We start from the raw sequence: 57671 nt of genomic DNA on the forward strand, positions 1-57671 counted from the left end.
TCAAATGGAGTAAAGCAGCGGTGGCCGAAGAGCAGCCACCTTGCATTTCCCCATTTGCTTGTCGGGGCAAACATAGGCGCTTGCGCATTTCGTGTTAGGATGCGGCAATAGTAAAATATGCGATGAATAGTACAAATACTACAATCATATTTAATAAATTATATCTCATTCTTGAAATCGTCTGTTCAAATTTCCCTGATTTTTTAACTGCTGTAATGCCTGAGTATATTATTAAAATGGCCATGACAAAAGAAAGAATCGGGTGGAGTGGATAAATTCTTACATTTAAGAAATGGACAATAATCACCGCAATAGCCATAACGATGCCATAGGCAACTTTTTGGTAAGTAGGATCTTTCACTATTTTCTCTCCTTGAAATGAAGTGGTTATTTCGTCTTCAAGTATTCCTTTAATTCATTTTCTAAAAATGGCTGAGCATTTAGCATCTGTTTAAATTGTTGATAGGCTTCCATTTGTTTAGAGGTTGGCTTATGTCCTGTTCTATAAGCACGTATTAAAATATTCTTTGGTGTGTTTTCTAAATCTATAAATTCCACTAATTGAGCTTCATATCCTACCATATTTAAGATTTCCGCTCGAATAGAATCTGTTGCTAGTGCTGAAAAGCGTTCTTTAATGAGACCATGCTTCAACATGATATCTAAATTAGGTGCTTCGAGCTGTTTGTTCAATTCGTGCTGACAACAAGGAACACTTAATATGACACTCGCATTCCATTTGACTGCACGCGCTAGTGCCATATCTGTCGCTACATCACAGGCATGTAAGGTGACAACCATATCTACGGCAGTTTCTTCGTTGTAATCATTGATATCTCCTACTAAAAATTCAAGCTGATCATAGTTTAAGTCTTTAGCTATTTGCGAACATTCCTCAATGACTTCCTTCTTCAAGTCAAGCCCGGTGACGCGAATGTCTAAGCCCTTTTCAATTTTTAAGTAGTGGTATAGCGCAAACGTTAAATAGGATTTACCAGAGCCAAAATCGAGGATTCTAACCGTTTTATCCTTTGGTAAGTAAACAAGAGTATCATCAATGAATTCAATAAAGCGATTAATTTGTTTAAATTTATCATACTTTTGTTTTTTCACTTTTCCTTCAGCAGTTTGTACCCCTAAACGAATTAAAAAAGGATAAGGTGTGTGCTCGTCTAACAAATAATTTTTTTTGCGGTTATGAGACAAATTCACTTGTTTAACAGAAGCTGTTTTTTCAGCTTTAAACATAACTTTATTTTTCTTAGAGAGTTGTATTTGAAGCTTTTCCTCAAGAAAATCAGCATGGAATTGACGGAAATCCTCCAGTAACTTCTCCCATATAGCAGGAAACTCTTCTAATAGAATATTTTCGTGCTTTAAAATACGTTCGTACTGGTATTCTAATTGGATATGATACATATTTTTTATCTCAATAGGTTTTAATTTTACACGTTTAATTTCATTTGATTTAGCCCTTGGTTGACTAACAGTCGCCTGAATAAGCTGTTTAGATAAAATTTGGTCTAATACCTTTTCTTTCATTTCTAGGAATTCCATTAATATCGCCTTCTTTTTCGTAAGATACTTGAAAATAGTGTATCACAACGAGATATTACGTAGGTAAAGAAGTTCCTTTATGAGACGAGAGAAAACACTTAATACTCTTTTATGCTATCAGAATTTTATGATAATATAAAAGATAAGTAGTCAATCGAAAGGGGAGATTGGTTTGTTAAATGAAAAAACGATTGGAGAGATTGTTAAGGAAGCAGCGAGTTTGTTTCCTAATAGAGAGGCCTATGTGTATCCAGAGCATGGAATTCGAAAAACGTATAAAGAGTTTGATGCTGAAACAGATGAGCTGGCAAAAGCCTTCATTGGAATGGGTATTCAAAAAGGGGAACATATAGCCATTTGGTCAGACAATAAAAGAGAATGGCTACTAAGCCAATTTGCCACTGGCAAAATGGGAGCCGTTTTAGTAACCGTCAATACGAACTATCAGGAGAAAGAACTTGAATATCTCTTGCAGCAATCTGATTCTACTACCCTTATTTTATGTGAATCCTTTAAATCTACTTCTTATCTCGATATTATTCGAGCAATTTGTCCAGAAATTATTACGTCTGAAAAAGGAAACATCCAATCTGAAAAGCTTCCTCATTTTAAGAGAGTAATCGTAATGAGTGAAAATGACTATCCAGGGATATATAAATGGTCAGAGTTTGTTGCATTTGCAAATAAAGTGTCTGATGAGGCTTTAGAGAAGTCTTTGGAAGCGCTTCACAATGATGAAGTGATTAATATTCAATATACATCCGGTACTACTGGATTTCCAAAGGGAGTAATGCTATCCCATAAAAACATTGTTAATAACGGTCAACTCGTTGGTGACTACATACATCTTACAGAACATGATCGTCTATGTATTCCTGTTCCTTTCTTTCATTGCTTTGGATGTGTAATGGGTACGATTGCTTCGGTAACGCATGGCACAACGATGGTTATAATTGAACAGTTTGATGCAGGGAAAGTATTAAAAATGGTACAGGATGAGAAATGCACTGCCTTGCACGGAGTACCTACGATGTTCATAGCGGAGTTAAACCACCCAGATTTTAAACAATTTGATCTGTCTTCCTTACGTACTGGAATCATGGCTGGCTCGATTTGTCCAATTGAGGTCATGAAAAAAGTGATAGAAGACATGGGTGCTTCCGAAATAACCATTGCTTACGGACAAACCGAAACATCTCCAGTTATTACGCAAACTAAAACAGACGATGCAATTGAAAAACGCGTATCTTCTGTTGGTAAGGCTCATCCGGGAGTAGAAGTGAAAATTATTGACCCAGCAACTGGAGAAGATATCCCCGCAGGAGTGCCTGGCGAGCTCTGCACAAGAGGATATTTAGTCATGCAGGGCTATTACAAAAATGAAGAGGCTACAAATTCGACAATTGATGACAATGGGTGGCTGCACACTGGTGACATTGCGGTAATGGATGATGAGGGTTATATCGACATAACGGGTAGAATTAAAGATATGGTAATTCGAGGTGGTGAAAATATCTATCCTAAAGAAGTAGAGGAATTTCTTTATCAGCACCCATCTATACAAGATGTACAGGTAGTAGGAGTCCCAGACCAAAAATATGGTGAGGAACTTATGGCATGGGTTATTTTAAAGTCTGGTGAAAATCTTACTCCGGAGGCTTTAAGAGAATATTGTAAGGGGAAAATATCTTATCATAAAATACCGAAGTACATTGAATTCATTGATGCATACCCAATGACCGCTTCTGGGAAAATTCAAAAGTTTCTGCTCAGAGAAATGTCGAAAAAGAGAGTGGAGGTATAAAAGGTTTATTTCCTGGGAAATCGACAAAAAAGTATAAAGCTTAACAAAAGCGACATAGAGCATCCTTATATTAAGAGATTGTTTACTCTTTAAGCACCGAGATTACAATCGGTGCTTTTTTCTGTTTTCCTGTATACTAAAATGAAGGAAATGGAACATAATTTTAGGATAAGAGGTGAAAGCATGTATCTAGACCATATAGTTCATTTTGTAGAAAAAAATCCATTAGAAATAGCTGAGGATTGGCAACAGCAAGGGCTTCATGCTGTAGTTGGAGGGCAACATATAAACTGGGGAACGTATAATGCGCTTCTTTATACAAAAAATAGTTATATAGAATGGCTGTCAATTGAAGATGAGCATATTGCTCAAAATACAGATCATCCTTTAATCAGTTTGATGTTACATGATTTAAAGAAAAGTCCGGGATTTGGGACCATTTGCATTCGGACATCTAAAATTGACGTATTGAAACAAGAACTTGAAGAGAAAGGTATAGAAACCTCCGGAGTCTTATATGCTGAGAGAAAGACAACCAGTGGATTTGTACGTAAATGGAAGATGCTGTTTATCCGAGAGGAAGTAAGCGACCAATTACCAATGCCTTTTTTCATTGAATGGCAGGAAACAGATGAGGATAGGTATGAGTTGCTAAAAAAAGATGGAACAATTGTGGAAAGCAATCTTCAGCTGTCCATTGAAAGTTGTGAGTTTCATGTTAAAAAACCTAGGGAAATAATAAAAAAATGGGAAAAATACTTGAATGTAGAGCAATATGATGATCAAACACTATTGCTACCAAATACGAAATTAGTATTTAAACAACTTGAAGATGGAACAAAAGAAAGGCTAATACGTGTGCAAATCAAAGGCGACTCCAGACAAGAAGCTATTATTTACGAACAAGGAGAATATCGTTTTAAATTATGAGGAGGATTTTGAATGGAAGAGTTAGTGGAAAAAGCCATAGTAGTGGCAGTAAAGCTACAAAAGGACGAGCATTTTGATTATGAACTAGAGGAGCTTTATAACTTAGCCGAAGCTTTAAATGTGGAAGTAGTCGGTGAAATGACGCAAAATCTAGAACGAGTTACATCCTCCCATTATGTAGGAACAGGAAAGGTAGAGGAGATTAAAAATCTTTTTGACGCAATGGATGCTAACTTAGTCATTTTTAATGATGAGCTTTCTCCATCTCAAATTAGAAATTTAGAACGGGATTTAGAATGCAAGGTAATAGATCGTACCATGCTGATTTTGGATATTTTTGCTCGACGTGCAAAGTCTAATGAAGCACAAATGCAGGTAGAGCTTGCACAGCTTCAATATATGCTTCCGCGATTAGTTGGTCTTAGGGCGTCTCTTGGTCGTCAAGGTGGAGGAACTGGTGGAGGATTCAAGAACCGTGGTGCTGGTGAAACCAAGCTAGAACTGGATCGTCGTAAAATTGAAGACCAAATATCGAAGCTAAAAAAAGAATTAGAACTAATTAAGGACCAGCGGGAAACACAAAGAAAGCAACGTAAGAAAAACAATATTCCAGTAGTTTCCTTAGTCGGTTATACTAATGCTGGAAAGTCGACTATCATGAATCAGCTATTAAATAAAGTTGGGCAAGAGCAATCTAAACAAGTTTTTGAAAAAGATATGCTGTTTGCTACTTTGGAAACATCCGTGAGACAAATAAAATTATCGGATCAAAAAGAATTTTTACTCACTGACACAGTTGGGTTTGTCAGCAAATTACCCCATCATCTAGTAAAAGCCTTCCGTTCAACTTTGGAGGAGGCAAGAGATGCAAATCTATTGCTTCATGTAGTGGATGTATCGAACGAGGAACACCGATATATGATGGATGTCACAAATCATACCTTACTGGATGTCGGGGTGGAGGACGTACCAACTATCTATGTTTATAACAAATCAGACTTGGCAGAGTTGAAGTATCCATATATATCGGGAGATAATATCTGGATATCTGCCAAAGAGGGAAAAGGTCTAGATGAGCTGCTAGAGATTATTAAGAAATATATTTTCTCAGACTACGTTCAATGTAACTTGTTAATACCCTTTGACCGTGGAGATATTGTCTCCTATCTAAATGAGAACGCTTCGGTCAAATCTACCTCCTATGAGGAAGAAGGGACCTTAGTGCATGTAGAGCTCAAAAAATCAGATTATAATCGCTTTGAAGAATATGTATATCAATTATAAAGAAGGAAAAGCTGCCATAACTGGCAGCTTTTTTGAAAGGGAAGAAAATATATTAATTCCCATTTATATAAATGAGTAAACAATTACTAAGTGATTTCCGCTCTAGGCGGACGCATTCCGCGGGGGAGCGATTAGCTATCACCGTCGCTCCAACATGCATTTGTTTTTAGATTTAAAGCTGTTTAAAGTAGACATTCATTACTTTTGAGAAAAAATATACTAACAGTTACATGTGTTTATTATCAAGTCAATCCATAAAAAAGCAGAACATAACATTAATTTATGTTCTGCTAAAATAAACTAAATTTGTTGAAATTGTATATTATGAAGTCTAGCGAATATTCCATCTTTAGCCACAAGCTCATTATATGAGCCATCCTCGGCAATTCCTTCTTCTGTCACTACAATTACCCGATCTGCATCACGAATTGTTGCCAAACGGTGGGCAATTATAAGTGTAGTTCGATTTTCCGCGAGTTCCATTAAGGAATGTTGTATAATTTTCTCTGTTTCTGTGTCGAGAGCGGATGTTGCTTCATCCAAAATTAGAATAGGTGGATTCTTTAAAAACATACGAGCAATTGCAAGTCTTTGCTTCTGTCCACCAGATAGCTTCAGACCTCGTTCACCAATTTGCGTGTCATATCCATCAGGGAGTGAAGCTATTAAGCTTTCTAAATGAGCTTTTTTAGCAGCACTATGAATTTCCTCATCGGTAGCGTCTTTTTTGCCGTAAGCGATATTTTCACGAATGGTGCCAGTGAACAAAAAGACATCCTGCTGTACAATTCCAATTTGGGAACGAAGGGAGTGAAGTGCTAAATCTTGAATATTTAGCCCATCAATGGAAATTGCTCCTTCATTTACATCATAAAATCTAGGGATTAAGGAACAAATGGTTGTTTTCCCTGCTCCAGAAGGTCCTACAAACGCAACTGTTTCACCAGCTTGAATAGATAGATTAATGTCTTTTAACACAGATTGGTGATCATCATATCGGAAGCTAACATGGTCAAAGGAAATATCTCCTTTTAAATGCTGGACTTGAAGGGCATTTGGCTTGTCTACAATTTCTGGCTCTTGCTCTATTAATTCTAGGAAGCGTTTAAAACCAGCCATTCCTTTTGGATATAATTCCAATAAAGCGGTAATTTTATCCACTGGCTTAATTAGTACATTTACATATAAAATAAAACTTACTAGCTCTCCAGAGGTTATGTAATCTTGGTAAGAGAACCAGGCTCCTACTACTAGTACAACTAAAGTTACTAGCCTTGTCATCATATAAATGCTAGAATGAGTACCTGCCATGACTTTGTAAGCTGCTAGCTTTGCTAATCGGAATTGTGAATTGTCCTCTTTGAATCTTGAAATTTCAAAATTTTCATTTGTAAAGGATTGGACCACACGGGCTCCGGAAACGCTGTCTTCCACTCTTGCATTTACGTCAGCGATTTTGCCGTACATATTCTTCCATGCTTTATTCATCATTATATTTCCATAGGTTGCAACGATGGATAAAAAAGGAACCATAATAATAGCGATAACAGCCAGCTCAGGATTTATGTTGAACATAATAGTGAAGGCACCTATAATCGTCATAATAGCGATAAATAGGTCTTCTGGTCCGTGATGTGCTAGTTCTCCTATATCAAATAGGTCATTTGTGATTCTACTCATAATGTGGCCCGTTTTGGTGTTATCAAAAAATCGAAATGATTGTCGTTGCACGTGGTTAAACAGTTTTTGTCTCATATCAGTCTCAATATTAATACCTAGCTTATGCCCCAAATAACTCACGACATATTGGAGAACGGTACTAATAATGTAGACCAATAAGAGCACAATACTAACTCGAACAATTGTAGCCCAATTACCGGTAGGAAGAAGATCGTCGATAAACCATTGCACAGCTACTGGGAATGCTAGTTCTAAAATTGCAACAAAAACGGCACTGCTGAAATCAATAATAAATAATCGTTTATGTGGTTTGTAAAATGAAAAAAATTTTTTAAGCATCTCTTAACTCCCTTTTCATTGTCATAACGACTATTATAACTAATAATTTCAGTTGTCGAAATATTATAATGTTTCTTTTTTGAAAAATTAGGGAATATTTAATTATATTTTTTGTAGAAACGAGGCGTAATAAGATGTTATCGAAAGAAGAAATAGTAAAATCTGTACCTCAAACAGGGTTTTTTGGCCAACCTAAGGGTCTTCTATCCTTATTTTTCACGGAGTTTTGGGAGCGTTTTTCGTACTACGGTATGAGAGCGATTTTAATCTATTATATGTACTACGAAGTGACTCAAGGCGGTTTAGGGCTAGAACGATCAACAGCTAACTCTATTATGGCCGTTTATGGTTCATTAGTATATATGTCTGGGATTATCGGTGGTTGGATAGCCGATAGACTATTCGGTACTACTAGAACAGTATTCTATGGCGGAGTATTGATTATGATCGGTCATATTGTATTGGCATTCCCAGGTGGTCTAACTACCTTATTCATATCCATGGCGTTCATCATTATTGGTACTGGTTTATTAAAGTCTAATATTTCTACTATTGTTGGTGATTTATATACAGCTGATGATGCTCGTAGAGATTCAGGTTTCAGTATTTTCTATATGGGTATTAATATGGGAGCTTTCATTGCACCATTAATTGTTGGCACTATCGGCTTAGAGTATAACTTCCACTTAGGATTTGGTTTAGCAGCTGTAGGTATGGCATTAGGTTTAGTAGTCTTTTTACTAACTAAGAAAAAATATTTAGGCTTGGCAGGATCTTATGTACCAAATCCGCTTACTAGTGAAGGAAAGAAAAAATTCTTTACAAGATTATCGATAGCTGTAGTGATTATTGCCGCCCTTGGTTTCTATTTAATCCAAGCTGGTATTATGACGATTGATGTTTTCACAATGACTATTTCCATATTGGGTATTCTTATCCCAACCCTATACTTCATAGTTATGTATAGAAGTGATAAGTCAACAGCAGACGAAAAGTCTCGCTTACTTGCTTATATTCCACTTTTCGTAGCAGCAATGATGTTCTGGGCAATTCAAGAACAGGGTTCCAATATTTTAGCCCAATATGCTGATGAGCGAGTAGATTTAACACTTGGCTCTTTTGAAATTTCACCAGCCTGGTTCCAATCGTTGAATCCATTATTCATCATTGCACTCGCTCCACTCTTTGCTTGGCTATGGGTGAAACTTGGAAATAGACAGCCGTCTACTCCTCGTAAGTTTGCATATGGATTATTCTTTGCAGGTTTGTCTTTTGTTGTTATGATTTTCCCTGCTTACTTTAATGGTACTGATACTTTAGCTAACCCGATGTGGCTAGTTCTAAGCTTCTTCTTAGTAGTACTTGGTGAATTACTTCTTTCACCTGTTGGTTTGTCTGCAACTACAAAGCTAGCACCGGCAGCCTTTGCTGCTCAAACAATGAGCTTATGGTTTATGACAAATGCTTCGGCACAAGCAATCAATGCTCAGGTTGTTAAATTGTATAAGCCTGAAACGGAGATTATGTACTTTGGAGTAATTGGTGCAGTAGCGATAGGATTGGGGTTAATCCTATATGTAATGACACCACTAATCCAAAAATACATGCGCGGTATTCGTTAATTTTTCTTAAAAAGTGAAACCTTTCGTTAATTTGTTCGTAAGTTATGTTGTGAAACAAAGAAGGGATGGGAATAAAGTGAAAAAATGGAAAACGCTTTTAGCAGTTACTACACTTACTTTTGGTTTAGCCGCGTGTAATGAAACTGCCACACCAGCAAACAAGAATGTAAAAGAAACTAGTGAGATGACTTTAGAAGAAGTGTATAACAAATCAATGGCAGTGTCTGAGGAATTGAAAAGTGTCTCTGCTAAAGTAGACTTAGCACAAAAGATGCATATACCAAGCGAAGAGATGAATGTAGATATTAGCACTGCTATGGACATGAATTTAATAATAGAACCTATGCAGATTTATCAAAAAGGAACTACTTCTATGAAGTCTGAAGATGGTTCTATGAACGAAACAATGGACACAGAAATATACTTCAATGATACTGATTTGTATATGTATGAAGGAACAACACAGCAGTGGATGAAGTTACCACAAGAAGCAATGGGTGACGTCATGGCACAAACAAATTCTGCAAATCCTGCTAATTCACTAGCTGAAATTGAAGAATATTTAAAAGACTTTAAATTTGAGCAAGATGATAAAAATTATATTTTGACACTTGATGCATCAGGGGACAAATTTAACGACTTAGTACAAGCACAAATAGATGAAACAATGCAAAGCATGGCACAGGCTGGAGAAGATGTTCAACTAGACGTTAAAATTAACTCAATTAACTATTTAATTCATATTGATAAAGAAAGCTTCCAAACTACTAAATACGATGTAATTGTAGATATGGACATGGAAGCAGAAGGCGAGTCTATTAATATGAAACAAGATTTAAAGACAGATTTCTCTAACTTTAATGGAGTCGATAAAATCGAGATTCCACAAGAAGTTATTGATAATGCTGTAGCTATCTAATCTAATTTAAATTTTTCAAGTCTGCATGTAATTGTTAGGTATATGACAATTACATGCAGACTTTTTGTTTAGTAATAAATTTATAAAGAAATAGAGAACTACTTTGGTGCACAAGTTAAATGCGATAAAGAATGCAAAAAATCGTTTACCTGTTCCAGAAGCATATCTGTTAACTGTATTAGGTATAGAACAGTTAGACTTGATAACTACTGAGCGCGAGGAGAAATTCCTCGTGTTTTTTTGTAAAATAAGATTATATTGCATGTATGCTTGAATATTTTAATTACTTACTTAGAAAAGTAATGTTAGTAAAAGAAAAAAATAGGGAACACTAATGAAGAAAATTACTTAAAGCAAATTGGATGGTTGCTGGTCTAATGTAAGGAGGCACTAAGCATGTATGATTGTATTATTATTGGAGGCGGTCCAGCGGGGCTGGGTGCAGGTTTAACGTTAGGAAGAGCAAGAAGAAAAGTTGCCTTGTTTGACGATGGAACAAATCGAAACAGAGTGACCCATGAATCGCATGGATTTATCACTCGGGATGGGATAAAACCTCATGAATTCAAAGGTATAGGACTTAAAGAGCTAGAGAACTATCCGAATGTCTCTTATTTCAATAAAACGATTATTGAAATTGGAAGAGAAGGAAAAGAAGGTAATTTTATCGTTAGAACAAGAGATAATGAAGAATACGTTTCAGAGAAGCTCTTACTAGCTACTGGCATCCAAGAAATGTTTACAATTGAAAGTATTCGAAGCTTTTATGGAAAAAGTCTATTTAGCTGTCCGTATTGTGATGGATGGGAATTGCGCGATAAGCCTCTTTTAATTTTAGCGGAGAAAGAAGAACACGTTCTTCATATGGTTAAGCTAATTTATAATTGGTCAAATGACTTGATGGTTCTAACCAATGGAAAAGAATTATCTCACGAAGGTATGCAAGAGTTGGCTAAACATAATATTGAAATAAAGATTGAGAAAATAGATGAGCTTATAGGAGAAGCGGGTTATCTAAAGGGAGTAAAGTTAGAATCTGGAGAAATTATAAATAGAACTCAGGGATTTGTTGCGCCCACATATTATCGTCCAAATTATTTTGCAGAAAAATTAGGGTGCGAAATAGATGAAAAGGGAAGGGTAATGACAGATCCTCGATGTCGTGCATCTCAAAAAAATGTTTATGTGGCTGGAGAAACAAGAAAGCCTATTCCCTCATCACTAATGATTGCGGCTGCAGATGGAAATAAAGCAGCAGTATCTATTAACACAGATTTAACAGAAGAGCGTTTCTAAATATTTTAAAGCATATATAACTTTATGAAGGATGGCCTTGAAATGAGTCATGACCATCCTTCATAAAGTTTTATCACATAGAATAGTCTGTTCCAAGGTTAGATAATAATTTACCTATTTAATTAGGTATTGAATGAAGGGACTAGAAAAGTCCTTTTATATTGCTCACTACATATTTTTATAAACTGTAATTCTCTAATTCTTTGTACTTATAAGTTATCTAGCTTATAATTTTTATAACTAATAGGAGGGATACTGTGAAGAAATGGTTCTATCCACTTGGACTTGTTACATTACTAGGGTTTGCAATGCTGTATTTAAACATTACAAAAGATGAAGTGGTGTCATTAGACCACAAAATGTCTAACCTACTTGGTGGCAGTCAATTCATCACGGCATTTCACTATTTTGGAGATACAAAATTTATATTGCTTATCGCACTATTAATCATATTATTGTTGTGGATTCGATCTCATAATTATCGTGGCATGTTATTTGTTTTGTTTACAGTTGGGGTAGGGAATGCTTTAAACCAACTACTAAAAAAAGTGATTCAGCGAGAACGTCCTGATGTATCCAATCAATTAGAAACGTTTAGCTTTCCATCTGGACATGCGATGGTAGGCTTGCTCTATTTGTTTACAATTGCTTATTTAGCTACTGAGCATCAGACAAACAAAAAAATTTCGTTAACTATTTGGTCAGGAGCCATATTAATGACCATTATGATAGGTCTTTCGCGAATAGCGGAATCACGTCACTATGCATCAGACGTGTTTGCTGGGTGGATGGCAGGGTATACATGGTTTATACTAGTTGCTATTTGGTACGAGCTTAGAAAACGTAACAGAAAAAGTAAAAAGAATAAATTATAAATCCTTTCCAATTAACGGAGGGGATTTTTTGTAAGGAGGAAATTTTTTGTTTGAGATACCGAACCATTTAATGGATTTATGCATAAAAAGAATAGAGGGTTATCCGGTTGAGGGTTTTGTAAAAGGGAAAGGTCCAAGAAAGCCTACTCTTATGCTAATTGGAGAGGCGCCTGGAGAAAATGAAGCCATTCAGGGTATTCCTTTTATCGGAAGAGCAGGTGAGGAATTGAAAAAATCCCTAGCCAGTATAGGTTTAACAAGGGAAGACGTATATATGACAAGTGCCGTAAGAAGTCGTCCCTTCGTTTGGAGAGAGAAAAAGGAAAGAAACGGAGAAGCAGTAAGAAAAAAATATAATCGACCGCCTACTCAAAAAGAAATTATTGCACATGCCCCTATTTTGGACTACGAAATAACAAATATTTCACCCTTACTAATTGTTACTTTAGGAAATGTAGGATTACAGCGATTACTAGGAAGAGAAGCAACGGTTTCTAAATTACATGGGCAATTACTACAAAAGCCTGTTCAATTTCTACAGTCGCTAAACTCATCAGAATTTGTGTGGTCCACTGAAACCTATACCATTATCCCAACCTATCATCCTGCTTCAGTATTCTATCGTCCATCTAATCGAGATTTTTTAGAAGAAGATTGGATAAAAATCGGTGAATATATTAAAAGCCAAATATTATGATATCTTCTTGTGTTGAATAAAGTTGCTTGAAGGAAACTTTTTAAGTATAATAAGTTTATATTAGAGAGAAAGAAGATGGGTCAATGGATGGAAATGTAGTTTTTGCATTATTACTTACTTTGTTTGCTGGCCTTGCTACTGGGATAGGGAGTTTGTTGTCTTTACTTACTAGTAGAACAAACAAAAAATTCTTATCTGTAGCTCTTGGATTTTCAGCGGGAGTAATGATCTATGTTTCGCTCGTGGAGATTTTCGTTAAGGCAAAAGACTCCTTAGTAGAAGAACTAGGATCTACTAATGGCTATTGGGCTACATTAGCTGGTTTTTTTGGAGGAATGATTTTCATAGCCTTAATAGACCGATTGATTCCTTCACATGAAAATCCGCATGAAGTAAAAAGTGTTGAGGATATGAAACTCAAGCCAGCTAATGCAGAAGATGCTCGTTTAATGAAAATGGGTATGTTCACTGCACTTGCTATTGGTATTCATAATTTTCCAGAGGGGATTGCCACTTTTGCTTCAGCATTACAGGATCCTAATCTTGGTATAGCAATTGCTATTGCGGTAGCTATTCATAATATTCCAGAGGGGATTGCGGTAGCTGTTCCTATATTTTATGCTACGGGCAGTAGAATGAAAGCATTTAAATTGTCGTTTTTATCAGGGCTTGCAGAACCAGTAGGCGCTTTAGTTGCCTTTTTAATATTGATGCCATTTTTAAATGGAATTATGTTCGGAGTAATTTTTGCAGCAGTAGCAGGTATCATGGTGTTTATATCATTGGATGAACTACTGCCAGCAGCTAAGAAATACGATGAGACTCATTCTTCTATGTATGGAGTAGTGGCTGGGATGCTTGTGATGGCTTTAAGTTTAGTGTTGATGGCATAAAGAGAAGGCAGTGCAGTTCTCCTTAATAAGAGGGGAGTGCACTGCTTTTTTGAGCTCTTTTTCTTGTCTGTTACTTAATGCGAGAAACTATATAAATTGTATGGCTAGATGAGTATATCCTAGATTTAACAAGTAATGTATGAATTATAGGTTGATTTCCGCTCTAGTCGGGCGCTTTCCGCGGGGGAGTGATAAGCCATCGCCGCCGCTAACGCGTCGGATGCGATGTCTTATCTGTCTCCTTCCTCCCGCAGGAGTCGCCGTCTTGCTGCTCCAATCATTAATGTGGAAGCTGTAAGGTTAATCACGGATTGGCAAAAAACCTATTATTAACGCAAAAGGAGGATGGTCGTGACTTGGGTCACTGACCATCCTCTCTTAAATTTTTCCTATATGATAGAAACAAGTCATTCCCGAAGCTTTAGAGATCAAATGGGAGATAGCTGTGAATCTGATATCTCGCTTTTCCTTATTTGTGTGTCGGAGTAGGCATAGGAGGAGCTCGGGTTTATCCTGTTTTTAGTTGCAATGATTCCTGTCTTGTTGATAGAAACTGGAACAAGATCAAAGCTTGGGAATTTATCTTTCATTTGGGAGATAAACTCCTGTTCCTTGCCCTTTTGGACAAGTGATAATAGAGTTGGACCAGCCCCACTAATGCAAGTACCAAATGCTCCAGCTTTTTTAGCTGCAATCTTTAGCTCCTTGCTTTGTGGGATAAGACCTAAGCGATATGGCTCATGAAACAAATCCTCTTCCATATAGATACCTGCCTGTTCAAAAGACTGTGATAGAAATGCGGCTACCAATAAATTGGCGGATGCGCTAGCCTGAGCTGCGATTGATCGTGTGTAATGATCAGGCAAGACATTTCTAGCTTTTTCTGTCTTCAATTCAAATTGAGGAATAGATAAAACAAAGCTAGCTTCTATGTGATACGAATGAAATACGTGGATTTCACCGTTATCTGTACTAGAAGAGATAGTAAATCCTCCAAAAATAGAGGCAGCGGCATTATCGGGATGACCCTCCATCATCGTAGCAATTTTTAGCTTATCGTGAGCAGTCAGTTTGAGTTCAAGCAATTGATTGGCTAGCTCTATACCTGCAACGATAGCGGATGCACTACTACCCATACCGCGGGCCAGAGGAATCTCACTTTTTAACTTCAATGTACAAGCAGGTAATTCTAGTCCATGCATAGCCGCCGTTTTTACCGCGGACTGTACAATTAAATGATCAGCCGGATTAGGGACAAAAGGCAGATTTTCAGTCAAGTTTTCGATTGAAAGTTGGGAGGCAAGCTCCACCTCTAGTTCTAGATATTTGTCTAATGCAATACCTATCGAGTCAAAACCTGGACCTAAGTTTGCAGTGCTTGAAGGTATGGAAATAGACCATGTCATTATGCAAGCACCCCCTCTATAAATGCGCTTAGTGCAGGGGCATTACTTTCAATTTTATGTGGTGGTGCCACTTTTACATCTATTGCAGTCTGTGGATCTTTTAATCCATTTCCAGTTAGAACTGCAACGACCTTGCTACCGGGTATTATCTTGCCTTCTTTGACTGATCTTATAACGCCGGCGATAGAAGCACAGGATGCTGGCTCTGCAAAAATGCCCTCTCTACTAGCGATTAGTTTATATGCATCAAGCATTTCATCGTCTGATACAGCTTCAATCAGTCCTTGTGACTCATCACGGGCAGCTACTGCGTAATCCCAGCTAGCTGGATTACCGATTCGGATGGCTGTAGCAATTGTTTCAGGGAATTCAATCGGCTTACCTTGAACGATAGCCGCTGCCCCTTCTGCTTCGAATCCATATATTTTAGGTAGACCAGTTTGTTTTTTCTCATTATATTCTTTGAAGCCTTTCCAATATGCTGTGATATTGCCAGCGTTCCCAACTGGAATAGCTAAGTAATCTGGGGCAGAGCCTAGTACATCACAAATTTCAAATGATGCTGTTTTTTGTCCTTCTATTCTATAAGGATTTACAGAGTTTACGAGAGTAATAGGTGAGGATTCGCTAATAGCACGAACCATTTCTAACGCCACATCGAAGTTGCCTTCTATTTGAATGACCTCTGCTCCATACATATAAGCTTGAGCAAGCTTCCCCGCAGCTACCTTGCCCTCAGGAATTACAATTACTGCACGCATCCCAGCTCGGGCTGCATAAGCTGCAGCTGCAGCAGAAGTGTTTCCTGTAGAAGCACATATAACTGCCTTACTACCTTCCTCCTTCGCTTTAGCTACCGCAAAGACCATTCCTCTATCTTTGAAGGATCCTGTTGGATTTGCTCCTTCAATTTTCGCATATAATTCAATGCCTAGTTCATTGGACAGGTTTTCTAATTTAATGAGAGGGGTATTGCCCTCTAATAATGTAAGTTTTGGTGTGTTTTCAGTTACAGGTAAGAATTCTTTATATTGTTCAATTAGTCCTTGCCAAGCCATGTGATTTCCGCCCTTCTGTTCTCCTTAGATAAACAACTGTATTTATATAAAGGACATTTTACTCTAAATAATCGAAAAATACAAGTGAAAATTTCTGTTGTAAGTTTACAGTTCTATAAGTATACTATTGATGTAAACAAAAAACATTACAGGTGTAAAGACAGGGGATAATTATGACAGCAGTTCTAGAAAAAAATACAAAGAAGGTAGAAAAACCATTATCTAAAAATAAATTGCTTGGTATAGCAGGACTTGCGTGGATGTTTGATGCAATGGATGTGGGAATTCTCTCATTCGTTATTGCTGCATTGGCAAGTGAATGGGCATTAACACCAAACGAGATGGGATGGATAGGTAGTGTAAACTCCATTGGGATGGCTGTAGGTGCTCTTGTATTTGGAGTATTTGCTGACAAGGTAGGCCGTAAGAAAATATTTATGATTACATTAATTTTGTTCTCAGTAGCTAGTGGGCTATCTGCTTTAACTACCACGTTATTTGCATTTATGGCATTACGTTTTCTTGTAGGTATGGGGCTTGGTGGAGAACTACCTGTAGCATCTACTCTAGTATCAGAAAGTGTAGCAGCAAAGGAGAGAGGACGTGTAGTTGTTCTTCTTGAAAGCTTCTGGGCAGCAGGTTGGATTGTTTCAGCAGTAATTGCCTATTTTATAATTCCTGAATATGGCTGGAGAGTTGCACTATTGATAACTGCTTTACCAGCCTTTTATGCTATTTATCTGCGTTTGAAGTTACCTGATTCACCACAATTTACATCAAAGAATACGGAGACTAGATCAATAATCCAAAATATGAAAGATGTCTGGTCAAAGAAGTTTGCTAAGGCAACTTTAATGCTATGGATTGTATGGTTTACGGTGGTGTTCTCCTACTATGGTATGTTTTTGTGGCTTCCAAGTGTAATGGTCATGAAGGGTTTTTCACTTATCCAAAGCTTTGAATATGTACTCATTATGACTTTGGCTCAATTGCCTGGTTATTTTTCTGCCGCGTGGCTCATTGAAAAAGCAGGACGTAAATTTGTATTGGTTACTTACTTATTAGGTACTGCAGCAAGTGCATTTGTTTTTGGTTCAGCAGAGTCGACAGCTATCTTAATCGCATCAGGAATGCTGCTATCCTTCTTTAACTTAGGTGCTTGGGGAGCTTTATATGCATACTCTCCTGAACAATATCCTACAGTTATTCGAGCAACTGGATCGGGGATGGCTGCTTCAGTCGGTCGTATAGGAGGTATTCTTGGACCATTGCTAGTTGGTACATTAGTGACTGCAGGCTATGAAATTGGCTGGATATTCGGTATTTTTTGTATCGCTATCGTTATTGGAGTAATCGCAGTTATATTCTTAGGTACTGAGACAAAACAAATAGAATTAGAATAAGAGTAAAGCTGCTCCCTAGGGAGCAGCTTTTTATTTGTCTCCGAGTTAAAACATAGTACAATAAATATGACTCAGGAAAGGGGAATTATAAATGGAACGATCTAGACATAAAAAGGTATTAATAATTGGTTCTAGTGGAGCGGGTAAGTCGACTTTTTCTAAACAGTTAGCAAAAAAGTGGAATTTGCCATTAATTCATTTAGATTCCCTTTATTGGAACGAGGGGTGGGTTCCTACTCCAAAAGATGAGTTTATAGAAATAGTAAAAGATAAGCTGGAAGAAGAACAGTGGATAATGGATGGGAACTTTAAGTCTACGCTTGAGTGGAGAACAGAGTATGCTGATTTAATCATATTTTTGGATTTCCAACGAACACTCTGTACGTATCGAGTATTAAAGCGAGTATGGATGCATCGAGGGAAGACTAGAGACGATATGGCTTTAGGATGCAATGAAAAGCTAGATTGGGAATTTCTCCGATTTGTATGGAGCTTCCCTAAGAAAGTGCGACCTGCAATATTAAATGTCTTAGAAGATGCGTCCACTCAAAGAGACATATGTATCTTAAGGAACCCTAAGGAAGTAAAGGCCTTTTTAGACACTGCTCGGACAACAAATGAAAATATAATAGGGGTGCATACTAATGAAAGACAAAATATTAAGTGACAGGCAAATAATCGAGTTTATTCCTCCAAATGCAGATATTATTCTGCCTTTAACTAACGGAGAACCACATAAACTTTTAGATATATTAGAAGAGAATGCAAATGATTTAATAAACGTGAAGGTGCATCAGCTACTGTCATTAAAGCAACGTCCCTATATGGAAGGGGCTTTTCCTGATAAGTTAAAGCATGTTTCCTACTTTTTGAGTGGAGCAACAAGAAAGAACTTTCATCAGGGCCTGGTAGACCTAGTACCAAACAACTTTCATGAGATGCCGAGGATTTTAAAAACATCTACTAATCTTTCCATGATAATGGCTGTTGCATCTCCTATGGACGAATTCGGTTATTTTTCACTCGGGACCCAGGCGGATATAGTGAGCGAATTTATTGGGTCGGTACCTTTCGTATTAGAGGTTAACAAGCATATGCCTCGAACATTTGGTCAAAATCAAATCCACATTAGTCAAATACTTGGTTATGTAGAGAATGATCGTCCTTTGTTCGAAGATGTAGCTCCGCCAATTGTAGAAAAGGATATTAAAATTGCTGAGTATGTTACAGAAATGATTAGTAATGGGGACACCTTACAAATCGGGATTGGTTCTATACCGAATGCAGTTGTCAGCCTACTTAAAAATCATCGACATTTAGGAATTCATACAGAAATGTTTGTAGATGGTATAGTCGATTTAGTGGAAGCAGGGGCAATTGATGGTACACAGAAGTTCACGAATAAAGGAAAAATAGTGGCGACCTTTGCTCATGGATCCAAGAAGCTATACGACTTCCTAGATAACAATCCTTCGGTAGAATTCCTACCAGTTAGTGTAGTCAACGATCCAAGGGAAATTGCTAAGGAGGAACGAATTGTCTCTATAAATGCAACTACCGAGGTTGACTTTTATGGGCAATGTGCCTCTGAAACTGTAGCTGGCAAATATTATTCATCTTCTGGAGGACAAGCTGATTTTGCAAGAGGTGTAAGGTTTTCCAAAGAGGGAAAAGGCTTTGTCTGTATGACATCCACCGCAAAGAATGATGAAATTTCTCGTATTAAGCTTTCACTGTCACCGGGCTCCATAGTAACGACTTCTAAAAACGATATCGATATGATTGTAACGGAATACGGTGTAGCTAGTATGTTCGGTCAGCCAATTTCTAAGCGAGCAGAGCAATTAATAGCAATTGCTCACCCTAAATTCCGAGAAGAACTAACATTCGAAGCGAAAAAAATGGGGTTTATCTAATATGAAGCCAATCGAGCCATCTTTTTTTCATCAACCTACTTTAGAATTGGCAAGGGATTTAATAGGAAAGTATATAGTTCATGAGCATGAAAGTGGTCTTCTGATTGGTAAGATAGTTGAAACCGAAGCGTATATGGGGGCAGAGGATCAAGCAGCTCATAGCTTCGGTAATCGTAGAACTAAGCGAACGGAAGTAATGTTCGGAGAGCCAGGCCATATTTATACTTATCAAATGCATACCCATACGCTGATTAATGTGGTGGCAGCCCCGTTAGGCACCCCTCATGCGATTTTAATACGCGCTGTAGAGCCTGTAGAAGGGTTAGAACAGATGAAGGAAAATCGGCGTGATCTTCCGATGAAGCAATGGACGAATGGCCCTGGAAAGTTAACGAAGGCAATGGCGATTACAATGGAGTATTACGGGCATCATTGGAGCAAAAAGCCCTTGTATATGACAGAGGGAGAGAAGGCTATATCTATCTCTACCGGTCCAAGAATTGGTATAGATAATAGTGGAGAAGCAGTACATTATCCGTATCGCTTTTGGGCAACTGACAACCCATATGTATCGAAAATGCGTTAAAAAAAGAGTAAGTAAAAGACCGATCACAAATGTGGTCGGCTTTTTTAGTTACAATTTTTTCAGAGTTTCCTTACCTCTGACAGACTATATAATTTAGATTAAGTTAATTTAGCCAAATTACTTTATCATTCCATATTTGATTGTAGCGGAACGCGTCCGCCTAGAGCGGAGATCACTCACTAGGAGACATGCTTTTCTTATTCTATTATTCTACCCATATAGTATTCATCTACGTATTGGCCGTTAATCAGTAAGGAGTTTTTTCTTGTTCCTTCCTTTTCAAAGCCTGCCTTTTGATAGAGTTTGTGGGCAATAGCATTCTCTTTTATAACGGAGAGCTCCAGCTTAGTAACTCCTACTTCCTTTGCCCACAGAAACGCCCTATTAATAAGAGAAGTGGCAATACCTTTTCTAGAAAATTGCTTTTTTACTCCTACTACCAAGGAGGCGCGATGTCTTGCTCGTGGAGCATGCGTACCTTGAAGTAATATAAAGCCTGCAATCTGTCCATTCATAATGGCCAGAAAAAGAATAGAATTAGACGAGGTTTTCCAAGAGGTCATCCTTTTTCGTATTTGCTGAACAGTCATTTGAAAGTCAGATTCTCCATATAGCATGAAGTCTGTTTCAGAAAAAATAGCTTCCTGGAGATTGATGAATGGTCGAGCATCTTCCAGCTCTGCTTCTCGAATAACTAATATATCTTGTTCTTTGTCATCCTCTTCATCGTCTATCTCTTTGCTCGAATGAAAAATGACCGATTTTCCTAGCTCAACGTCCTTAACAGAATATCCGTTATCTATCCATGCAAAATAGTGTAAAGCAGGGGGTTTTGTTTTTTTCCACCAACTACTACTTAAGTAAGCTGCATTTGGTAGCGCTTGACCGATGATAGCCTCAATTTCTTCATATGTAAGAATAAATTCTTTTTTAATACACTTTTTAAAGTAGTTAGATAGGGGAATATACTTACTTTCAAATTGTTTAACCATTATAAATTTATCACCCATTTCTATTTTTAAAATAAATATAGGCTAATTATAGCACTCCTTTTTGACTAAGCATATATCTAAAAGCATGTTAATTGGTAAAATAATACCTAAAAAAGGTGCTACTTCACTAGGGAGTAGCACCTTTTCATATTGGTTTTATTAAACTTCTTTTAAATTTAAATTTAGCGCAGGTCCAAAGAACTCATAGTGAATATTATCTTTTGCTAAGCCAATATCGAGTAAATGATTAATCATCGCTTCCATAAAACCGACAGGACCACATACATACACATCTCCATCTAGATGCGCATACTCTTGAATGATTTCTTTCGTTATATATCCATCTCCTTCTTCTGAATAGAGAGTTTTATAAGTGCCATTTTCCAAAGATTCCATTAAAGAGCGAATATCTTGGTCAAAGGGATGTAAATTTTTCGTACGAGCACTATAGATAAAGGAAACTGCACGTTCTGGCTGACTTTTCGTAACTGTTTCAAGCATACTCATCATAGGTGTGATTCCAACACCTCCGCTGATGAAAGTAACTGGAGTGGTTCTTTCTTTACTAAGTGTAAACTCCCCAGCAGGAGCGCTTACCTCTACCTTATCTCCGATATTTAAATTTTGATGCAGATGTACTGATACTTTACCTTCGGGATTGTTTTCATCATCTTTTTTTACTGAAATTCGGAATGATTTCAAGTCAGCGGCTTGGGACAGACTATATTGTCTGTTTAACAAATATTGTTCGCCTGGGATATTTACACGAACTGTAATATACTGACCAGGCTCATATGAAGGTAAGACAGACCCATCTGCAGGCTGTAAGTAGAATGATGTAATGTTATTGCTTTCCTTTACTTTATCTATAATGATAAAGTCTTTAAAAAATCTCCAGCCTCCTTCTTGAGTTTCGGCTGCTACGTACATTTCTTCTTCAATTCCTATAAAAGCATCAGCTATAACTCCATATGCTTCAGCCCATGCGTTAATAATTTCATCAGTAGCCGCATCACCTAAAACTTCTTTAATCGCTTCCAATAAATATTGCCCGACAATTGGATAGTGTTCAGGCTTAATCCCTAGGCTGACATGCTTTTGCCCAATTTGTTTAACTACTGGGATAATGGCAGCTAAGTTATCAATGTGAACAGCTGCAGCATAAACAGTATTAGCTAGAGCATTTTGCTGACGACCTTTTTCTTGGTTTGCGTGGTTGAAAATATTTAATAGCTCTGGATGGGCTTCAAAAAGATTTCGATAGAATGTAGTAGTAATTGCTACTCCGTGAACTTCTAGGACTGGAACGGTAGATTTGACTATATCAATAGTTTTTTGTGATAACATATGCGTTTGCACATCCTTTTAGTTTTTAGCGCTATCAATGTTTAATCAATTGAAATATTAGCGCTTTGTTTTTATAAGTTCACCATACTCCTCTTAAAAATCAAAAGCAATATCTAAAATACTTCTTTTATTTTTTGTAAATAAACAGTCACATTTCTTTCACGAGTTTGTCATAGTAGGTATAATGGAATGAATGGCGGTGTTAGTATGAGAATGACAATGTATACAGACTTTTCCCTTAGAGTATTGATCTATTTAGGAGCTAAAGACAAAGGGGAACTTTCAACTATTAAAGATATTTCAGAAGCATATGGTATTTCTAAAAACCATTTAATGAAAGTGACCTATGACTTAGGAAAACTTGGATATATCGAAACGATTCGTGGCAGAGGTGGAGGTATCCGTTTGGCTATGAGGCCAGAGGATATTAATATAGGACAAGTTGTAAGGAAGACGGAGGATGATTTCCATCTAGTAGAATGCTTTGACTGTCAGGCAAACCGGTGTGTGATTACTCCAGCTTGCGGGTTACGTAGAGCACTAAATAGAGCCCTCAAGGCGTATCTAATGGTACTAGATGAATATACATTAGCGGACTTTCTCAATAACAAGGATGTATTAGCAAATTTACTTTTTAATGATAGACAAGATATATGATAAAATAAGTTCGGAAATAGATTTTTAGGAGGATTACTTATGGAAAAAGTATTAGTTTTTGGACATCAAAATCCAGATACAGACACAATTACTTCTGCGATTGTATACGCTTATTTAAAGAATGCTATTGGGGTAGAGGCAGAGGCAGTTCGTTTAGGTGAATTAAATAACGAAACTAAATATGCGCTTGAAAAGTTTGGATTTGAAGCTCCACGATTGATAAAAAATGTAGAAACTGAAGCAACAAAAGTAATTCTAGTAGATCACAATGAAAAACAGCAAAGTGCTATTGGAATAGAAGAAGTTCAAATTACAGAGGTTATTGATCATCATCGTATTGCTAATTTTGAAACGGCAGATCCTTTATATTATCGTGCAGAGCCAGTAGGGTGTACAGCTACGATAATCAATAAAATATTTAAAGAAAAAGGTGTCGATATTCCATCTAATATTGCAGGATTGATGTTATCAGCTATCGTTTCGGACACATTATTATTTAAATCACCAACATGCACAGAAGAAGATATTACAGCTGCACGCGAGCTAGAAAAAATGGCAGGAGTAAACGTTGAGGAGTATGGACTAGCTATGCTAAAAGCAGGGGCTGACCTTAGCGATAAGAGCCTAGAAGACCTACTTTCCCTGGATGCAAAAGAATTTAGTATGGGAGAGCATAAAGTAATCATTGCTCAAGTGAACGCTGTCGATGTAAATGATGTGATGGGACGTCAGGGACAATTAGAGGAATTAATTAACCTTGAAATTCAAGAAAAAGAATTAGACCTCTTCTTCTTCGTTGTAACAGACATATTAAATAACGACTCTGTTGCTTTAGCTTTAGGTAAAATGGCGCTAAAAGCAGAGACTGCATTTAATGTAACATTTGTTAATAATGTTGCGCTTTTAAAAGGCGTGGTATCTCGTAAGAAGCAAGTAGTACCAGCGTTAACAGAGGCTTTAGCTGAATAAATTAAAATATAAAAACTTCCTAGTAAATTTACTAGGAAGTTTTTTTTATAATTATTTTCTTCTAGGTAACAAATCATTTAAGGAAGAAAATAAATTAATCGAAGGATAATTGTTATTTATAGTTCGAATAGGGTATATACCATAGAGTATAAAAATTGGAGGTAAGAAATATGGGTTGGATTGAAAACATTGTGGATGGATTAAACAATGTGTTATGGACTTATATATTAATTGCTTTGCTCATTGGAGCAGGGTTGTATTTTACAATTAGTACGAGGTTTGTGCAATTTCGTTTATTTGGTGAGATGTTTCGCTTAATCACAGAAAAAAAAGAAGATAAAAGTGGAGTTTCTCCCTTTCAGGCATTTACAATTAGCACAGCATCCCGCGTAGGTACTGGTAATATTACCGGGGTAGCTTTAGCAATTGGTATAGGAGGACCTGGGGCTGTTTTTTGGATGTGGGTCATAGCTATTATAGGAATGGCTACAGCTTTTATAGAAAGTACTTTAGCGCAAGTATATAAGGTAAGGGATGGAGATAGCTTCCGAGGTGGTCCTGCTTATTATATTGAAAAGGCATTAGGTAGTCGTAAACTTGGAATAGTTTTTAGTATTCTATTAATCTTGTGTTTTGGCTTCATATTTAATGCAGTGCAGTCTAATACAATAGCTGCTTCAGTAGGGGATGTATTTAACATTCCTCCATACATTATCGGGATAGTATTAGTGTTACTAACAGCAATTATAATTTTTGGCGGAGTACATAGAATTGTCAGTGTCACCCAAATAGTGGTACCTGTAATGGCAGTATTCTATTTGGCTATAACACTTTTTGTAGTTATTACTAATATTTCAGAAATTCCAGCAGTATTCAAACTAATTATTACACATGCGTTTGGCCTAGAGGAAGCAGTAGGAGGAACAATCGGTGCTGCAATCATGCAAGGGGTTAGACGAGGATTATTTTCGAATGAAGCAGGTATGGGTAGTGTACCAAATGCTGCAGCGACAGCAAGTGTATCTCATCCGGCAAAACAAGGGCTTGTTCAAAGTTTAGGGGTATTCTTTGATACCATTATTATCTGTTCAGCAACCGCATTTATTATCATTTTAGCTGGGCTCTATAGTACTGGGGAGGATGATGGTGTCATCCTGACTCAAAATTCCTTGGCAGTTCATGTAGGTGAATGGGCTCCTTATTTTGTGGCCATAGCAATTATTTTCTTTGCCTATAGCTCTGTTATGGGGAACTATTACTACGGAGAAACTAATATAGAATTTATGAATGCTGGCAAGGGCTGGCTTACTGCCTATCGTTTTCTTGTATTAGGAATGGTAATGTTCGGCTCCCTTGCACACGTTCAGCTTGTTTGGACCCTAGCAGATTTATTTATGGGTTTAATGGCCACGATGAATATAGTAGTCATTATACTTTTAGGTAAAGTAGCCTTTAAAGTATTGGATGACTTTACAAGGCAACGAAAAAAAGGACAGGATCCAACATTTTATGCAAAAACAATTCCAGGTCTGAAAAACACAGAATGCTGGGAAGAGGAAGATAGATAAAGAATAAGCCTGCTTTTCCTTAAGGGAAGCAGGCTTTTTTGTATCGTACAAGCTAGTGAAGTAGCAAGTAACATTCTACATTCCTTATCAACTATAAATGCTTAACGACAAGTTTTGTTCTAGTATGTGCGGGTACAAAAAGTTTAAGAGAATTAATGTACCTTTATCTAGCATTGACCAAAATGAGAACGTAAAAGACCTACAAGCAGTATAAAAAACAACTAAATAAATATCTCTTTCCATTTTATATTCGTTTTAGTTGAATAAAGTTTGCAGAATAGATAGAAACTAGTAAAAAGGAGGAAAAATGATGACAAAAACAATTTTACCAGGGAACTCAGAGTCCTATTGGCTATCTACCAATGATCTTCCGTTTTTTCCAAAACTAAATGAAAATATAGAAGTTGATGTGCTGATTGTGGGAGCAGGTTTAACAGGAATAACAGCAGCATATCTATTAAGCAAGAGTGGAAAATCAGTAGCTGTTATTGAGGGAAGTAAAATTTTAAATGGTACAACAGGTTTTACTACCGCTAAGGTAACAACCCAGCATGGACATGTTTATCAACAGCTTATTGATACTTTTGATGTTGAGAAAGCACGACTATATTATACTGCACAAAATGAGGCACTTAATTTCATAGAACAAACTGTTTCCGATTTAAATATTAAATGTGATTATGAAAAAGTACCTGCTTACATATATGCGGATACCGAAAAAGGGGTAGAAATTGTAAGAAAAGAAATGGATGCCTATCAGAAGATAGGGATTGGTCCTGCTTCATTAACAAAAGAAACAGAGCTTCCTTATGAAGTAAAGGAAGCCCTCAAACTAGAAAATCAAGGGCAATTTCATCCAGTAAAGTTTGCAAAGGCATTAGCGGACTTTTCTATCGAGAATGGTGTTCATTTTTTTGAGGAGACACGAGCCAAAGACCTTAATTTAGAAAATGTAGTAGAAACGGTTGATGGTCACAAGATTAAGGCGAAAAAAATTCTCGTTTGCAGTCACTTTCCTTTTAATGATGAAAACGGTTTGTATTTTACACGTTTAGAATCAAATAGATCCTACGTAGTAGCTGCTCCTGCCGATAAAAAGTTTCCAAAAGGGATGTACATTAACGTAGAACAACCAACTAGATCGATACGCTCTACGCTTGGTTCTGACGGTAGAAGATATATTCTTTTAGGAGGTGAAGGTCACGTAACCGGTAGAAATGAGGGAGACACCACTGCGAACTATGAGGCATTAGCAGCTTTCGGACGTGAAAAATTTAATTTTGAACAGTACAATTATCGATGGTCTGCACAGGATTTGGAGTCATTAGACAAGGTTCCATATATAGGTGCAATGACTTCAAGCAAGCCAAATGTATTAGTTGCAACAGGATATCGCAAATGGGGAATGACTAATAGTATAGTCGCCGCTAAAATTATGGTAGATAACGTATTATCGAAAGAAAATGGGTTCTCAGAATTTTTTTCACCTACAAGATCTAAAATGAAAAAAGAAGATATTACTAAATTTACAAAAGCCAACGCTAGTGTAGCGAAGGAGTTTGTTAAAGGCAAGACAGAAAAAGTAGATCTTCAGCTAGAGGATTTAAAAGAAGGCACAGGAGATATTGTAAAAGTAGACGGGAAAAAGGTAGGAGCCTACAAGGACCAGGATGGAGAAGTGTATTTAGTAAAGCCTGTATGTACACACATGGGATGTGATGTAGCTTTTAACAATGCAGAAAGCTCGTGGGATTGTCCATGTCATGGTTCCCGTTTTAATTACAAGGGTGAAGTGTTAGAGGGACCTGCGTTTGAACCATTAGAAAAATTAAATTAGCTGTTTCTAAGAGCGTCGGAAACTAGCTTAAAAGTCGAGAAAGAGGAACCATACTTTCTCGGCTTTTTTTGTCTTTTTAACTTTCACCTATTGTCTTCCTAAAGTATATCGATTAAAATTATCGATATACATGAAGGGTGTGAATGATATGAAAAGGAGAAGAGGTTTCGTGCAGCTGGCTATCCTTCATTTGCTTGATGAAGAGCCGAAGCATGGATATCAAATAATGAAGGAATTAGAATATCGCTCTGGTGGCTTTTATTCGGCAAGTGCCGGAACAGTCTATCCTGCATTACAGGAGTTGATGGAGCAGGAAATGATTGAGTTACTACCTGATACAGGTAAGAAGATATATTCTCTAGGGGTCAGAGGCAGAACTCGCCTAACCGAACATTCCAATAAAAAAAAGAGTGATTTTTGGGAAGACTGGAAGGCTAGATGGGAATGGCAAAATTCAGAGGAAGCAACCCAACTAAAAGAAGTGATCGATCAATGGGAAAATGAACTAAGAAAGGCGATTAAAGCCTCAAGGAAGGATAAAGATAGTACTTCCAGGCTTATTGAATTTATTCAAGATACGACAAAACAATTACAAAAAGAAATACAAAAGAAAGGAGAGGAAACATGAAGTCTCTACAAAAGCTACTTCAATATTTAAAGCCATATACTCTTTTTGCCATATTAGCCCCTCTCCTAATGTGTATAGAAGTGGCAATGGACTTACTTCAACCTACAATTATGCAGCATATCATTGATAACGGGATTGCACAGAGTGACAATGCTTATGTTATCCAGATGGGATTATTGATGCTCGTCACTGCATTTGTAGGTTTAATAGGTGGAGCTGGGTGTACGGTTTATAGCTCTAAGGCTGCAGTCAATTTTGCTGCAGATATTCGAAGAGATGTTTTTCGAAAAACACAGCAGTTTTCTAGCAGAAATACTGACACATATGGGGCAGGAAAGTTAATCACGATTGTGACAAATGATGTCACTTCTGTCCAACAAGCTTTAATGATGACACTTCGCGTATTTGTAAGGGGCCCACTTTTGTTCATAGGCTCCGTTATTATCGTATGGGTCACAGCAAGAGAGTTATTCCCGGTCTTACTTGTAACCATTCCTATTTTGATGGCATTCATTTATTTCTTTTCTTCTAAAACTGGAAAGCTCTTCGTAAAGGTCCAAAAAGCTATGGATAAGGTGAATACTAAGCTGCAGGAGACCTTCTCTGGAATTCGAGTAATTAAGGCATTCAATCGGAAGAATTATGAAATGGATTCCTTTAAGGATGTTAATGACACTTTAACAAAAAGAAACATGGCGGCGGAACAAGTCATTCTATCCCTTATGCCCGTAATGTTATTTGTAGTTAATGTTGGGGTCGTTTTTGGTATGTGGATGGGTGCTATAAAAGTCGATGAAGGGACTATGCAGGTTGGGGTCATACTTGCTTTTATCAATTACCTTAACATTATTATGAATGGCCTTATATCTAGTAGCCATGTATTAATGCAAATCACCCGTTCCTTTACTTCTGCTAATCGTATTCAACAAGTGTTAGAAACGGTAGTAGATATTCAAGAACCAGTAAATCCAATACATACTAGCGACATAAAGGGTTCGGTAGAATTTGACCAAGTTAACTTTAGCTATAGTAAAAATGGAGAGTATGTCTTAAAAAACATTTCCTTCTATGCTGGCGCTGGAGATACAATCGGTATTATTGGTTCAACAGGAAGTGGTAAGTCTACATTAGTAAAACTTATATCCCGGTTATATGATCCAGACACGGGTACCATTCGAATAAGTGGAAAAGATTTAAAGGATTACTCGCTGGAGGAATTGCGAACTTTAATAGGTTTTATTCCTCAAAAAGCAACCTTGTTCTCTGGTACGATTGAGGAAAATTTAAGCTATGGGAAAGAAAATGCAAATCCAGATGAAATGGAGTTAGCTGCTCGTTCAGCGGCAGCATATGAGTTTATCGAGAGATTGGATAAAGGATTCAATCATGAACTCATGCAGGGTGCAACCAATCTATCTGGTGGGCAAAAACAGCGTCTTTCTATGGCTCGAGCATTCATCCGCCATCCTAAAATACTTGTTTTTGATGATTCAACTTCAGCTGTAGATGCATTATCGGAAGCTGCTATTCAAAAAACGTTAAGAGATCACTATGGAGAAACAACAGTTTTTATCATTTCTTCAAAGGTATCTTCCATTATGGATGCCGACCAAATACTAGTGATAGATGATGGAATGATTGAAGCAGCTGGTACGCATGAAGAGCTTCTTCAAACGAGCCAGGTGTATAGAGATATTTATGAGACACAAAGTGGGAAGGGGGTTCTATCAGATGAATAAAGCATCTACTCCACCACCAAATGCCATGGGCCGAGCGAGAGGGCCGAGAGGATTCGGAGGACCAGTTGTTAAAGCAAAGGATAGCAAGGGTACGATCAAACGAATATGGCGCTATATGGAAAAGCAAAAAATAGCATTGATAGCAGCCAGTGGCCTTGTCATTATTTCGACCTTGCTGAATTTGCTGGCCCCATATTTGATAGGGGTAATTATCGATGATTATATTATTCCAAAGGATTTAGATGGCACTATTCGATTCTTAATATTTTTAGGAATAGTATACATTGCTTCTTCCGTTTTCACATGGCTCCAAACATTTTTAATGGTACGTGTATCGCTAAAAACTATTCAAACACTTCGACAAGATTTGTTTAACAAGTTCCAAACGTTATCATTGCGCTTTTTTGATAAACGGACACATGGAGATCTCATGAGTCGAGTCACGAATGATATAGAGAGTCTTAATAATGCATTGAGTCAAAGCGTTATTCAAATATTTTCCTCTTTTCTGATGGTAGCAGGCGTTACGATTGCTATGTTTGCTTTGAACTGGTTATTAGCTATAGTAGCACTACTAATCATACCGCTGATCATATTTACAACGAAGAAAATAATAAAATATAGCAGTAGTAACTTCATTAAGAGACAGCGTGATTTAGGAGAGTTAAATGGTTTCATCGAGGAGTCAATTTCAGGTAATGAGGTAATTACCCTGTTTGGTCAAGAAGAAAATACATTTAATAAATTTTCCGTAGTGAATGAGCGTTTGAGAGGATCAGCAATGGCTGCGGATACAGTATCAGGTTTTCTTGGGCCTATTAATAACTTTATAAATAATCTTGGGTTGGCCCTTATTATTGGGGTTGGTGCGCTTATGACTGTTCAGGAAATGGCTACCGTTGGGATCATTGCAGCTTTTGTTACCTATTCCCGACAGTTCTTCCGTCCGATTAACCAATTATCTAACTTACTAAATACTTTTCAATCCGCAATTGCTGGGGCAGAGAGGGTATTTGAGATCATGGATGAATCCCCAGATATGGTGGATAAGACAAATGCCATAGAAATAGAATCATTGAAGGGTACTGTAGAATTTTCTCATGTGAATTTCTCCTATGAAAAGGGAGAATCTATCTTAAGGAACATTAGCTTCCAAGCAAAAGCAGGAGAGAAGATTGCGCTAGTTGGTCCGACTGGTTCTGGTAAAACAACCATTATAAATTTACTAATGCGCTTTTACGATATTGATTCTGGAAAAATTGAGATAGATGGAATTGATATACAAGACTATAAAGTTAACAAGCTACGTGAAAAAATCGGGATTGTGCTTCAGGATACATTCTTGTTTTCAGGTACGATTATGGAGAATATCCGATATGGGCGATTAGATGCTTCAGATGACGAAGTAGTTGAGGCTGCTAAGCTAGCATCAGCACATGGGTTTATCAAGCATTTGCCGGATCAGTATGAAACACTCATTACATCAGGTGGATCGAGCTTAAGCCAAGGCCAAAGACAGCTACTGGCTATCGCTCGAGTGATTTTGGCTGATTCCGATATACTAATATTAGATGAGGCTACTTCTAGTATAGATACGAAAACAGAGATTGAAATACAACGTGGACTAAATAGATTATCAGAAGGACGAACTAGCTTTGTCATTGCGCATAGGCTAAAAACAATTGAAAATGCAGACAGAATCTTAGTAATTCATCAAGGTGAGCTTATTGAATCAGGGACTCACCAGGAATTATTGCTGAAAAAAGGCTTTTATTTTGAGCTATATGAAAGTCAATTTAATATATAAAAGGAAAAGTTCTCTGGGGATTGTCAATGGCCTCAGGGGACTTTTTTAAAATAAAAGTAATTTAGTACTAGCAACTTTAGGGTGGTAAAGTAAAATATAAGTCGAATTATATAAAAAAATAAAAGAATATTAGTATGAAAGTAGTGATAATTTTTCACGTTTAAGTGCTATTTTCAGAAGGTACTTTCACAACTTAAAGATATGGCTTTTAACATAAAAATATACAATAATTAAGATAAGAAAAAAAAGGAATAGAGGTGAAAAAAATGGAGAGAACGTTTTCAGTCAAACTATTATTTGAACATATTTCCTCGCCTGAATCTATGCCTAATAAAACATTTGAAGAAACGATAAACATCGTTCGAGCACCTCGATTCGAAGATGTAGATCGTTTAGTAAAGGAACATTTTAAAGACGTCACTTATACCAATGCCTTTGGAGAAAAGACAGTAATAAAATTAGTGATGATTCTTGATGTTTTCGAAATGGTTGATAAAATCGAAGAATCATTAGAATTTGCGGAAGTCTACAGCCACCATATTATTTTAGACGAAGCGGTACAATTAGATAGAACATATTGAATAGATTATCAAAAAAGGACCCCAGTTCAGAGAACTGGGGTCCTTTAAGTTATATTATAGTGCCTTAAATCCGGGTTTGATTGAAGTGATTTCTGGTTTAACTTCCAATGCGATGTTAGCCTCTTTTTCTACTGTAACTAATAACAATCCTAATGCACAAAGTACAACAACTAATAATTTCTTCACACTAATTCCTCCCAGCTAGTAATTTTTAATTGTTTTAGGTGATAATTAAAACCTAAATCGTAATATATAGTAGCCTGCTTATACTGTTTGTATTCTGCTAGCTTTTTGGCTAAGACGAATGAATAAACAGAGCAATACTTATATTCTTGTTTTGACTCAAAATACTTTAAAGCGTTTTTGAATATATTTAAAAAATCACTATTGTCCAGCAAAACAGCCTGGTACACTGCTAAATGATTAGCGAAAAAGTCTCGATTTTTATCTGGTAAATGCTCTAACAAATCGTACCCTTTTCTAAGCCATGTTATTGCATTTTGGGAGTCCGATATCTTATGATACTCCTTTAAGATATTCACTATAGTTATCAGGTTATCTTCCGAATTTGAACTTTCATTTAAACTGTTTTGAAAGTGAATCAAAGCTTGATCATGATTTTTTAATAACGAATGACTTGCCCCTAAATTATGCTCAATTTTCCTGTTAAACTTTGAAGATTCTAATTTAGAACTAATCTCTTTTGCTTTTTCAAAAGTAGTAACGGCTTCATGGAGTACACCAGTACTTTTTTGAGCTATTCCAAGAATAATCAAACATTCTATTGATCTTTCAATTAGTATTTCTTGGTTAAAATACGAAAGTGCAGCTTTTACATAGTCAATTGATATTATAAATCTTGCTTCTGAAAGAAAAGATAGGCTTGATATATAATATAATTCTGCCATTTCCCAGTCTTCCATCCGATAACTCTTTATTAAGGTGAAAATTTGAGTAAATATCTCGGAAGATTCTCGGAAATTATTGTTTAAATAGGCCAGAATTCCTTGAATAGTTGAAAGATAGAATAGCTGCTCCGTATTCATTTCCTTTTTAAATTCCTCAAGTATTGAAACATTAGATTGAACCTCACTTGAGTACTCAGGTAGCATAAGCATCAGTCTTGTTTCCATTACTAGAAGAGTAAGTCTATTAGGTTCAAATGGATGTTCCTCTATGTAAATATGGACATCTTGATATAGACTTTTTGCTTTTTGTTTATCTCGAGAGTTTATGACTGATTTAAAAAGTGATTTGAAGTACGATAATTTTGCTTCATCACCATCATTATTTAATGCATCTAAAGGCACGTTTAATCGTTTTAATAAGTGTTGCTGTATATCCTCACTAGGGATAACTAACCCATTTTCTATTCTACTTAAGTAAGAAGGAACGCAAATACCTGAAGCTAAATACTCCTGCTTCATATTTTGTCTTTGGCGTTCTAATTTGATTAGCTGCCCTATATTCACCTAATTCAACCCCCCTCGAGTAGGATCTTAATAGGAAACAAAATCAGATACTATAATAAAGATAGCATAAAAAAACTGAAAAAAGTATAGAATTGAATTATTATGAAAGTGAACAGCGAAATAGGTCAAAAAAGTGAGGTTTTCTTCGTTCACTTTCTTAAAATAGTTATGTTTCTTTTAAATTTTGTTATTAATTGGATTTAAATTGAATTAATTTTACTACAGTGTTTATTGACTAAGATAGTAGTTTAGAAACTTCAAAGTAAAATATTTACATTGTGATTGTGTTTTTTTAGGTGAATTTTGAGGGTTAAGTAATCTTATTCACAATCTACTAAAAATATTACTGATGGTGAATAATGTGTTTATATGATTATCAAGACAACCCTTGCCCTTGAGTAAATTCTCTATACAATTCATGGTGATTTATTAATTCCTCGTGTGTACCTTTGCCTGTAATTTTCCCTTGTTCTAAGAAGAATATTTGATCTGCATGGATAATAGTAGCTAAACGGTGAGCGATGATTAGAGTGGTGCGACCTTTCATCAGCCGTTCTAAAGCTTCTTGAACAAAAGTTTCTGATCCACTATCTAAGTTTGAGGTAGCCTCATCCAACAGTAGTATCTTAGGATCATGTAAAAGGGCTCTCGCAATAGCAATTCGTTGTCTTTGTCCACCTGAAAGCTTCATACCTCGTTCGCCTACCAATGTATCGTATTTGTCTGGTAACTCTTCGATAAAGGAAGAGGCATTTGCCGATTCTGCTGCAGCTTTAATTTTTTCCATGGAGGGAATATCGGTCATTCCATAAGTCATATTGGACAAAATCGTTCCACTCATTAAAGGACTCTCCTGTGATACGTAAGCCATCTTCGTACGCCAATCTCTTAAAGAAAGTTCTTGGATAGGAGAGTTGTTAAAATAGATAACACCATCGTTTGGCTCATAAAACCTTTCAAGTAAAGAAAATATAGTTGTTTTACCTCCACCACTTGGACCTACAAAGGCGGTAACTGTACCTGGTTTAGCTTCAAACGAAACTCCGTTAATGACTTTTTTGTCTTCTCCATACGAAAAATGAACATCTAGGAATGTTATAACACCATCCTCCAATGGTTTGTTTGCCTCTTGTTCAATAGGCTCACTGTCCATCTTAAATATCTCTTGAATACGTTCTGTTGCTCCAACCGCCTTCTGAAAGGAGGTAAAGAAAGTGGCCATTTGAGCAAAAGGAAATATAATTTGGACAAGATAGAAGATAATAGCAACAAGATCTCCAGCGGAGAGATTGCCATTAGAGACCTGTAAGCCTCCATAGCCTAATATGACTACTAAAATTCCCATCATTATAAGTGTCATTAAAGGGGATATGAATGCCTGGATTTTTGCTTCCTTTAAACCGAATCGATATAAGCTATGAATGGCTTCTCCGCCACTAGTTGTTTCGGTACGTTCTGCACGATATGATTTGACGAGTCTTATCTCAGAAAGTACTCTGCCAAGCAATCCAGAAAAAGAGGCCATTTCTTTTTGAGTAGCCTTAGCTACCTTATGCATCTTGGAGCCAAGAGGAATCATAATTGCCATGCTTAATGGTACGCTAATCAGCATAATCAGTGTCATTTTCCAATCGATGAAAAATAAAATAATAACTGAACCAATTATCGTTATTATGCCTGACACAAAATTTACTAAATGGTCGGTAACCAATGATTTTAATGTGGTCGTGTCCTGTGTGATACGACTCATTGTCTCGCCGCTTTCATGGCGATCATAATAGGGGACGGGTAGATGGAGAACCTTACTCCACAGTTTCCTTCTTAAATCAGCAACTACAAACTCACCAATGTAAGCTAAGAGATAATAGGAGAACCCTCCGAATACCGCCTGCAATATAAATACACCCAATAATATGAGAATAAGTGTCCAGTTGAAGGAAGCAGAGGTCAAAGAATCAACCAAGGTTTTAGTTACTAAAGGTACAACTAGACTAATGACAGTGCTCAATAAGGAAAGGACTATTGCTAAAATAGCCATTTTGATTGGCCATTTTAAACTCTTCAGTAATTGAAAAAAGTTTTTAGTGGATGAGGACATCCTAAACACTCCTTTCTTCTTTGTAAATTTTTAAAGAAAAAAATCGTGCAAACAGTGAGTTGCACGATACTTATAATGCCTTAGTCTCTGCTTTAGGTCTCTTTTGTAGTTCTACAACTAGCGGATCTGCAGACATTTCTAATAGACTAGCTTGTTTGTTTTGCAATTCTAATCGCATTTTTTCCGTTTCTAATAGGAAATTGTCATATCTTAATTTTTCTAATTCAATTTCGTCCTTGATTACTTTAGATTTCATAGATTGCATTTTGCGTAAATGGGTTGTCCAAATTGCGGTTAAAGGGATTGAAAAAACCATCACTACAGCAACGAATCCAATAAAAAGTCCAAAAAAGTCTTCCATGTTATTTCCTCCTATTTCTTTTTCCCTAGTATATACGAAAAATAAAGAAAATAGTTTCCAATTAGTAAAGTAATTTCAAAAAAAGGAAAAGCTATTCTATTAGGTGTGTATCGACCATTAGAATAGCTTTTCAAGATTTTCTATTTATTTAGGTAGGCCCAAGCGTATTGAGCATAAAGCTCTGCTCCTGTTGCAAGTGCATCCTCATCGATATTAAAGTTTCCGTGGTGGTGGGCCCATTCTGTATCCTTTTCTGGATTTCCACTTCCTACAAGGGCAAAGCTTCCAGGTGCCTTAGTTAAAAATGCTGAGAAATCCTCTCCGCCCATAGTAGGCTTTTCGTTATAGACTGAATCAGGGCCAAATGCTTCAGCCGCAACCTGTTGAACAAGTTTTGCGCTTTCTTCCTCGTTATCTACCGCATCAGTTCCACGTGTGTATTCTACCTCTGCTGTCGCTCCGTAAATAGCCGCCACGTTTTCAGCATACTGGGTAAGGGATTTTTCAATAAAATCACGAGTTTCGGGATGGAAGGTACGAACAGTTCCCTCAATCTCTGCATTTTCTGCAATTACATTGAACCTCGTACCAACCACCATCTTTCCAATTGTTAGTACTGCCGGGCTTTGCGGGTCGATTGTCCGCGATACGACTGTCTGAACATTCATCACAAAGGAAGAAGCTACAAGAGCAGCATCAATACATGCCTCAGGTATCGCCCCATGTCCACCGCGTCCTTTAAATTTAACTGTGAAAAGATCTGCTGCTGCAAACGAAGGGCCAGGTGTGCAGGATACTTTGTTCGTCGGCATTTGTGACCAGATATGTATACCGAAAACATTGTCCACGCCTTCCATAGCACCCTGTGCTACCATAGCTTTAGCACCCTGAGCGACCTCTTCGGCAGGTTGAAAAAATAACCGAACATTTCCTGGCAGCTGATCCTTCACCTCTGATAAAGCCTTGGCAGCGATTAATAGCATGGACGTATGAGCATCGTGTCCACAAGCATGCATTTTTCCATCTGTCTTAGAAGCGTAAGGGACATCATTTAGCTGCTGGATGGATAATGCATCCATGTCACCTCGAAGAGCCACTGTCTTTCCAGCGGGATTTCCTTTAATCTCTGCTATAACACCAGTCGGATTGGTTTTTCGATAGGAGATTCCTAGTTTTTCTAAATAATCACAAATAAATTCCGTCGTTTTAAACTCTTCAAAAGACAATTCAGGCTCACTATGCAATGTTCTGCGTAATTGGACTAGTTCCTCACTATTGTTTTTTATAGATTCTTTAATTTGATTGTTTATCATGCTGTCCCTCCGTTAGTCGTAATGCTGTTTCATATAAAATAGTTGCCCCTTTAGCAAGATCGTTTACATCGGACCATTCCTCTTGGCAATGGCTTAATCCATCTCTGCTAGGGATGAAAATCATTCCACAAGCTGTGTAATCGGAGAAAATCATAGCATCATGTCCTGCACCACTGTTGATATGACAATAGGGAATGTCTAGTTTCTCGCAGGTTTCAGTTAAAATAGTACCAATATTTTTGTCCATCATTTTTGGAGTAGTATAAAGCAACTGCTCTATAGTAGTTCGTATGGTTGGGGTGGTCTTAGATTCAATCAGTTGCCTCACTTTACTAATCGAGTACTGAACATTTTTTTCATCTCCAGAACGAATGTCTACTGAAAAAATCACTTTGTTTGGAATCACATTGGAACCGTTAGGGAAAACTTCTAGCTGACCTGTTGTAATAACTGTTCCATGTCCAATTTCCTCAGCTAGCTTTGGAAATGTTGATATTATTTCGGCTGCTATTACTAATGCATCTGCCCTTCTGTCCATAGGGGTAGTACCTGCATGGCCGGCCATGCCTTGGACAGTGACTTCTAGCTGGGTCAGCCCCACGACTGCATCAACTACTCCAATGGATATATTTTTTTCCTCCAGAATAGGGCCTTGCTCAATATGTAGTTCCAAGAAGGCTTTAATTGATTTTGGGTCACGGTATTTTTCCTTTGTACAATCCAAGCCAATACTAGTCATAGCTTCTTTTATAGAAATACCGTCTTTATCAACGAGGGCTTGAAAATCTTCCTCTGACAATAATCCCATCATTCCCCTCGAGCCCATTAATCCTCCACCATAGCGAGTTCCTTCCTCCTCAACCATGGCAATAATCTCAAGCGAGTTAACTGGTTGGATTTGCTGTTCCTGATAAAGAGCTGCGACCTCTAATCCTACTATTACACCAGCAGCTCCGTCATAAGCCCCTCCGTTTGGCACGGAGTCGAAATGAGAGCCAACTAAAACAGAGGGGGCTTCAGGGTTAGAGCCTACTAATTTACCAAATATGTTACCTAAGCCATCCTCCGATACAGAGAGGTTATATTCTTTCATTTTATCTTTAATATAGTTTCTAGCATCTAAGTCATCCTTTGAATATGTAAGTCTAGTCAATCCAGCTCCAGGAGTTGCTGTATACTCACTTAATAGGTTAATATGCTGTTCAATTCTTTGCTGATTGGCTATCATTCTATCACTCCTTATAAAAATCCTACGAAAATACCAGCTAGAATAACAGATACAACAGTTACACTGATGAATCCTCCTACTAGCATTGGAGGAAGCATGTGACTAGTTAAAACTTCCCTTTCCTTCTCGTCCTCTGTTAAAGCCTTTATAACTTCATTTGTAATGATGTAATCAGCAGGGAAACCGTATAAAGCAGTTAAAGAAACAGCAAATGCCATGTTTTTGCTTACCTTTAAAATTTTCCCGATGATAAAGGAGAATATGTACATTCCAATTACACCTAGAACGATTGTCCCCACCAAAGGATAAAGAATTTCCATGATCATGGAAGGTGTAGCATTTTTTAAAGCATCGAAAACAAATAGCATTAAAACAAGAATACAAATACCAAAGCTATTTGCCTTTTGAAGTACGTTACGTTCTAAGAATCCGACACTTCCAGCAATAATGCCAAATAATAAGCAGAGAACAAAGGGACTAATTTCTACAATAGGATTTAAAAGAGTAGAAACTCCATATGCAAGGAACCCGACAAACGCTAATCTAAATAGCTTGAAGTAATCTGAATTGTATTTGGTAGGTAAATTTTTAAACATTTTAAGTTCTTCTTTTGAATCCTCAGTTGAATTTTCTAGTTGCCCAGCAATTGTTAATTTTCCTTGACGGAACTTGTTAAGTAGATCCTTTCCTTCTTTTTTGAGAACAATTGAGGTGAGGGGATACCCTGCAAATCCCTGCATAACGTAGATAACGATTGCAAATACAGACAAAGTTGTAAGTCCTGCATTTGCCGCACCTTCTGACATGATTAATGCAGATACAACGCCACCAACTAATGGAGGGATAGCTACCACAACAGTTTCAAAATCAAACAATAGAATTCCAATCGTGAATAGAGCGACAATTATACCTAAAATACCAGCTAATGATATTAAAATAGTTTTCCATTGTTCCTTTAGCTGTTGAAGAGAAAGAAGTGTTCCCATATTAGTGATTAGCAGGTAAATCATCATAGTTGCAACTACAGGTGGTACTCCTGCTATAGATACGATTTCCTTAGGGAAAAAGGTCCAATAGCCAATGATGAAAAGGACGGCTGAAACAAAAACAGAGGGGATCCAGGCCTTTGTTCGAGTGGAGACCAATTCTCCAATAAATAAAATAGCAATAACTATAACTAAAGCAAGCATTTGCGGCATAATTTTCCGTCCTTTCTGACAATAAAGAATAATCAATACATTAACATAAAACTTTATCGGAATAAAGTATATAATATATTTCAGAATAATTAATTTATTAATAAAATTATGTAAGTGTTTTCATTGAGAAATATAAAAAAAGGCATTTCCATTTCTTATGGAATGCCCTTTTTTCATAAATTTTTTTATTCAGCAGGATTCAGTTCTAACTCTACTGTAATTTTAATATCTTCTCCAACTAATACGCCGCCTGTTTCAAGTGCTTGGTTCCAAACTAAGCCAAAGTCTTTGCGGTTTATCTTAGTCTCTGCCGAGAAAGCAACTACTTCTTGCCCCCAAGGATTTTTGCCTTTACCACCATACTCAACCTCGAATGTAACTGGCTTAGTTACGTCTTTAATCGTAATGTCACCTGTTACATCGTATTCGCCTACGTCAGTAGTTTTAATATCTGTTGCTACAAATTTAATATTTGGATACTTTTCAGCATCGAAGAAATCTTCTGATCGTAAATGATTATCACGATCCTCATGATTAGTATTAATGGAATTAACGTCAATATTAAAATTAATTTCTGCACCTGTTAAGTCTTCAGCAGTTCCTTCTAAATCAGCAGTGAAGTTAGTAAAGCTTCCTTTTACCTTAGAAACCATCATGTGTTTTACAGAAAAATCGATACTAGAATGTGCTGCGTCCAAGTTAAATTTTGTCATTTTCATTTCCTCCTATAAATCTATTTTTATGGCTCCATCATTTTAAAAGATGGATGTGGACTCAAATATTTTATATTTGAGAGTCGTGAGCAACTTGCTGCAAGTTACTTTATGTAAGTAACTATAATTTAATAATATGATTACGTCAAGTAATTTAATTACTTTGGTTTTACAAAAAATATGAAAAGGCGTATAATGCGTAGTGATAGAGGTGAATTATATGAAAGAATTATCATTGTGTCCGCGACTTTCCAAGGCTATGGAGTTGTTAGGTAAAAGATGGACAACTTTAATTATTTATCAATTATTAGATGGCTCTAAAAGATTTAATGAAATAGAGTCTTCTCTTCCTATTAGTGGACGTTTGTTGTCTGAACGATTAAAAGAGCTTGAGAGAGAAGGTATTGTTCAGAGAACTCTTTTTTCTGAGGTGCCAGTTCGAGTAGAATATAACCTAACTGACAAAGGAATGGCCCTTAAAAATGTTATAACTGGGATTGAAAATTGGTCCAAGGATTGGTTATAATAATAAACTTGAAAATTTATATAGGAAAACGCATACTATGTAAGGTGACAGGTTAAAGAAGAAAGGATTGTCTTTTTTGAACAAACAAGTATGGTACCAAGACTTAATTACAAAGCTAGACCCAAATAATGTAAAAATAGATGAATCACTTCATGTACACACGATGACACGTATGGGTGGCATGGCTGACTTATTTGTTACACCTGAAAATGAGGATGAAGCAGCTTTCATAGTTGATTACACTCATAAAAATAAAATTCCTCTGTTATTGTTAGGCAATGGTTCTAATATGGTTGTAAGAGATGGGGGAGTACGTGGCATTGTTCTTTCCTTAGAAAAGCTGAATAAAATCATTATTGAAGCTAATCATGTATATGCTGAAAGTGGTGCTGCTATTATTGATGTTTCTAAAGCAGCTGCGAAGGAATCATTAGCAGGATTAGAATTTGCGTGCGGTATTCCGGGAACAGTTGGTGGAGCAATGGCTATGAATGCTGGAGCTTATGGCGGAGAAATCAAGGATATAATCTTGCAATGTACCGTTCTTACACCTAGTGGAGAAAAACTTATTCTTTCAAAAGATGAGCTGGAGTTAGAGTATCGTAAAAGCATCATTACGAAAGAGGGCTACTATGTGTTATCGGCGGAATTTGAGCTGAAACAAGGAAATCCAGAGGAAGTAAATGCAAAAATCGCTGATTTAACCTTTCAACGCGAATCTAAACAACCATTAGAGTATCCTTCTGCAGGAAGTGTCTTCAAACGACCACCAGGATATTTTGCAGGTAAGCTAATTCAAGATAGCGGGATGCAGGGTAAAGGGTTTGGTGGAGCAGAAGTATCTACCAAGCATGCAGGTTTTATCGTCAACAAAAACAATGCAACAGCAACAGATTATATTAATACAATCGAAATGGTTCAAAAAGCGGTGCGTGACAACTTCGGGGTGGAACTAGAACTAGAAGTTAAAATCGTTGGTGAGAACAGTAAATAATATAAAACAGGTTCTATGAATATACATAATTCATAGAACCTGTTTTATTTTCATTTAGAGACTTACATTAGATTATTTTATAAGAAATTGAACGGATGAGCAGGGGTTAAATGCATTTCGTCGAATTATGTCATAGATAGATAAAGGGGGTAATTATTTGAAAAAGGGTTGGAAGGTAGCTTTCTGGATAATTGGGATTCTAGTAGCTATTGTAATTGTGGGGGTGGTTGGTTTAAATGTTTTTTTGTCTAACACTAAACCTATTATTCGTGGTGAGCTGGCTGTAGATGTGTTGGATGAAGAAGTGAAGGTAACAAGGGATCAGGATGGGGTTCCTCATCTTAAAGCGCAGAGCGATGCAGACCTTTATCGTGCTCAAGGATTTGTTCAGGCGCAAGATCGTTTGTTTCAAATGGATTTAGCTAGACGACAGGCAAGTGGTCAGCTTGCTGAGGTAGTGGGCAAAGGCGCGTTGGATACAGATAAATTCTTTTTGACTTTTAGCCTACGAGATGCAGCAGAAAAATCCTATGCAGGCTATAGTGATGAGGCAAAGCAAGTGCTGGATTGGTATTCAGAAGGAGTAAATGAATTCATTGATTATGCGATAAAAGAGGGCAAGCTTAGTTATGAATTTAAATTACTAGGCTATGAGCCGAGAGAATGGTCTCCGGTTGATTCCTTAACAATTGGAAAGTTTATGGCTTATGACTTAGGTGGTAACTGGTCAAGCTTAGCAATCAGGCATTGGGCAATCAATGAGTTCGAGCAAGAGAAAGCAGAAGAGCTTTTTATAACTTATCCTGAGGATTCACCATCTATTATTGAAGCAAATCTGAAGAACCCAGTTACTGTTAGTGGCCGTTTTGATACTACTGTACTGCCGAATGAATTTAATGGCAGTAATAACTGGGTAGTAAGTGGTGAGAAAACTGCTAGCGGAATGCCGCTATTAGCGGATGACCCACATTTAGGGCTTAGCACACCATCCATATGGTACCAAATGCATTTAGAATCACCAGACCAAAATGTGAGCGGAGTAATTTTTGCAGGAATCCCTGGTATTATATTGGGCCATAACGAAGAGGTTGCATGGGGAGTTACGAATGTAGGGCCAGATGTACAGGACTTATATATAGAAACACCGAACCCTGACAATCGTACGGAATTTATGTATGAAGGTAAATGGGAGAAAGCAGATATACGGAAAACGAACATAAAAGTAAAGGGAGAAGAGGATGTGCCATTTGAGGTTGTAGTGACTCGGCATGGGCCAATCATCTCTGATGTGCTGTTCAAAGAGGAGGAAGCATCAGGTCTATTCTCTATGCAGTGGACAGCGCTAGAGCCTACTTTAGAATTACAGGCAATATTGAAGATGAATAAGTCATCTAATTGGGATGAGTTTGAGAATGCACTAGAAGATTTTCATGCCCCTGCACAAAACTTTGTATTTGCAGCGAAGGACGGAACAATTGCTTATAAAGCAAATGGTAGAATTCCATTACGTAAAACAGGGGATGGACAGCTACCGGTTCCAGGAGATTCAAATGAATTCGGATGGACTGGATATGTGCCTTACAATGAGTTACCCTCGGTTGTAAACCCGGAGAAAGGTTTTATCGCAACAGCGAATAATGAGGTAGTAAATGACTCTTATCCATATCATATAACTGATTTTTGGGCTCAATCCTATCGCTACGAAAGAATTGCCGAAGTGCTTGAGGGCAAGGATGACCTTACTAAAGAAGATATGATGGACCTTCAGATGGACCAAGAAAACTTATATGCAAGGGAATTTTTAGCTTCGATGGTAGAGTCGGTGGAAAAACAAGATAGCAATGAGCAATACAAGGATGTATTAGTCATATTAAAGAATTGGGACCAAGTGGACGATAAAGATCAGTCTGCCCCATTAGTTTTCCACAAATGGATGAAACAGCTTCCAAAAACTTTATTTGAGGGGCAAATGCCCGAGGACGTCTATGCTATGTTACCGGGCAAGGGTAATATTTCTGATCAATTATTAAGAAAGGGTTATCAAAACGAAGCCAGTGCTTGGTTAGAAGAGTATGGTGGAATTGATAAATGGGTCTACGATTCATTTGTGATTGCTGTTAAAGAGATAGAAGAGGATTTTGGTGAAAATGAAGACAAATGGAGATGGGGAGATTTCCACCAATTAACCTTCGATCACCCAATCTCAAGTGCCTCTCCAATACTTGCCTATTTCTTAAATCCTAAGCCGGTGCCTATTGGAGGGTCTAATATTACCGTTCAAGCTGCAGGCTATGGTGAAGATGGTAGTGTAGATCACGGTGCCTCTTGGAGGTTTGTTGCCGATTTGTCTGACCTTTCAGAGGCGTACCATATTGTAGGCCCGGGCCAAGTTGGTCATGTTAAATCTGATTGGTATCACAGCCAGGTAAGAGACTGGGCAGATGGTAATTATCACACCACGGTAATTGATGGAGATATAGATGAAGGTTTTGAATTGATATTAAAAGCTAATTAGAAGATTGAAAGACAGCTAGGGAACCGAGAATTTTTCTCTCGGTTCCTTTTTTAGTGAAAAATATTCAGAGCACTTGCATTTATATGAAACATACCATCCAGACACAACCTATGATTGTAGCGGCAGGCGACGACTCCGGCGGGATTAGGGAGACAGCTAAGACATCACAAACGGAGCGAATGCGACGGTGATGGCTTAACGCTCCCCCCGAGGAAAGCGTTCGTCTAAAGCGGAAATCAGCCATCTATAAGTGTGCTTTATATAAAATATACTTTCTTCCCGATTTGTTAGATTACATTAAAATTTGTATTTGAATATAGTTGCTTTTCGAATTATCTGAACATATAATGAGGGTAATAATCAAACGACCATTTGAATGAGGTGTCCATATGCAATCAAAGGATATATGTGATGTAACAAAAGTAAATGAAAAAATAGTAGGAGAGGTGAAGCAACAGCTTCCGGATTTAACAAAGGTTGTAACTCTCTTTAAAGCATTAGCTGACGAAACAAGGCTTAAGATTGCATACGCATTAACAATTGAAGAAGAACTATGTGTATGTGATGTGAGTGAAATAATTGGATCATCAGTGGCAACAGCTTCCCATCATCTTCGTTTTCTCAGAGATCTATCTCTAGCAAAATCTCGTCGCAAGGGAAAATTAGTTTATTATTCTTTAGCTGATCATCACGTGAATGAATTAGTTAAGATTGCATATGAGCATTCGGATGAAGAGGAGCTGGGTTCAAATGAACAACTTAGATAAAAAAGAGTACCGCTTAGAAAACCTATCATGCGCCAACTGTGCTATGAAATTCGAAAAAAATATTAAGAGTCTTCCAACTGTGCAGGAAGCGACTGTTAACTTTGGAGCTTCTAAAGTTTCTATCATAGGAGATGTATCCGTTGGTGACATAGAAAAAGCAGGTGCATTTGATGGAATTAAAGTCGTGCCCGTTAAGCAAAGAAAAATAGAAAAGACTCCTTTTTTTAAACGGCATGAAAACGTTGTGACAATGATTTCATTTGTTTTTCTAATAGGAGGAATCATTGCTTCCTTTGTTTATGAGGAGTCTCATCCAGCAGCTCTCTCCTTATTTGTTTTATCTATCTTAATTGGTGGATTTGAGTTGTTTAAGGGTGGTCTTATTAACCTTTCTCGCTTCTATTTCGATATGAAGACACTTATGACGATTGCTATTATAGGTGCGGCTATAATTGGGGAATGGAGAGAAGGAGCAGTTGTAGTATTCTTGTTTGCAGTGAGTGAGGCATTAGAGGCATACTCCATGAACAAGGCTAGACAATCTATTAGTGAATTGATGGACATTGCCCCGCCTACAGCAACCGTAAGACGTAGCAATGAGTTAATTGAATTAGATACGGAGTTTATTCAAATTGGAGACGTACTTGTCGTGAAGCCGGGACAAAAAATTGCAATGGACGGCATTGTTTTAAAAGGAAGCTCGACAGTTAACCAAGCATCCATTACTGGAGAATCTGTACCCGTAGTCAAAAAGAAAGGCGAGGAGGTTTTCGCCGGGACGCTAAACGAAGAGGGCTCCCTGGAAATACAAGTGACCAAGCGTGTAGAGGATACTACAATTGCTAAAATCATTCATTTAGTGGAAGAGGCACAGGCAGAAAAAGCTCCTTCTCAACGTTTTGTAGACAAGTTTGCGAAGTATTACACACCAGCCATTATTGGTATTGCTTTTTTAGTAGCAATTATACCGCCACTTTTAGGTGCAGACTGGCAGACTTGGATTTACCAGGGGCTAGCTGTTTTAGTTGTAGGATGTCCTTGTGCTTTGGTCGTATCTACTCCAGTTGCTATCGTGACAGCTATTGGAAACGCAGCAAAGCAGGGAGTTTTGATAAAGGGTGGTATTCATTTGGAGGAGATTGGTCGTATCGGGGCAATTGCATTTGATAAAACCGGCACTCTTACAAAAGGCTATCCAGAAGTAACCTATGTAGAGGCAGCTTCTGAGAAAGATTTTATACGAAATATAATGTCTATAGAGGCCTATTCACAGCACCCGCTTGCTCAAGCTATTGTTCAGTATGGGGCTAAGGAGCATATTCATCCGATAGAAGTAGAAGAGTTTCAATCAATAACTGGAAAAGGTGCCGAAGCAGTTATTAATGGTATAAAATGGTCTGTAGGGAGCGTTACCTGGATAAAAACCATTAGTTCTATTTCAGAGGAGGTTCTGCAAGCAGTTGAAAAGCTACAAACGGAAGGAAATACAGTAATTCTTGCAACAGAAGAAGGGAATTATAGAGGCTTTATTGCCATTGCAGATCCAATACGATCCAATAGCAAAAAAGTGTTACAAAGCTTAAAAAATAATGGGATTAAGCATACTGTTATGCTAACGGGTGATGACCCAAAAACAGCTAATGCCATTGCTAGTAGATTGGGAATGACTGATGTAAATGCATGTCTAATGCCAGAGCAAAAGCTAACTGCCATTCAAAGCTTAAAAGAAAAATACGGAGCAGTGGCCATGGTAGGAGATGGTGTCAATGATTCTCCGGCCTTAGCTGCAGCAAATGTCGGAATAGCTATGGGTGGGGCTGGTACAGATGCAGCTTTAGAGACTGCTGACATAGCTTTGATGGCTGACGACTTAGAAAAATTACCATATACAATACGTTTAAGCAGAAAAGCATTGCATATTATTAAAGAAAATATTATGTTTGCATTAGGGTTAAAGATTATTGCGCTACTTCTTATCATTCCGGGATGGTTAACATTATGGATTGCCATCTTTGCTGATATGGGTGCTACATTACTGGTAGTTCTAAATTCCTTACGGTTATTAACTACATTCAGTCAAGATAACAGCCCTTGGAAATAACACTTTCAACATATTGTTTGATAAATCCCTGTCCAGACTAAAGGACAGGGAGAGAATATTTAGAACAGAATATATTTATTCATTAGGTTCGGAGGGTTATCAATGAAGCTTACAGAATGGACAATGGAGGAGCAGGAGCAGCTGATCCATTTCATGACAACGAATACATGGCCATATCACGGAAATTCGCACCCTGTACGAGAGTTGATTGAAAAAACAATTGAAGAGGGCGGTTATCAATCAGATGAAGTGAAAACCTTCTGGGTTGAGAATGACGAAGATGAAAAAGTGGGCATTGTGAAGATTTATGATCTGCAGGATGATATTCCTCTTTTCGATTTGCGTATTGCAGACGAGGCTCGAGGTAGAGGGTATGGCCCACTTGCACTAAAAAAGATTACGGAATATGTTTTTAATCTACCGGAGGGTAAAATTCGCTTAGAAGGTCATACCCGCCAAGATAATTTTGCAATGCGAAAAACGTTTGAGCGTGCAGGCTTTGTCAAAGAGGCACAGCTCCGACAAGCATGGTTTTCTCCAAAAGAAAGTTCATACTACGATGCTGTTACATATGGAATGACGAGAGACGACTTTATGAAAGGTACCTCAACCCCGGTTAAGTGGGATGATGACTTTCATATAATTGAAAAAGTAAAAGAGGAATTAGTTTTTCCAGAGGAATTTTATACGGATCGATTAATCATCCGAGCTCCTAAAGTTGAGGATGCAGAAGCAGTGCAAAGAGCGGTAGTTGCTTCTCAAGATGCTTTAAAAGACTGGATGCCTTGGGCACAAGAAAAGGAATCTATTGAACAAAGAGTGCGAAATCTTCGTCAAGCAGTAGCAGATTTCATCACGCGAAAGGATCTACGACTTCATTTATTTTTAAAGGAAACAGGAGAATTCGTAGGATGTTCTGGACTCCATCGTATAGACTGGGATGTCCGAAAATTTGAAATTGGCTATTGGATTGATAGTAAATTTGAGGGTAAAGGCTTGATGACAGAGGCAGTCGAACGCATTACAACATTTGCCTTTGAGGAGCTAAAAGCTAATCGAGTTGAGATTCGCTGTGATAGTGAGAATGTCCGAAGTCGATCTGTTGCTGAAAGACTTGGCTATACACTAGAGGGGACTCTCCATCATGATTCTTTGTCTGCCGATGGTAAGAGATTAAGAGATACGTGTATTTATGCTAAAACCAAAAGTAAAGGGGTTGCCTAATGGCAACCCCTTTTGTCAGACAGCTCGTCTACCAGTGACAAGTTGAATAACGAAAATAATACCTGCAATAATTAATAGCGTGTGGATTAATCCTCCGCCAAAGTCAAGAAGTAGTCCTAACAACCATAGTACGATAAGAACTACTACAATACCCCATAAAATTTTACCCATTATTAGTCATCCTTTCTTCTTAAAATTGTTGATACGTGTTATTATTAGAAAGTTACCCCTATAACCTAAGGATTAAACATTTTTGATATTTTTGAATAATGAAAGAAGGATAGAATTGTTAACAAATGTAATGGAAGAAATCGTTCAAAGCCTTGTGAGAGTGCTGATGAGAGGAACAGAGTATCAAACTTTCTGTAAGTGTCCTCAATGTGAATTAGATATAATTGCCTTAAGCTTAAATACTCTTCCAACCCACTATGTTACAACCGAAAAAGGAAGAAAGGCTGTTTTTGAACGTATGAATACTTTAGAAAATTTAGAGTGGATTAATAAAAGAATCATCCATTCCATTCATGTCGTTGGAAAATATCCTCATAGATAGAAAAGGAGCCTTGTCATTCGATAAGGTTCTTTTATACTTTATTACTCGGAGAATTCTAAAAAAGAACTTTGAATTTATATCTACGCTTGCATGATGCTATTATCCAATTTTTGCTGCTATTATAATGTTCATAAAGTGAAACTATTGTAAAAGTTAGGGGAATACTAACATAAATTGAGATGGTAGGTCTGTTGTAGTAAAATATAAGAAGTGATGAAAGGAAGATAAATATGCCAACACCAAGCATGGAAGACCATATCGAACAAATTTATATACTAATCGAGCAGAAAGGCTATGCACGTGTGTCTGACATTGCAGAAGCATTATCTGTACTGCCATCTTCCGTAACCAAAATGGTGCAAAAATTGGATAAGGATGGCTTTTTAATATATGAAAAATATCGTGGGCTTACTTTAACGACTAAAGGAATGAAGCTAGGAAAGAAACTAGTGAAACGACACGAACTGTTAGAGGAATTTTTACGCCTTATAGGAGTGGAGGAAGAAAATATCTATGCTGATGTGGAAGGGATCGAACATCATCTTAGCTGGAACTCCATTGATCGAATTGCAGATTTGGTCTTACTCTTAGAAGATAATGCCTCTATACAGACACAACTTTTAGAGTTAAGAAAAGACTTAAGTGAGTAAGTATTTGTAGGAATGGAATAGAATAGAATGTCATGCAAAGTCTTGCTATATAGTTTTTGGCAGGAGTTGCTAGAAATACGTTGATATTCTTAAGGTTGACAATGCTATGACTAATCCACTGGATGAGACTAGGAAAATTGTGAAAAGAATCTCTCAGAAATTTTTTCCCAATGTATAAATACATATTATTAGATGAGTAAAACTTCTATTGTACATAGGTCACTTGGCGAAAATTTTAAGCAAGTATGCAAATAATTTGGGCATAATAATGGTAACTATGATTAAATAAATAAATTCTAAAGTACAGAATATCCGAGCAAGTGATTACTATAAGAAGGATATGCCTAGTTGTTTATATTGAGGATGAATCGGTTATAAGGGAAGTAGCAAAAGATTCAGAAGCACAATGAATCGAAAAGTATACTAATTGACGCCTAAAAAGTGCAAATATTTTTTGTTAGAACGAGTAGAAAGTGCACTAGATATACTAAAACAAAAGGTAACGACCAATTTCATATATGGTCAGAAGGAGAGCGGTAACTTTGACAGAATTAGCATCAGGAGAAATAGTAAAATTACAAGTGAAAATGAGGGAAGGATCGAAATGGATTCTTCAGCACAAGGATATGGAGATATCTTTAAATGCTTCCGAGGCTCCAGAAGAATTACAAGTCGACGATACACTAGAAGTATTTTTGTTCGTAGATAGAAGAGGTAATCTTTCTGCTACTACACAGCTCCCTACCATACAAAAGGGAACTTACGGATGGGCAAGAGTTATAAAAGTTTCAGATAAAGAAGGAGCCTTTGTAGACATTGGTACTTCTAAAGAAGTGCAAGTGAAAGCCGAGGATTTGCCAAAGATCAAAGAGTTGTGGCCAACTCAAGGGGACCATTTATATATGACACTTCGAACAGATCGTGAGGGTGAATTATTTGGCCGTCTTGCTACGGAGGATCGTGTAGAGGAATTATATATAGATGCGCCAACCACACTTTTAAACAAAAATTTACAAGCAAGACCATACAGACTACTTCCTGTAGGAACCTTCTTGCTTAGCGTTCCCGAAAATTATCGTATTTTCGTTCATGAATCAGAGCGAGTTGAGGAACCTAGATTAGGACAAGACTTAACCGTGCGTATTATTGATACGAAGGATGATGGGTCTCTCAATGGCTCTCTTCTCCCTAGAAAGCATGAACGTATGGGCGACGACGCCGAATCAATCTATCGCTATTTAAATGATGTCGGTGGGAAAATGCCATTCACAGACAAATCTACACCTGAGGAAATTCAAGAAATGTTTTCGATGAGTAAGGCTGCTTTCAAGCGTGCTTTAGGGAAGCTGATGAAAGAGAAAAAAATTAACCAACAGGACGGATGGACTGAGTTAAAGCAATAAGATTAGATAAAAAGGAGTAAGAAGCATCGATGACCATCGGAACTTTTTACTCCTTTTCACGTACTAATGATAGTACCAACCAATAGAAAGGGGTTTTAATGGAATGAAAAAAATGGTACAAGTGTACTTGGCATTTTTACTTGTCATTGGAGTACTAGTAAGTCCTATTGTAGCTTTAGCTGATACAAATGGAGAAGCTGAAACTGAAGTTGTAAATGAAAAGTTTGGGGCGCCTATTGTTGTTTATGGAGGTAACCTAACTGACGATCAAAAAAATAGTGTAAAAGAGAGTTTAAAAGTTACAGATAAATCAGATGTACAAGAAATTGTAGTTACAGGTAAGGACCTAGCAACCTATCTAAATGATGGAGACGCTTCGGCTAGAATGTTCTCTTCTGCTAAAATTACCCGAAAAGATGCTGGATCTGGTCTAATTATTAACATCGTAACTCCAGATAACATTACTGAAGTTACGGCAGATATGTATGCTAACGCTATGCTTACTGCTGGAATAGAAGACGCGGTAGTAGATATTGCAGCTCCTAAGCCTGTAACAGGACACTCCGCCCTGGTAGGTATTTATAAAGCATATGAGGTTACGGGAGGAGAACTAGACCCGGAACGTACAGATGTAGCAAACGATGAGCTATCTGTCGCAACTATCCTGTCTAAACAAGGTGGGGTAGATGAAGAAAAGGTAACAGAGCTCTTAACAGAAATTAAAAAGCAAATTGCTGAGCAAAACCCAGCATCCCGCGAGGAAGTTGAAAAAATTGTTTCAGAACAGCTATCTAAGCTTAAAATTGAACTTTCCGATAAGGATCGTCAACTACTGATTGATTTGATGGATCGAATTCGTCAACTAGATATAGATTTTAGTAAATGGTCTGATCAGTTAAATGATTTTAGTAAAACAATCGAAGATAAATTTAACCAAATAAAAGATAACGAAGGATTTTGGCAAAGTGTCAAAGATTTCTTTAACAATCTAATCGATTCCATTCGATCTATCTTTAGTTAAATGATAAATCTACCTGTAAATTACAGGTAGATTTTCTTTTGTTAATAGCGAGGATAAATTATTTGAAGTGGAGAAGATTATTTGATAAGATAAAATAAAATAATTTATCTCGAATTCGAGATAAATGAGTGGAGGAAAATCAAATGAAATTAGCAGGAATTCATCATGTATCCGCTATTACTGCAGATATAAATAAGAATCATGATTTCTTTACGAGAATATTGGGAATGCGATTAGTGAAAAAGAGTGTAAATCAGGATAGCCCATCCACATACCATCTATTTTATGCTGATGCAGAAGGTACTCCTGGTACAGACATGACCTACTTTGACATACCAATGGCTGGCAGAACATATCCTGGAGTGTCGAGTATTAGTAATACGGGTTTTAGAGTGAAGAGTGAAGAAGCTCTACAATTTTGGGAAAAAAGATTGCATGATTTTGGAGTTCCTCATGATAAGATAGTCGAAAGGTTTGGTAGAAAAACACTCTATTTTGAAGATTTTGAAGGGTCTAGAATGATGTTAGTTGTAGATGATGGTAAAGGTATTCCTTTTGGAAAGCCTTGGATAAAAGAAGAGATTTCTGCAGAAAATGCTATCGTTGGTTTAGGTCCTGTTACTTTAACGTTAAAGGATCCAAGTGCTACTGAACAGGTTTTAGAGCATATATTAGGCTTTGTTTTTATCGGCTCCTATCCTTCAGTTGTGACAAATGCTCCAGATATTAAGGTTTATTCAACTGGGGATGGAGGACCAGCTGGCGAAGTGCATATTGAAACTCGAAAAGACTTACCGAGGGAAAGACCTGGTAGAGGTAGTGTACATCATGTGGCTTTCCGTATTCCAAACATGGAGGATTATCCTAAATGGGAGGAAATGTTAAGAGCAAACGGATTTACAACGTCTGGTCTCGTCGATCGTCACTACTTCAAAGCTATTTATTTTAGAGAACCGAATGGAGTGTTGTTTGAGCTCTCCACTGACGAGCCGGGATTTGATACAGATGAGGATTTAGCAAAGCTTGGTGAAAAGTTAGCTCTACCACCATTTTTAGAGCCGAAGCGAAAAGAAATTGAAGCGAAGCTCCGTCCGTTGTCAATTAAATGATTGTTATGTTAAGATTCTAAAAAAGGAGTGTGTGTTAATGGATTTTCAATATAAAGAACTTGGCAATGATGTATTTGCCTATCAAGTAATAGTAGATGGGGAAAGACTTGGAGAAATTACATGGACATTACTAGGTGATGTAATGGTTATGGACCATACCTATGTTTCGAGTAAGCTAAGAGGCCAGGGGATTGCGAAAAAATTATTAGACAGCGCCGCTTCCTATGCAAGAGAAAATGAATTGAAAATGGAGCCAGTTTGCTCATATGTAGTAGATGCATTTGCTAAATCTAACGAATATGATGATATAAAGGCATAATAAAAGGCAATCCTCTTTAATATAAAGTGGATTGCCTTTTACGTTTTAAAGATTAAATAGAAGTAAACAGAACTAGAATTCCAGTTAATGCTGATGCACCTGCCAGTGTATATAAGAAGTCGGTTTGATTAAAGATAAGTTTCTTTTCCATGTAAATCTTCCTTTCTATTTTGGTCTTACTATTAAATTACCCTGTTATTAGTAGACTCAAACAGGTTTATAAAAAATATTGCAGGGAAATCAGAGATTGATGAAACCTTTTGGTTATGTTTTCGTAAAATAGCTATATCAATTAATAATAGGGGGTAAAAAAATGATTTCACGTACAGGAGAAGTTGTTTTAGGCGTAGTTGGAGCTGTTTTTAATGTAATAGCAATCATACTAGTTTCATTGATCGTCATTAATGGTAGTTCGGTAATGCAGGAGGAAGGGTTCACACAAGTCTTTGAAGAAGACATTTATAGCGATCCAACATTCACTGCTGAAGAAGCTGCTGCAGCTACGGAATTTATGGAAGTATTTGTAGACTTGTTTGGCGTTTTTGGCTGGGCGGCTGTTATAACGTTTGTTATTAGCTTAGTATTTAATATTTTAGGAATTGTATTCGTTTCGAAAAACAAAAAGCCAAAATTAGCAGGTATCATGTTTATTGTAGGGGGAGTTTTTGCAGGAATTATCTCATTAACATCCATCGTTTTATATGTTGCTGCAATTATGTGCTTCGTACGCAAAGCACCAGTTAAATTTGAAGAAGAATATTCAACTGAACATACTTATTAAAAAAACACCGGCCTAATAGGCCGGTGTTTTTAATGGATATAAATATTTTGCGGTAGATAGAGGATGACCCTCGAAATACTCATCAAATTCTTCTAGACATTCAAATCCATACCGTTCATAAAAAATACGAGCGCTTTCATTTTTGCTCTCTACATAAACAAATAATTGTTTTCCCACAGACATATGATTCAAACCTGCTTCTAACAGCTTCCTACCGTATCCCATTTTTTGGAACTCAGGAAGCACATAAATTGCGGTGAGCTCAGCATCACCATCTTCATCAACATAAGTGAAGTTAGCAAAGCCGATAGTTTCACCTTTATATTCCGCAACTAAAAAAATTGTTTTTTCTATTCGTTTGGCTAGCATCATAGGAGAGTAAGCTTTTTCCAAAAATATTTCCTGAACATTTTCTGGTATTATATCTTTATAAGTATCATTCCAACTGATCCTAGCGATCTGTTGAATAGTAGTAATATCTTTTAACGTAGTCGCCCTTATCATTTGAAATCACCTCTTCAGCTTTTTGTAATCATAACAAAATTTCTGTCAATCTTCTATAATTAAATAGAAAAATATTGAAAATAAACATTTTTACATAGGAGGCAAACATGTCCTGGGATTTGAAGAAATTTAGTGAATTAGATATTAATTATTTATATGAAATACTAAAGCTTCGTGTAGAAGTTTTTGTCGTCGAACAAAATTGTCCATATCCAGAGCTAGATAACTATGATCAGCATGCCCTTCATCTAAGTTATAAAGAGAACAATGAAATTATTGCTTATTGCCGTATTATCCCTGGTGGACATAAATATGAAGAATGCTCTATTGGAAGAGTTATTGTGAAGGAGCATGCTAGAGGAAGAGGCTTAGCTCGTATTCTTATGTTAGAAGCTATTGAGAAAGCAGAGAGGACTTGGAATGTTCCAAGCATTAGAATCTGTGCACAGAGTCATTTGCAAAAATTCTATTATTCAGTAGGATTTCATACTATCTCGAATGAGTTCGAGGAAGACGGTATACCACATGTGTATATGATGAGGTCTACAAATTAAAAAAGGGTTATATTGTATGTATTAGGGTATATATAGTTTATCAATAAGAATATTGGAGGTAATAGAGATGGCAAAAAATAAATCTCTTTTGTTAGCAGGGCTTGCAGCAGGGGCTTATGCTTACTTTAGGAAAAAGGAAAATCGTGATAAAGCAATGGAAGCATTTAATAATACGAAAAATAAAGTAAATTCCTTTATGGAAGCTCAAAAGCAGCAAGATACTAGTAATGAAAATACAGGTAACCCAAATCCATATCATGAAGAAGATAACAGAATGGTGGATGAGGGTGCGATGACAAGCGTTCAGTATTATAATGAGGAAGAACAAGTAAAAGATGATATAAAAACTACTCCCGACAATGATGCTAAAGCGGGAGAAAAATAAACTTTTCTAAAAAGGTGCCTTCGGGCACCTTTTTTATTTTACATATATAGATATTACTGTATAATTTCTAAAAAATACCTGTTAAGTTAGAGAGTAATAAGGGGAGCAGGTATTTCCATTATTTACTCAAATAAAACTAATCTCATTTCTATATCGTCTATATTATTGATTTAGCATTTTTTTAATACTTATGCAGTTTCAAGGTAGGATATTTAGGGTACGAAAAAGAGACGATTATATTCTAAAGGAGGATGCAAAAGTGAAAAAGGCCATGTTAATTTATAATCCTTCTTCCGGAAGAGAAGAAGCTAGTCAATTTAAGGATAGAGCAATAGAGGTTTTAACTAATTTAGGATATGAGGTTATGGAAAAGGAAACTCAGAAGCAAGATGATGCTACCCATTTCGCTAAATTAGCCTGTGAAAGAAAGATGGATTTTCTTTTGGCTATGGGCGGGGACGGGACTATTAGCGAGGTAGTGAACGGTCTCGCAGAACAAGAAAATCGACCATTGTTTTCTTTTGTTCCGCTTGGAACTGTAAATGATTTTGCTAGAGCTTTAGGTATTCCTCTTGAGCCAGATATAGCAATTGAAGCGTTAAAAATGACTAATACAGAACAAGTAGACGTAGGACGTATCGGGGATAAATATTTTGTGAACGTGGTAGCAATAGGAGATATTGCAAGTAAGGTTGCAGATACTCCGGTTGAGCAAAAAACCAGATATGGTTCTATGGCCTACTTAGTAGCAGGCGCAAAAGCCTTACTCTCCAATGAAGAAGTGGAAATGACTATAGAGCATGATCAGGGTACTTGGAAGGGTACTTCTATATTAGTTTTAGTTGCTCTAACCAATTCTGTAGGTGGATTCGAGGATCTGGTTAATTCTGCTAAAATTAATGATGGGAAGCTACATGTTTTTATTATTAAACAGGCAGGCTTTACTTCAATTGCGCGTATGGGTGCTAAAGTAATGCTAGGCACATTAGGTAAAGACGAAGGTGTAGAAACTTTTAAAACAGAAAGATTACACATTGACTCGAACCGAACGTTATTTTGCAATGTAGATGGTGATCAGGGAGACTGTACTCCTCTTGATATCCAGGTTCTTCCAAAGCATTTAAATATGCTTTTGCCTAAAAAAATCTAAATAAATGAAAAAGGCTAGTTTTTTACAATTAAATGTTATAAAATGATTCTACATCCCTATAAACATAAGGTTACTAAAGAACTATAAAACTGATTAGAAAGATGAGGTTCTTATGGATAATACAGAAAAAATATTCTTAGATTACTTCACAAAAGCCTATGCCAAGGAAATGGGTATTACTAATAGAGTTAAAGGTCTCGATCAATTTTTTGAATTAGAAAAAAAGTTATTCTTAGATATGTATTCTTTCGAGATTGAACGAGCAAAAACAGTGCTGAGAGAGATTATTGATTTAATTATAGCGACTAATAATAAACAAATGATTCAAAACGTAAAATACT

At 37.0% G+C, this 57671-nt stretch carries 55 protein-coding genes (1 of these 55 only partly in view); 38 read left to right on the forward strand and 17 right to left on the reverse strand.

What is annotated here, in order from left to right; all coding sequences use genetic code 11:
- Positions 1-94: 94 nt before the first annotated feature.
- Together ACQKNZ_RS16225 and ACQKNZ_RS16230 are read right to left on the reverse strand one after the other, a co-directional pair.
- A complete protein-coding gene (locus tag ACQKNZ_RS16225) occupies positions 95-361 on the reverse strand; it encodes a hypothetical protein (RefSeq protein ID WP_427660707.1) in 267 nt (88 codons plus the stop codon).
- Between the two features lie 26 nt (positions 362-387).
- Positions 388-1557, reverse strand: coding sequence for a class I SAM-dependent methyltransferase (locus ACQKNZ_RS16230; protein WP_427660709.1), 1170 nt, complete (start codon positions 1555-1557; stop codon positions 388-390).
- A gap of 166 nt (positions 1558-1723) precedes the next feature.
- Between ACQKNZ_RS16230 and ACQKNZ_RS16235 the strand changes: the two genes are divergently transcribed.
- From ACQKNZ_RS16235 to hflX, 3 genes are all read left to right on the forward strand, one after another.
- Positions 1724-3361 carry an AMP-binding protein gene (locus ACQKNZ_RS16235; protein ID WP_154312177.1) on the forward strand — a complete coding sequence of 546 codons (1638 nt, stop codon included), beginning with the start codon at positions 1724-1726 and terminating at the stop codon, positions 3359-3361.
- Between the two features lie 183 nt (positions 3362-3544).
- A complete protein-coding gene (locus ACQKNZ_RS16240) occupies positions 3545-4291 on the forward strand; it encodes a VOC family protein (RefSeq protein WP_154312178.1) in 747 nt (248 codons plus the stop codon).
- Positions 4292-4303: 12 nt separating this feature from the next.
- Positions 4304-5575 (forward strand): GTPase HflX, encoded by a 1272-nt coding sequence (gene hflX / locus ACQKNZ_RS16245; protein WP_191697877.1) that lies wholly within the window; start codon positions 4304-4306, stop codon positions 5573-5575.
- 300 nt (positions 5576-5875) lie between these two features.
- Here hflX and ACQKNZ_RS16250 read toward each other — a convergent pair whose 3' ends face one another.
- Positions 5876-7594 carry an ABC transporter ATP-binding protein gene (locus tag ACQKNZ_RS16250; RefSeq protein WP_427660712.1) on the reverse strand — a complete coding sequence of 573 codons (1719 nt, stop codon included), beginning with the start codon at positions 7592-7594 and terminating at the stop codon, positions 5876-5878.
- 134 nt (positions 7595-7728) lie between these two features.
- Between ACQKNZ_RS16250 and ACQKNZ_RS16255 the strand changes: the two genes are divergently transcribed.
- From ACQKNZ_RS16255 to zupT, 6 genes are all read left to right on the forward strand, one after another.
- Positions 7729-9216 (forward strand): peptide MFS transporter, encoded by a 1488-nt coding sequence (locus ACQKNZ_RS16255; protein ID WP_427660714.1) that lies wholly within the window; start codon positions 7729-7731, stop codon positions 9214-9216.
- A gap of 76 nt (positions 9217-9292) precedes the next feature.
- Positions 9293-10135: a DUF6612 family protein gene (locus ACQKNZ_RS16260; protein ID WP_154312180.1), complete on the forward strand. Its 843-nt coding sequence runs from the start codon at positions 9293-9295 to the stop codon at positions 10133-10135.
- Positions 10136-10531: 396 nt separating this feature from the next.
- Entirely contained in the window at positions 10532-11431 is a 900-nt protein-coding gene (locus ACQKNZ_RS16265) for an NAD(P)/FAD-dependent oxidoreductase (RefSeq protein ID WP_154312181.1), read from the forward strand.
- Between the two features lie 257 nt (positions 11432-11688).
- Complete coding sequence (locus ACQKNZ_RS16270) at positions 11689-12306, forward strand: phosphatase PAP2 family protein (RefSeq protein WP_144539477.1); 618 nt, start codon at positions 11689-11691, stop codon at positions 12304-12306.
- Positions 12307-12376: 70 nt separating this feature from the next.
- The gene (locus ACQKNZ_RS16275; RefSeq protein ID WP_151113835.1) at positions 12377-13003 is read left to right on the forward strand and encodes a uracil-DNA glycosylase; all 627 of its coding nucleotides are present in this window, start codon (positions 12377-12379) and stop codon (positions 13001-13003) included.
- A gap of 83 nt (positions 13004-13086) precedes the next feature.
- On the forward strand, positions 13087-13896 hold the full coding sequence (zupT, locus tag ACQKNZ_RS16280) for a zinc transporter ZupT (RefSeq protein WP_144539479.1): 810 nt from the start codon (positions 13087-13089) through the stop codon (positions 13894-13896).
- Between the two features lie 428 nt (positions 13897-14324).
- On the opposite strand, the gene thrB is transcribed toward zupT, so the two are convergent.
- Positions 14325-15302, reverse strand: coding sequence for a homoserine kinase (gene thrB, locus ACQKNZ_RS16285; protein WP_427660718.1), 978 nt, complete (start codon positions 15300-15302; stop codon positions 14325-14327).
- The gene (thrC, locus tag ACQKNZ_RS16290) at positions 15302-16360 is read right to left on the reverse strand and encodes a threonine synthase (RefSeq protein WP_151112409.1); all 1059 of its coding nucleotides are present in this window, start codon (positions 16358-16360) and stop codon (positions 15302-15304) included. The genes thrB and thrC overlap by 1 nt, the downstream gene beginning before the upstream one ends.
- A 173-nt stretch (positions 16361-16533) precedes the next feature.
- Here thrC and ACQKNZ_RS16295 point away from each other — a divergent pair, with 173 nt between their 5' ends.
- The 4 genes from ACQKNZ_RS16295 to ACQKNZ_RS16310 all read left to right on the forward strand — a co-directional run bounded on the left by ACQKNZ_RS16295 (position 16534) and on the right by ACQKNZ_RS16310 (position 20265).
- Positions 16534-17763, forward strand: coding sequence for an MFS transporter (locus ACQKNZ_RS16295; RefSeq protein ID WP_144539485.1), 1230 nt, complete (start codon positions 16534-16536; stop codon positions 17761-17763).
- A gap of 91 nt (positions 17764-17854) precedes the next feature.
- On the forward strand, positions 17855-18430 hold the full coding sequence (locus tag ACQKNZ_RS16300; RefSeq protein WP_151112411.1) for a DNA topology modulation protein: 576 nt from the start codon (positions 17855-17857) through the stop codon (positions 18428-18430).
- Positions 18408-19679: an acetyl-CoA hydrolase/transferase family protein gene (locus ACQKNZ_RS16305; RefSeq protein ID WP_427660721.1), complete on the forward strand. Its 1272-nt coding sequence runs from the start codon at positions 18408-18410 to the stop codon at positions 19677-19679. The genes ACQKNZ_RS16300 and ACQKNZ_RS16305 overlap by 23 nt, the downstream gene beginning before the upstream one ends.
- Before the next feature lies 1 nt (position 19680).
- Positions 19681-20265: a DNA-3-methyladenine glycosylase gene (locus ACQKNZ_RS16310; RefSeq protein ID WP_144539491.1), complete on the forward strand. Its 585-nt coding sequence runs from the start codon at positions 19681-19683 to the stop codon at positions 20263-20265.
- A gap of 197 nt (positions 20266-20462) precedes the next feature.
- On the opposite strand, the gene ACQKNZ_RS16315 is transcribed toward ACQKNZ_RS16310, so the two are convergent.
- Positions 20463-21257 carry a GNAT family N-acetyltransferase gene (locus ACQKNZ_RS16315; RefSeq protein ID WP_144539653.1) on the reverse strand — a complete coding sequence of 265 codons (795 nt, stop codon included), beginning with the start codon at positions 21255-21257 and terminating at the stop codon, positions 20463-20465.
- A 159-nt stretch (positions 21258-21416) separates the two neighbouring features.
- Positions 21417-22604 (reverse strand): NO-inducible flavohemoprotein, encoded by a 1188-nt coding sequence (gene hmpA, locus ACQKNZ_RS16320; protein ID WP_154312186.1) that lies wholly within the window; start codon positions 22602-22604, stop codon positions 21417-21419.
- A gap of 207 nt (positions 22605-22811) precedes the next feature.
- Between hmpA and ACQKNZ_RS16325 the strand changes: the two genes are divergently transcribed.
- From ACQKNZ_RS16325 to ACQKNZ_RS16360, 8 genes are all read left to right on the forward strand, one after another.
- Entirely contained in the window at positions 22812-23261 is a 450-nt protein-coding gene (locus ACQKNZ_RS16325; protein ID WP_144539496.1) for an Rrf2 family transcriptional regulator, read from the forward strand.
- Positions 23262-23300: 39 nt separating this feature from the next.
- Positions 23301-24230 (forward strand): manganese-dependent inorganic pyrophosphatase, encoded by a 930-nt coding sequence (locus ACQKNZ_RS16330; RefSeq protein ID WP_144539498.1) that lies wholly within the window; start codon positions 23301-23303, stop codon positions 24228-24230.
- Between the two features lie 170 nt (positions 24231-24400).
- Positions 24401-25798 (forward strand): alanine/glycine:cation symporter family protein, encoded by a 1398-nt coding sequence (locus tag ACQKNZ_RS16335; RefSeq protein WP_144539500.1) that lies wholly within the window; start codon positions 24401-24403, stop codon positions 25796-25798.
- A gap of 310 nt (positions 25799-26108) precedes the next feature.
- Entirely contained in the window at positions 26109-27635 is a 1527-nt protein-coding gene (locus ACQKNZ_RS16340) for an FAD-dependent oxidoreductase (RefSeq protein ID WP_427660724.1), read from the forward strand.
- Positions 27636-27783: 148 nt separating this feature from the next.
- Positions 27784-28263 (forward strand): PadR family transcriptional regulator, encoded by a 480-nt coding sequence (locus tag ACQKNZ_RS16345; RefSeq protein WP_340863841.1) that lies wholly within the window; start codon positions 27784-27786, stop codon positions 28261-28263.
- Positions 28260-30002: an ABC transporter ATP-binding protein gene (locus tag ACQKNZ_RS16350; protein WP_427660727.1), complete on the forward strand. Its 1743-nt coding sequence runs from the start codon at positions 28260-28262 to the stop codon at positions 30000-30002. The genes ACQKNZ_RS16345 and ACQKNZ_RS16350 overlap by 4 nt, the downstream gene beginning before the upstream one ends.
- A 25-nt stretch (positions 30003-30027) precedes the next feature.
- The gene (locus ACQKNZ_RS16355) at positions 30028-31809 is read left to right on the forward strand and encodes an ABC transporter ATP-binding protein (RefSeq protein WP_427660786.1); all 1782 of its coding nucleotides are present in this window, start codon (positions 30028-30030) and stop codon (positions 31807-31809) included.
- Positions 31810-32075: 266 nt separating this feature from the next.
- On the forward strand, positions 32076-32390 hold the full coding sequence (locus tag ACQKNZ_RS16360) for a DUF4288 domain-containing protein (protein ID WP_144539510.1): 315 nt from the start codon (positions 32076-32078) through the stop codon (positions 32388-32390).
- Positions 32391-32444: 54 nt separating this feature from the next.
- Here the strand turns inward: ACQKNZ_RS16360 and ACQKNZ_RS16365 are convergent, their stop codons facing one another.
- The 8 genes from ACQKNZ_RS16365 to ACQKNZ_RS16400 form a co-directional block, all read right to left on the reverse strand.
- Positions 32445-32576, reverse strand: a complete 132-nt coding sequence (locus ACQKNZ_RS16365; protein WP_260866646.1) for a hypothetical protein — start codon at positions 32574-32576, stop codon at positions 32445-32447.
- A complete protein-coding gene (locus ACQKNZ_RS16370; RefSeq protein ID WP_144539512.1) occupies positions 32573-33862 on the reverse strand; it encodes a helix-turn-helix transcriptional regulator in 1290 nt (429 codons plus the stop codon). Before ACQKNZ_RS16370 ends, ACQKNZ_RS16365 begins: the two co-directional genes overlap by 4 nt.
- Before the next feature lie 376 nt (positions 33863-34238).
- Positions 34239-35960 (reverse strand): ABC transporter ATP-binding protein, encoded by a 1722-nt coding sequence (locus ACQKNZ_RS16375; RefSeq protein WP_427660730.1) that lies wholly within the window; start codon positions 35958-35960, stop codon positions 34239-34241.
- A gap of 70 nt (positions 35961-36030) precedes the next feature.
- Positions 36031-36321, reverse strand: a complete 291-nt coding sequence (locus tag ACQKNZ_RS16380; protein WP_151112440.1) for a hypothetical protein — start codon at positions 36319-36321, stop codon at positions 36031-36033.
- Positions 36322-36461: 140 nt separating this feature from the next.
- On the reverse strand, positions 36462-37634 hold the full coding sequence (locus tag ACQKNZ_RS16385) for an amidohydrolase (protein WP_427660732.1): 1173 nt from the start codon (positions 37632-37634) through the stop codon (positions 36462-36464).
- The gene (locus ACQKNZ_RS16390) at positions 37615-38862 is read right to left on the reverse strand and encodes a Zn-dependent hydrolase (RefSeq protein ID WP_427660734.1); all 1248 of its coding nucleotides are present in this window, start codon (positions 38860-38862) and stop codon (positions 37615-37617) included. Before ACQKNZ_RS16390 ends, ACQKNZ_RS16385 begins: the two co-directional genes overlap by 20 nt.
- A gap of 11 nt (positions 38863-38873) precedes the next feature.
- A complete protein-coding gene (locus ACQKNZ_RS16395) occupies positions 38874-40061 on the reverse strand; it encodes a hypothetical protein (protein WP_151112445.1) in 1188 nt (395 codons plus the stop codon).
- A gap of 185 nt (positions 40062-40246) precedes the next feature.
- Positions 40247-40774, reverse strand: a complete 528-nt coding sequence (locus ACQKNZ_RS16400) for a YceI family protein (RefSeq protein ID WP_151112447.1) — start codon at positions 40772-40774, stop codon at positions 40247-40249.
- A gap of 220 nt (positions 40775-40994) precedes the next feature.
- Here ACQKNZ_RS16400 and ACQKNZ_RS16405 point away from each other — a divergent pair, with 220 nt between their 5' ends.
- The 6 genes from ACQKNZ_RS16405 (at position 40995) to ACQKNZ_RS16430 (ending at position 48901) form a co-directional block, all read left to right on the forward strand.
- The gene (locus ACQKNZ_RS16405; protein WP_144539527.1) at positions 40995-41300 is read left to right on the forward strand and encodes a winged helix-turn-helix transcriptional regulator; all 306 of its coding nucleotides are present in this window, start codon (positions 40995-40997) and stop codon (positions 41298-41300) included.
- Between the two features lie 76 nt (positions 41301-41376).
- Entirely contained in the window at positions 41377-42294 is a 918-nt protein-coding gene (gene murB / locus ACQKNZ_RS16410; RefSeq protein ID WP_151112449.1) for a UDP-N-acetylmuramate dehydrogenase, read from the forward strand.
- A gap of 157 nt (positions 42295-42451) precedes the next feature.
- A complete protein-coding gene (locus ACQKNZ_RS16415) occupies positions 42452-44809 on the forward strand; it encodes a penicillin acylase family protein (RefSeq protein WP_427660738.1) in 2358 nt (785 codons plus the stop codon).
- A 389-nt stretch (positions 44810-45198) separates the two neighbouring features.
- The gene (locus ACQKNZ_RS16420) at positions 45199-45576 is read left to right on the forward strand and encodes a metalloregulator ArsR/SmtB family transcription factor (RefSeq protein WP_342577566.1); all 378 of its coding nucleotides are present in this window, start codon (positions 45199-45201) and stop codon (positions 45574-45576) included.
- The gene (locus tag ACQKNZ_RS16425; protein WP_427660740.1) at positions 45560-47677 is read left to right on the forward strand and encodes a heavy metal translocating P-type ATPase; all 2118 of its coding nucleotides are present in this window, start codon (positions 45560-45562) and stop codon (positions 47675-47677) included. The genes ACQKNZ_RS16420 and ACQKNZ_RS16425 overlap by 17 nt, the downstream gene beginning before the upstream one ends.
- Before the next feature lie 102 nt (positions 47678-47779).
- A complete protein-coding gene (locus ACQKNZ_RS16430; RefSeq protein WP_151112457.1) occupies positions 47780-48901 on the forward strand; it encodes a GNAT family N-acetyltransferase in 1122 nt (373 codons plus the stop codon).
- A 15-nt stretch (positions 48902-48916) separates the two neighbouring features.
- Here ACQKNZ_RS16430 and ACQKNZ_RS16435 read toward each other — a convergent pair whose 3' ends face one another.
- Positions 48917-49072 carry a lmo0937 family membrane protein gene (locus tag ACQKNZ_RS16435; RefSeq protein ID WP_144539539.1) on the reverse strand — a complete coding sequence of 52 codons (156 nt, stop codon included), beginning with the start codon at positions 49070-49072 and terminating at the stop codon, positions 48917-48919.
- 115 nt (positions 49073-49187) lie between these two features.
- On the opposite strand from ACQKNZ_RS16435, the gene ACQKNZ_RS16440 reads away from it, so the two are divergent.
- From ACQKNZ_RS16440 to ACQKNZ_RS16470, 7 genes are all read left to right on the forward strand, one after another.
- A complete protein-coding gene (locus ACQKNZ_RS16440; RefSeq protein WP_313955903.1) occupies positions 49188-49454 on the forward strand; it encodes a late competence development ComFB family protein in 267 nt (88 codons plus the stop codon).
- Between the two features lie 230 nt (positions 49455-49684).
- On the forward strand, positions 49685-50104 hold the full coding sequence (gene mntR, locus ACQKNZ_RS16445; protein WP_144539541.1) for a transcriptional regulator MntR: 420 nt from the start codon (positions 49685-49687) through the stop codon (positions 50102-50104).
- Between the two features lie 542 nt (positions 50105-50646).
- The gene (locus ACQKNZ_RS16450; RefSeq protein ID WP_151112459.1) at positions 50647-51507 is read left to right on the forward strand and encodes a CvfB family protein; all 861 of its coding nucleotides are present in this window, start codon (positions 50647-50649) and stop codon (positions 51505-51507) included.
- Between the two features lie 103 nt (positions 51508-51610).
- Positions 51611-52528 (forward strand): DUF1002 domain-containing protein, encoded by a 918-nt coding sequence (locus ACQKNZ_RS16455; RefSeq protein ID WP_154312198.1) that lies wholly within the window; start codon positions 51611-51613, stop codon positions 52526-52528.
- Between the two features lie 143 nt (positions 52529-52671).
- Positions 52672-53637 carry a ring-cleaving dioxygenase gene (locus tag ACQKNZ_RS16460; protein ID WP_154312199.1) on the forward strand — a complete coding sequence of 322 codons (966 nt, stop codon included), beginning with the start codon at positions 52672-52674 and terminating at the stop codon, positions 53635-53637.
- 37 nt (positions 53638-53674) lie between these two features.
- A complete protein-coding gene (locus ACQKNZ_RS16465; protein WP_154312200.1) occupies positions 53675-53956 on the forward strand; it encodes a GNAT family N-acetyltransferase in 282 nt (93 codons plus the stop codon).
- Between the two features lie 313 nt (positions 53957-54269).
- Positions 54270-54737, forward strand: a complete 468-nt coding sequence (locus ACQKNZ_RS16470; RefSeq protein ID WP_427660746.1) for a DUF4064 domain-containing protein — start codon at positions 54270-54272, stop codon at positions 54735-54737.
- A gap of 12 nt (positions 54738-54749) precedes the next feature.
- Here ACQKNZ_RS16470 and ACQKNZ_RS16475 read toward each other — a convergent pair whose 3' ends face one another.
- Positions 54750-55241 carry a GNAT family N-acetyltransferase gene (locus ACQKNZ_RS16475; protein WP_154312202.1) on the reverse strand — a complete coding sequence of 164 codons (492 nt, stop codon included), beginning with the start codon at positions 55239-55241 and terminating at the stop codon, positions 54750-54752.
- A gap of 107 nt (positions 55242-55348) precedes the next feature.
- Here ACQKNZ_RS16475 and ACQKNZ_RS16480 point away from each other — a divergent pair, with 107 nt between their 5' ends.
- From ACQKNZ_RS16480 to ACQKNZ_RS16495, 4 genes are all read left to right on the forward strand, one after another.
- Positions 55349-55795, forward strand: a complete 447-nt coding sequence (locus tag ACQKNZ_RS16480) for a GNAT family N-acetyltransferase (protein WP_154312203.1) — start codon at positions 55349-55351, stop codon at positions 55793-55795.
- Between the two features lie 67 nt (positions 55796-55862).
- Complete coding sequence (locus ACQKNZ_RS16485) at positions 55863-56180, forward strand: hypothetical protein (protein WP_151112466.1); 318 nt, start codon at positions 55863-55865, stop codon at positions 56178-56180.
- Positions 56181-56439: 259 nt separating this feature from the next.
- On the forward strand, positions 56440-57330 hold the full coding sequence (locus ACQKNZ_RS16490) for a diacylglycerol/lipid kinase family protein (protein ID WP_151112468.1): 891 nt from the start codon (positions 56440-56442) through the stop codon (positions 57328-57330).
- Positions 57331-57442: 112 nt separating this feature from the next.
- Positions 57443-57671, forward strand: partial view of an AraC family transcriptional regulator gene (locus tag ACQKNZ_RS16495; RefSeq protein WP_144539557.1) — the beginning only. 563 nt of this gene lie beyond the right edge of the window; only the first 229 of its 792 coding nucleotides appear in the window; the start codon lies at positions 57443-57445; its stop codon lies off the right edge, out of view.

This window comes from Psychrobacillus sp. NPDC093200, assembly GCF_050280345.1.
GTDB classification, from domain to species: domain Bacteria; phylum Bacillota; class Bacilli; order Bacillales_A; family Planococcaceae; genus Psychrobacillus; species Psychrobacillus faecigallinarum.

Bases quoted from the DNA above. Each gene is read 5' to 3' on its own strand.
- ACQKNZ_RS16405 (WP_144539527.1), top strand. From the start codon at position 40,995: ATGAAAGAATTATCATTGTGTCCGCGACTTTCCAAGGCTATGGAGTTG.
- ACQKNZ_RS16315 (WP_144539653.1), bottom strand. From the start codon at position 21,257: ATGGTTAAACAATTTGAAAGTAAGTATATTCCCCTATCTAACTACTTT.
- ACQKNZ_RS16335 (WP_144539500.1), top strand. From the start codon at position 24,401: ATGGGTTGGATTGAAAACATTGTGGATGGATTAAACAATGTGTTATGG.
- thrB (WP_427660718.1), bottom strand. From the start codon at position 15,302: ATGACATGGTCTATTTCCATACCTTCAAGCACTGCAAACTTAGGTCCA.
- ACQKNZ_RS16485 (WP_151112466.1), top strand. From the start codon at position 55,863: ATGGCAAAAAATAAATCTCTTTTGTTAGCAGGGCTTGCAGCAGGGGCT.
- ACQKNZ_RS16430 (WP_151112457.1), top strand. From the start codon at position 47,780: ATGAAGCTTACAGAATGGACAATGGAGGAGCAGGAGCAGCTGATCCAT.
- ACQKNZ_RS16340 (WP_427660724.1), top strand. From the start codon at position 26,109: ATGACAAAAACAATTTTACCAGGGAACTCAGAGTCCTATTGGCTATCT.
- hmpA (WP_154312186.1), bottom strand. From the start codon at position 22,604: ATGTTATCACAAAAAACTATTGATATAGTCAAATCTACCGTTCCAGTC.
- ACQKNZ_RS16390 (WP_427660734.1), bottom strand. From the start codon at position 38,862: ATGATAGCCAATCAGCAAAGAATTGAACAGCATATTAACCTATTAAGT.
- zupT (WP_144539479.1), top strand. From the start codon at position 13,087: ATGGATGGAAATGTAGTTTTTGCATTATTACTTACTTTGTTTGCTGGC.
- ACQKNZ_RS16300 (WP_151112411.1), top strand. From the start codon at position 17,855: ATGGAACGATCTAGACATAAAAAGGTATTAATAATTGGTTCTAGTGGA.
- ACQKNZ_RS16275 (WP_151113835.1), top strand. From the start codon at position 12,377: ATGGATTTATGCATAAAAAGAATAGAGGGTTATCCGGTTGAGGGTTTT.
- ACQKNZ_RS16230 (WP_427660709.1), bottom strand. From the start codon at position 1,557: ATGGAATTCCTAGAAATGAAAGAAAAGGTATTAGACCAAATTTTATCT.
- ACQKNZ_RS16395 (WP_151112445.1), bottom strand. From the start codon at position 40,061: ATGCCGCAAATGCTTGCTTTAGTTATAGTTATTGCTATTTTATTTATT.
- ACQKNZ_RS16345 (WP_340863841.1), top strand. From the start codon at position 27,784: ATGAAAAGGAGAAGAGGTTTCGTGCAGCTGGCTATCCTTCATTTGCTT.
- ACQKNZ_RS16355 (WP_427660786.1), top strand. From the start codon at position 30,028: ATGGGCCGAGCGAGAGGGCCGAGAGGATTCGGAGGACCAGTTGTTAAA.
- ACQKNZ_RS16240 (WP_154312178.1), top strand. From the start codon at position 3,545: ATGTATCTAGACCATATAGTTCATTTTGTAGAAAAAAATCCATTAGAA.
- ACQKNZ_RS16380 (WP_151112440.1), bottom strand. From the start codon at position 36,321: ATGGAAGACTTTTTTGGACTTTTTATTGGATTCGTTGCTGTAGTGATG.
- ACQKNZ_RS16350 (WP_427660727.1), top strand. From the start codon at position 28,260: ATGAAGTCTCTACAAAAGCTACTTCAATATTTAAAGCCATATACTCTT.
- ACQKNZ_RS16295 (WP_144539485.1), top strand. From the start codon at position 16,534: ATGACAGCAGTTCTAGAAAAAAATACAAAGAAGGTAGAAAAACCATTA.
- ACQKNZ_RS16385 (WP_427660732.1), bottom strand. From the start codon at position 37,634: ATGATAAACAATCAAATTAAAGAATCTATAAAAAACAATAGTGAGGAA.
- mntR (WP_144539541.1), top strand. From the start codon at position 49,685: ATGCCAACACCAAGCATGGAAGACCATATCGAACAAATTTATATACTA.
- ACQKNZ_RS16265 (WP_154312181.1), top strand. From the start codon at position 10,532: ATGTATGATTGTATTATTATTGGAGGCGGTCCAGCGGGGCTGGGTGCA.
- ACQKNZ_RS16360 (WP_144539510.1), top strand. From the start codon at position 32,076: ATGGAGAGAACGTTTTCAGTCAAACTATTATTTGAACATATTTCCTCG.
- ACQKNZ_RS16400 (WP_151112447.1), bottom strand. From the start codon at position 40,774: ATGACAAAATTTAACTTGGACGCAGCACATTCTAGTATCGATTTTTCT.
- ACQKNZ_RS16480 (WP_154312203.1), top strand. From the start codon at position 55,349: ATGTCCTGGGATTTGAAGAAATTTAGTGAATTAGATATTAATTATTTA.
- ACQKNZ_RS16305 (WP_427660721.1), top strand. From the start codon at position 18,408: ATGAAAGACAAAATATTAAGTGACAGGCAAATAATCGAGTTTATTCCT.
- ACQKNZ_RS16255 (WP_427660714.1), top strand. From the start codon at position 7,729: ATGTTATCGAAAGAAGAAATAGTAAAATCTGTACCTCAAACAGGGTTT.
- ACQKNZ_RS16425 (WP_427660740.1), top strand. From the start codon at position 45,560: ATGAACAACTTAGATAAAAAAGAGTACCGCTTAGAAAACCTATCATGC.
- ACQKNZ_RS16455 (WP_154312198.1), top strand. From the start codon at position 51,611: ATGAAAAAAATGGTACAAGTGTACTTGGCATTTTTACTTGTCATTGGA.
- ACQKNZ_RS16475 (WP_154312202.1), bottom strand. From the start codon at position 55,241: ATGATAAGGGCGACTACGTTAAAAGATATTACTACTATTCAACAGATC.
- ACQKNZ_RS16250 (WP_427660712.1), bottom strand. From the start codon at position 7,594: ATGCTTAAAAAATTTTTTTCATTTTACAAACCACATAAACGATTATTT.
- hflX (WP_191697877.1), top strand. From the start codon at position 4,304: ATGGAAGAGTTAGTGGAAAAAGCCATAGTAGTGGCAGTAAAGCTACAA.
- ACQKNZ_RS16310 (WP_144539491.1), top strand. From the start codon at position 19,681: ATGAAGCCAATCGAGCCATCTTTTTTTCATCAACCTACTTTAGAATTG.
- thrC (WP_151112409.1), bottom strand. From the start codon at position 16,360: ATGGCTTGGCAAGGACTAATTGAACAATATAAAGAATTCTTACCTGTA.
- ACQKNZ_RS16325 (WP_144539496.1), top strand. From the start codon at position 22,812: ATGAGAATGACAATGTATACAGACTTTTCCCTTAGAGTATTGATCTAT.
- ACQKNZ_RS16375 (WP_427660730.1), bottom strand. From the start codon at position 35,960: ATGTCCTCATCCACTAAAAACTTTTTTCAATTACTGAAGAGTTTAAAA.
- ACQKNZ_RS16420 (WP_342577566.1), top strand. From the start codon at position 45,199: ATGCAATCAAAGGATATATGTGATGTAACAAAAGTAAATGAAAAAATA.
- ACQKNZ_RS16460 (WP_154312199.1), top strand. From the start codon at position 52,672: ATGAAATTAGCAGGAATTCATCATGTATCCGCTATTACTGCAGATATA.
- ACQKNZ_RS16435 (WP_144539539.1), bottom strand. From the start codon at position 49,072: ATGGGTAAAATTTTATGGGGTATTGTAGTAGTTCTTATCGTACTATGG.
- ACQKNZ_RS16465 (WP_154312200.1), top strand. From the start codon at position 53,675: ATGGATTTTCAATATAAAGAACTTGGCAATGATGTATTTGCCTATCAA.
- ACQKNZ_RS16330 (WP_144539498.1), top strand. From the start codon at position 23,301: ATGGAAAAAGTATTAGTTTTTGGACATCAAAATCCAGATACAGACACA.
- ACQKNZ_RS16470 (WP_427660746.1), top strand. From the start codon at position 54,270: ATGATTTCACGTACAGGAGAAGTTGTTTTAGGCGTAGTTGGAGCTGTT.